The organism is Paenibacillus sp. 1A_MP2 (genome assembly GCF_052244825.1).
GTDB lineage: Bacteria > Bacillota > Bacilli > Paenibacillales > Paenibacillaceae > Paenibacillus > Paenibacillus vandeheii.
Genome location: NZ_JBQQCS010000001.1, coordinates 2,765,876 through 2,823,546 on the forward strand (window position 1 = coordinate 2,765,876; position 57,671 = coordinate 2,823,546).

The following is a 57,671-nucleotide window of genomic DNA, read 5'->3' on the forward strand; positions in this document are numbered from 1 at the left end:
CTTCTGTCATATGAATAAGAAGTGAGTTCATTATTCAGGAGGTGCTGTACGTTTTGGGTTACCAACAATATGGAATCAGTCCGCAGCTGGTGGAGCGGATCAAAACGAAGATGAAAAATCCCGCTGTCAAAGAGCGTATCAAAAAGTTGATAGATGGGGTCTCCAAGTCTGATTTGCAGGATAAGGCCAAGGTGAGAAGATTGGTCAAGTCGTCAGCGGTCATTTTGAATGAGAATTTTTCTACGGCTCAGGAGGAACAATTCGTTGCTTTTGTTCTCGCGCAGAAGATCGATCCGAACAATACGTTTCATTTGATTAAGCTGTGGGGCATGTTTAGGTAGGGATTCGATGTATTGTTGGGTGGTATAAAATGAACCATAGGATGTTACACGTGGCCACTCCGAGTGCAGTACCATCTTCCGATCGCTGTTACCCCCGGATTTTTAGATTAGAATTTTAAAAGGGTAAAATCCGGGGATAAAGGCGAGCGCTTCGCTTCTCCAGATTGGTTCTGCACTCTCCGTTACTTTGTAACTGGAAGTTCACTTTATAAAACCAAATTACATCGAATGTGTATGAAGTAATTTAGTGGAAGGGGGTTCCATAAGTCAGGAAGATGACTTATGGAACCCCCTTTTATTTTTAAAGCCTGTGACATCCTTATGAATGAAGAAGAACAATGTGTAACTCAATCGAGCAGGATTTATGGATTTATGCAGAAAATGGTGTGCAGGAAAACGTCTATCAATGGTAAATGAATATTGAGTAATAAGGCTGTGTAGAGAAGAGAATCAATTGGAATAAAATGAATTCTGTTTCATCTATTCAACAGGTTAGAGACTGTCTACTACATTCCTGTACATCTCATTTTCACAGGATTGACTTTGCTTTCCTCCTGGGGGAGCGGTAAACTGTTGCATACGAGCATATATGGACTCAAGATGAGAAAACGCTGCTGCGATCATGGGCGTTTATTTTTGACGGATGTGGAGGAAGTCAGATTGACGGAGATGTTTACGATGCTGTTGGGGTTGTTTGAACGGGCGGCACTGCTGATTATATTTTTATTCTTTCTGTCGAGGATACCGCGGTTTAGGCAGATTTTGCAAAAGGGAAAATTGAGATGGCAGGAGTACATTGCGGTTACGTTGTTATTCTGTGCGTTTGCCATCTTTGGAACCTATACCGGTATTAATGTGGAAGGCTCGCTGGTGAATGTGCGCATTATTGCGATCATGTCTGGCGGCATTTTGTTTGGAGCGCCTGTGGGCATCATTACCGGGATTGTCTCCGGGGTGCATCGGTACTTGATCGATATGGATGGGATTACGGCGATCCCCTGTCTGATTACGAGTATCCTGGCAGGTCTGGTGTCCGGTTATATACATAAGTATACGCCCAAGTCGAAGCGCTGGATGGTTGGTATTGCGGCCGGAATGATCTGTGAGGCACTCACGATGATGCTGATTCTGTTGTATTCTTACCCTGATCCCTTGGGGGCGGATATTGTCTCGAAGATTGCATTGCCGATGATATTGGGTGAGATGAATATTGGGCTGATCGTGCTGCTGGTGCAGAGTGTGGAAGGGGAAAAGGAAATGATTGCGGCTCGTCAGGCCAAGCTGGCGCTGGAGATTGCGAACAAGACCTTGCCCTACTTCCGTTCCATTGACGAAGATTCCTTGCGGAAGATATGCCGGATTATTCAGGAGGATATTCAGGCGGATGCGGTTGCGATTACGGATACCCGAAATGTACTGGCTTATGTGGGATTTGGTGAGGAACGATATCATATCGGGAATGAAATTATTAGTGAGATGACGAAGAAAACGATCTCCAGCGGAGAGATTACGATTAGTAATGATGTAATTGATGAAAAAACGCCGGATATTCACTCCCTCCTCATCATTCCGCTCAAAGAGCGGGAGAAGTGACGGGGGCTCTGAAAATTTATTACCGCAAAGCGTACAAGATCACGTATCCGTTGCAAACAATGGCTGTGGGCCTGTCTCAGATTATTTCCACCCAGATGGAAGTATCTCGTGTAGAGGAGATTAAGGCTGCGGCCAATAAGGCGGAGCTGCGTGCATTACAGACCACGATTCATCCTCATTTTCTATTCAATGCGCTGAACGCCATTGCTTCATCGATTCGCACCAAGCCGGATCGGGCACGTGAGTTGATCGTTAATCTGTCGGGATATATGCGCTATAACCTGGAGCTGTCAGATGAGCTTATTGATATTCATAAGGAACTGGAGCAGGTCCGCAATTATGTAGAAATTGAGAAGGCTCGCTTCGGCAGCAGGCTTAACGTCATCTATGACATTGATGAGGTGGCTGTGCATATTCCAAGTCTGGTCATCCAGCCGCTTGTGGAAAATGCTATTATCCACGGCATTCTCAAGGTAAAAGGACCCGGGACTGTACGGATTCGAGTACAGGATTATCCTGACTTTGTGCGAATTGGGGTCAGTGATACAGGAGCAGGTATTGGAGCCGACATTATTGAGCGTGTGTACCATGACCGGATGCCTGCCAACCAAATCGGTTTGTACAACGTACATCGGCGGGTGAAGCTCATTTATGGGCAGGGGTTAACGATTACGAGGCTGGAGCAAGGAACCGATATTTTATTTGATGTACCCAAAGGAGATGTAGTGACAAGGTGATGAACGGTTAATGAGAGCTCTTATTGTTGAAGATGAAATTCCGGCAAGTGAGGAACTGAATTACTTGATACAGGAACATAGCCAAATTGAAGTGGTAGATTGTCTGGAAGATGGACTGGATGTGCTGAAGTTTCTGCAGGAGCAGGAAGTCGACGTTATTTTTCTAGACATAAACATTCCTTCGCTGGACGGCATGATGCTGGCACATCATATTGGGAAGTTTGCGAGCAAGCCATATATCGTATTTACAACAGCTTATAAGGAACATGCGGCAGAAGCATTTGAGCTGGAGGCGTTTGACTATATTCTGAAGCCTTATGATGAGAAACGGATTGCTGCGATGCTGAATAAACTTGAAACGGCGTTCAGACGGGATCATGAGCAGGTGAAACGTGAACGTGGCAGCGACGATGGACAGGCTCACCATGCGGCTCAAGTGAACGATGAATGGTCTGCATCCACGATGCAGGCGCGGGAATCCAATGCACAGACGGGACGACGTATCAATCTGCTGCGCAATGACAATATTATTGTGACAGACACCGCCGATATTTATTATGCGGAAGCACAAGAGAAAGTCACGAAGGTGTATACCAAAAACGGTGAGTTTACGATGCCGGTCAGTATTTCGGATTTTCACGGCCGTTTGCCGCAAGAGACCTTTTTCCGCTGTCATCGCTCTTACGTGGTGAATTTGTCTCAAATCCGTGAAATTGTGCCCTGGTTTAACAATACGTATCTGCTTCGCCTGCGCGATCTGGAGGCTGAAGTGCCTGTTAGCCGGGGCAAGGTCAAGGAATTTAGGCAGCTCATGCGCATCTAGAGGCAGTTCATTCCGCCTTTGATGCAACTCATGCTCAAATCGGTGTTATGAATCCCCTTTCATGTATGATTAGCTTGTGAACGCATTCATATATATGACATCGGCAAAGGGGAGATCACGATGAAAGCAGCTATTTCATCCACACCTAATTCAGCATCTACATCTATGAAAATGAACCGCTGGCTTATTGTACTGGGCACCATTATTGTACAAATGGGTCTCGGAACCATCTACACCTGGAGTTTATTTAATCAACCGCTGTCTGATCGTTTCGGATGGGACGTCAGCTCGGTAGCGATAACTTTTTCGATTACCAGCTTTGCTTTGGCATTTGCCACACTGTTTGCAGGACGACTGCAAGAACGATGGGGGCTTCGTCGCCTGATTCGGGTAGCCGGTGTGGTGCTTGGTCTGGGACTCGTGCTTAGTTCTCAAGTGAGTTCATTGACATTGCTCTACATCCTGGCCGGATTTGTGGTTGGATTCGCGGATGGTACGGCATATATTACTTCCCTGTCCAACCTGATCAAATGGTTTCCTGAGCGAAAAGGTCTGATCTCGGGTATTTCGGTTGGGGCCTTTGGTACGGGCAGTCTGTTGTTCAAATACGTGAACTCTGCCTTAATCGGTGCTGTTGGTCCTGCTCAAGCCTTTATGTACTGGGGCATTATTGTACTGGTATTGATTGTGGGCGGCTCGTTCCTGATCCGTGAAGCGGTAGTTCGTGAACAAGCTCCAGCAAGCAGCACCGAAGGTGCGAAGCAACAAGAAGTACGTCATGATTATACGGTCAAAGAAATGCTGCGTACGAAAGAAGCTTACATGCTGTTCGTTATTTTCTTCACGGCATGTATGAGTGGACTGTATCTGATCGGTATTGTGAAAGACATCGGTGTGCAGCTGGCAGGACTTAACGTGGCTACAGCTGGCAATGCGGTGGCGATGGTTGCCATCTTTAACACCGCTGGACGTATCATTCTGGGTGCGCTGTCGGATAAAGTGGGACGGATGAAAGTCATTGCCGGAGCACTGCTGGTTACGGCTGTTGCCGTAATGACGCTTAGTCTGGTACCGCTGAGCTTTGGCATCTTCTTCGCCTGTGTGGCTGCTATCGCGTTCTGCTTTGGTGGCAATATTACGGTCTTCCCTGCGATTGTGGCTGATTATTTCGGACTGAAAAATCAGAGCAAAAACTACGGCGTCATCTATCAGGGATTTGGATTTGGTGCCTTGGCTGGATCGTTTATCAGCGCCCTGCTGGGCGGATTCCATCTTACCTTTATTGTGATCGCTGTACTCTGCGCTGTCTCGCTGCTGCTGGCGTTGATTATTACACCTCCGGGTCAAGGACGTCGTACACGTCAACGTGAACAGCAGATGAATCTTAACCCATCATCCCGGGCAAGCTGAGTGTAGCCAGGGGCGAAGTTTTATTTTATAAAAGCAAGTTGGGCGGTCTCTGCGGAGACCGCTTTTTTGGTACCAGCTCGACCGGAAGGGAATGGGATTCCTTGTACATGAAGCGGTTGTGTGCAATGCATACTTTGCTTCTGGTATACTCTAGGTGAAATAAAAAGAGCAAGTCCTTGTTAGCCATTTAGAGGAGGTATGTCCGTCATGAATTTCTTGAAATATGCATCATCTGATTTTGCTGATTATTATGCTCTTGTGTCCAATATTGAAGTTATGCAACAAATTACCGAACGTGCTCTGCCTGAGCATGAAGCTACAGCGGAATTTGAATCCATGCTGAATTATAATCAGGGGAATGACTGCGGATATTATCGGATATCCGGTGAAGACGGGGTAGGGATGGCTTACGCTAAACTGATCCCGGATGAATCCGATCCATCGCGGGCGGAAATGGGTTATATGATTCTGCCTGAATACTGGGGAAAGGACACGGGACTTCCATTGCAGCTCGGCTGATTATTCAGGCACAGGCGGCAGGGATTGCTGTACTCTATGCGGTTATCGATCCGTCCAATGCGGCATCCCGTCAAATATTGCTCAGACAGAATTTTGTATCCACATGGGTGGGGATTATGAGGGATTACCTGGCGAGATTCTGGAGCTGAATCTTCAGGTGAAGCGCTAAGGGATCAGGCTTGCGGGTAATACATACTATCCCGGGCATTTTGCATCACTTCGATGGGAACTCATCATTCGAAAGCATGCGAAATGCTCATACAGAGATTTGGAGGAGATGGAGATGAGCAATGCTGCAATGGAACAATTGAATTTATTGCTGCCGGAATGGCTGGAGACCAGCCGTTTGCATACTGGACAGGGAAAGTTGCTTCTTATATTCCCGAGTTGTTCAAGGCTTCGCAGGACGAATTGGGTATACATATCATGAACGCCGAAGGCAATCATGTGTCGGCCGGAGATTGTGGTATCCCGTTTACGATGCAAAGTATCTCCAAGGTATTTACACTCATTCTGGCCCTGATGGATCATGGGGAGGAAGCGGTCTTCTTTAATGTAGGAAAAGAACCTACCGGGGATGATTATGATTCCATGATCAAGCTCGAACTAGTGGAACCGGGCATTCCGTTTAATCCATTGATCAATGCGGGCGCGATTACGGTATCGTCCCTGATTGGCGGGGATTGCAAAGAGGAGAAGTCCCGGCGCATTTTGGAATTTTTCCGCACGCTGGCGAATAATGATCGACTGGACTACAACGAAGCGGTATATCGGTCCGAATGGGAAACAGGCCATCTGAACCGTTCGCTTGGTTATTTTCTGAAGCATAATGGCGTACTCAAGGATGATGTCGAAGATGTGCTTGCCGTCTATTTCCGCCATTGCTCCATCGAGGTGACTTGTGCGGATCTGGCCCGTATGGCACTGGTGCTTGCTTATGACGGGACAGATCCCATCACCGGAAATGAGCTTATTCCTCGTCGTTATGTACAGATTGCCAAAACGTTCATGACCACCTGCGGTATGTATAATGCATCCGGCGAATTTGCGATTCAGGTCGGACTGCCTGCCAAGAGTGGAGTGTCGGGTGGAATACTGACCCTGGTTCCAGGACAGTTTGGCATCGGTCTTGTAGGTCCGGCTCTGAATCGGAAAGGAAACAGCATTGCAGGCGTGCATCTGCTTGAGCGTCTTTCCAAGGAATTTGACTGGAGTTTATTCTAATGAAGTCACCTTGAAGTCATCTCCTTATCCTCCTGAGTAGCCGATGAATCACCAATCCGTTCTTTTGCTTCTTTGGAACGAAATGCCCCATGTGGATATGGCTTGTCGGCTGCTTCAGTCCTGCAACAGAATGTGTAGGAAAACGGTCCTGCATGGCAACGGCCATGCTGCATCTATACCGGTGTACCCGCAATGCCAGCCCGCATCATTCATTCGCGAGTACCACATCTGTAATGAGATTCATCTGAATGTCCCGGGTCCCGCTCTCCATCAGCAGCTTAAGGGTACGGGCAGGGGAGTCCAATCGGAGCACCTGTCCGGTAAAGCGGATATCATCATGTTCATGGAACAGGGTGATGGTGACAGCATCCCCGAGCACCATCGAGTTACTAAGCAAACGGGACATTTCTTCCGCTGCCTGGGCATCCAGGGATGGACGGGTACGGGAGCGAGCTGCTCCTGATGAATGATATAGGCCTCCCGGTGTTCGGGAAGCATCATGCGCGAGGACTCAAAAATTCCGTTTTGCTGCAATTTTTTACTCATTTATAGTGACCTCCAATTTTATGAGAACGTTCCTGTGCCTGTGCGGACGAGCAGAGCGAGGAGGCCCGCATAATCGCGGTATCTCCGAACTTGCGCTTGATGTCATCCGTGGCGCGTTCCAGTTCTCTTTTACGTTCACGGTCATCGAACCAGGATAGCTGTACTTCGGAATCGGGCACGAGTCCGGTCAATGACACGCTGATGCGGCGAATGGGTAATCCGTCCCAATGGCGCAGAAACAGAGCAGCTGCCGCATCGTATACTTCATCGGTGATGTTGGTAGGTTCATTCACCTTCATCTGGCGGGAGAAGCCGGTTGGACGATCATAATCCTGCCCCCGACATCCAACAGAGACGACATTACCCATGAGTGATTTGTCCCGGGAACGCCTGCTGACCAGCTCTGCCAATTCGAGCAGCACCACCTTGATGTCCGCCCACGATTCATAGTCCCGAGGCAATGTCATCTGATGTCCAATGCCCTGCTGCTGGTGAGCATATGTCCCGGGTTTTACCGGAGAATCATCGATCCCGCGGGCAATACGCCACAATACCTCACCGTTTACCCCCCAACGCTCTTTCAGCCGGGACAACGGAGTCTGTGCCAGATCACCGATCGTATGAATCCCCATCTTGTAGAGATGCTGCGCCATTCGGGAACCGACCATAAACATGTCTCGAACAGGTTTATTCCACAGTGTTTTCTGCATGTCCTTGCGGGGCAGTGTATAGATGCCTACCGGGACTTTTTTGGCATACAGGTCACAGGCCATCTTGCTAACAACCTTGGTGTCGCTGATGCCAACGCGGATATAGACGCCAGTCTCTTCCATGACCCTGTCCTGAATGCTGCGGGCAATGGTTTCAGGGCTGCCGAACAGGTCCAAACTTCCGGTGACATCGAGAAACTGCTCATCAATACTATACGGTTCAACCAGATCGGTATAGGACTGAAGGATACGGGTAATGTGTAGGGAAACACGAATATATTCAGCCATCCGGGGACGAATGACGACAACATCGGGGCATTTGGCGAGAGCCTCACCCAGCCGTTCTGCTGTAGTAATTCCATAGGACTTGGCGAGTGGGCAGGCTGCCAGAATAATACCCGAACGGCGTGCAGGATCTCCCGCAACAACAAGCGGACGGTCTCTGTATTCGGGATGTGCAGACTTCTCTACACTGGCATAAAACGACTGGCAATCGGCCAGCATAATGACACGTCCGTCTTTGCGGGGCATAGTACTTCTCTCCTTTTATTCATAAATCGGCTACTTCTGTACAACGATGGAACTCATTCAGCCAACGTTATTTTACAGTTTACTTACAGTATGGAACAAGTGTTCCTGTTTTATAAGCATATCTGACAATGTCAGATGCGGCAACCGGAATTATTTTGCAAATTGGACACAATTATTGAACGGACCTAATAGAGTCAAAATTTAGGAAATAAGATGTATGTTTTTACATTTCGTGTAAGAGATCCGTGACTTCCGGGTGATGACCGGGTGTTCATTCAGCTTTATGTAAAAGTAATATAAATGGGCACAGTCCTATAAGGGGGACTGATGTCCTTTTTTCATTTTCTGCACTTTTCAGAAAACCTTGATAGGGCGCGGGTTTTCAAGGATACGTTATCGGACTATAGTATCAATTTTGTAATCTTTATGGTTAATACTGTAAAAATGTCCGCAACTTTAAAATATCATTAGCGTTTAATGGGGTAAGCGTTCAAGCGGAAACAGATCTCACAATCCGCGTTGCATATAACAATAACGGGTAGAGATGTGCAAGGCTGGAAGAACCTCAAACGGACGGTTAAAGTAGCCTATATTCGTGTTGATGGAGGATAAGGGCCAGAAGGTCACCTGGATGCTAGTTGATGGCGCTTTTTACGAATTATGGGCAGAATGTTGCAGTTTACGTTTGCTTCCATCAGCCTAGTTACAAATGCAGAGACTTAGAGCTATAGTGAGAACACACCGCTGACATCTCTACCCAAAGCGGACATCCGAAGCGGGATTCCCCGCATACCTTCATGTCATTCAAGATCTGAACTGAAGCAGGATGCATACTAGAGAGGTGAGCAATTAAGAACCATGAGCAGACGAAGACGTAAGCGCTGGTTGTTGACGATGTTGACCGGAGCGGCCGTAGTGACGGGAGGAATATTTGCCGGCTGGCACTACATGCAACCTCAACTGGTTACGTACACAGCGGAGAACGGTACAGAGATGAAATTCAGAACCGATGGAGACCGGTTCATGGAATATGGACCCGATGGCACATGGCGGGAGATGTTCGTCAAAGGGGTAAACCTGGGCGCAACATCACCGGGACATTACCCGGGCGAATTTCCGTTGACCAAAGAGGATTACTTGAGGTGGTTCCAGCAGATTGAGGATCTTGGAGCCAATGTGATCCGGGTGTATACGGTGCATGAGCCGATTTTTTACACAGCATTGGTTGATTATAATCGCGGCAGGGAGCAACCGTTATATTTTATACAGGGCATATGGTCGCCGGAAGAAGAATTGATTGAGAAGCAGGATGCCTATGCTGACCCTATTGAGCAGACGTTCAAGCAGGAGATTGAAAAGGCGGTATCCGCTGTATATGGCGATGCGGACATTCCCGATAAACCGGGCGAGTCAAGCGGTAAATACAAGACGAATGCCGGGAAATACCTGATGGCTTGGCATGTGGGTACCGAGTGGGACCCTTCGATGGTGAACAACACGAATGAGAGCCATCCCGATGTGCCGCAGTATAAGGGCGTTCATTTTTCGGGGACGCAGGATGCATCTCCGTTTGAAAATTGGCTGGCCGAGCTGCTGGACTATACCGCTGTATTGGAGAAGAAATACGGATGGGAGCATCCGATGACCTTCACCAACTGGGTAACTACTGACGTGTTGGATCATCCGGGCGAGCCGCTATTCGAGGAGGATCTGGTCAGTGTGGATGCACGCCATATTCAACCGGAAGAGTGGCAGGGTGGATATTTTGCAGCATACCATGTGTACCCTTATTACCCGGATTTGTTCCATACGGACCAGACACTTCAGACCATCAAGGACGAGAACGGCGAGTACAACACGTACAAAAGTTATCTACGCAAGCTCAAAGCCGAGTTTTCCGATATGCCTGTAATGGTTACAGAGTACGGTGTACCGTCTTCGCTGGGAATTTCCCATCTGGGTATGGGAGGCCGGGATCAGGGCGGACATAACGAGGTGGAGCAAGGAGAAATCGACGCATCGCTGACTCAGGATATTTATGACGAAGGGTATGCGGGAGCGATTTTGTTCATGTGGCAGGATGAGTGGTTCAAGAAAACCTGGAACACAATGCCGCTGGAAATTCCAGCTGATCGGCGTGCCTACTGGTTGAACGTGCTGACGAATGAGAAAATGTTTGGTCTGCTCGCCATGGACCCTGGTAAACAGGAACAGCTAACCATAGACGGTAAACTGGATGACTGGAATGCGCTGAAGAAGGAAGAGGTCACCGTCTGGCAAGGCAAGGTCGATGGCATCAAGGAAATGAAGATGACCCATGATGAAGCCTACCTGTACATCGGCATGACGCTGGATCAGCCTTTTGACCCGGATCAGACCTTGCTGCGCATTGGAACGAATACACTGGATGGTGGCAATCAGCCAGGTACGAGGCTTCCGGATCGAACACTCAGTGATGGTCTCGAAACGGTGATCACACTGGGACAGGATGCTGAATCGCAAGTGGAGATCGCCAAAGACTATGACTTTAACCAGCGGCTTTATGGCAAGGACGGTTACGGGATGCTGCCGGAAGAGCAAAAGAATGCAGCAGATCCATTCCATCCATGGAATCTGGCGGTCAGCCTGCGGATGACCCCACCGGATACCCGATCTGCCCAACCGTTCATGAATGAGAAGGTGGGTACATTGAAGCGGGGAACGACAGCTCCAGATCAGTCCGATACCGATTCGTTAACCGCCTGGCAATATAACGGTAATCAGGTTGAGATGCGTATTCCCTGGATGCTGCTTGGATTCGGTGACCCAAGTTCACTGCAAGCGATCAAGTATGGTGCGCTGAAGGGTGGACGGGAATTCGAAACGGTCGCGGTCAAGGGCGTCACTCTGGTTCCCTGGCTAATGGATCGTTCAACTGGAGATATCTCTTGGCCCGGTGGTGAACAGAAGACACTGGATGTGAAGACATTGCCTATATACAGCTGGCAGCCATGGGAGCAAGTACAGTACAGTGAGCGACTGAAACTGAGCTACGAGGAAATGCAGAAACGGTATGAACAAATTCCAAGTTTTCAGACCGAATAAATGAGTATAAAGGAGGACCTTTTCACATGTTTCCGAATTTGGCTTTGGCTTATCTATTTCTATACATCTGTACAGCGCTCGTCGTTGTGGGGGTGATCCTGCTGTTTGCCATGAAAATGTCCCACAACGGCAAACGGCGCAAGATTGAATTTTATAAATTAAAACAGCGTGATTACTTTACGTATCTCCAGACGGCGCTGACAGAGGACAGTCCCCTGCGATTGCCACCTGGGAAGCTGGCTCGGCTCGAGCGCCGGGTCATCCAGAGCAAGCTTATTGAATGGATTGATCAGTTCAAGGGAGAGTATCGCAACAAATTGATTGTACTCTGCCGTGAAGCCGGATTTGTAGAGCAAGATCTGAAGGAACTGAGCCGTATTCGTTACGGACGCCAAATTGATGCGGCTTATCGATTGGGCGGCATGCGTTGTCCAGAGGCTGTTCCAGGTTTGATGGAATTGCTTAAGGATGAGAAGCCGGGCCCGATGGCGATTATGATTGGTCGTTCGATCGCAAGATGTACCACCCGCCAGGGTGAACTGAAAGACATGCTCGCGCTGCTGTTAACCAAAGGAAAATCGATTCATCATCTGGCAGCAGATATTTTGCTCGAAACCAGTCTGGATACAAGCCGAATTCTCATTGAATTGCTGGAAGACCGCAATCCTGACTTTGTCAAAGTGGGACTCGTAGCGATGTGGGGACAGGCTGTACCGGAAGTGATGCCAGCACTCGACAGACTCGTAGGTGCAGAACATCAGGATGTACGGGCAGAAGCGGTGAAGCTGTATCTCAGCGCAAGTCCGGCACTTCAGGACGAGACCATTCTGAAGCTTATGCAGGATTCGGACCCGGAGGTGCGTGCCGAAGTGGTTCTGGCGCTCGGTTCGAAACATGCGGCGGGCAGCATTCCATTGCTGCGCAAAGCACTGCGTGACGAAGACTGGGGCGTACGTTATAACAGTGCGGAGAGCCTGAGCAAGTTGGGTGAACCGGGATTTGAAGCCTTGTGTCAGGCCGCGGTGCAGGGTACAGGTGCTGAAAGGGAAATTGCAATGCAACAGATTGAGAGCACGATGCAGCACTCAGGAACAGACCACAAAGCCGTTGACCAGATGATTGCACATAACAAAAAAGGCTGCTGTATGATCGGTACTTTGGTCCCGTACGCGGGAACCGGACAACAAGCAAGAAACGTACAGGTGTGGCTGCGGTAGGAGGGGATTACACTGCTTAGAGATCTACTATTAATCTATGGCATGGTCGCAATCTACTATGTCGTTGCTGTAAATACGCTCTATTTTTCCATTCTGGCCTTATCATTCCGTAACATTTGGACGATCTTCAGGCGGTCGCACTATTCCAAATACAATACGTTATCGGGCTCGGAGCTCGTACCATCGGTTTCCTTGCTGGTGCCTGCATACAACGAGGAACTGACGATTATTGAAAATGTGAACTGCCTGATGACGCTGAATTATCCAACCTATGAAGTCATCGTGGTGAATGATGGCTCCAGCGATACCACCTTAAAGGTGCTGTTGGAAGAATACCGTCTGAAGCCAGTACCTAACACGAAGATCCGGGGCAAGATTTCCTGTCAGAAAATTCGCGGGATCTACCACAATCCGGAATTCCCGGACCTGTATGTCATTGATAAGGAAAACGGCGGGAAGGCCGATTCCCTCAATGCTGGAATTAACCTGTCCCATTACCCGCTGATCTCTTCGATTGATGCCGACTCTTTGCTGGAAAAGGATGCCCTGATTCGCATGGCTCGCATGTATATGGAGAATCCGGAAGAGACGGTTGCTATTGGCGGGGATGTACGGATAGCCAACGGCTGCAAAATCGAAAACGGGGCAGTGCAGGACGTTTCACTGCCTCGCAAGATTTGGCCGATGTTCCAGTCCATCGAGTATCTCAAAGCTTTTCTCGGCGGACGGATCGGCTGGAGTCACATGAATGGTCTGATTATCGTCTCGGGTGCCTTCGGTATGTTCCGTAAGGATGCAGTTATCGCCGTTGGGGATATCGGGACGGTTATCCGGGTGAAGACATGAACATTATCATCAAGCTTCACCGTTATATGCTGGAGAACAAATTGAAATACCGCGTAGCCTTCTGCCCTGAGGCCGTGTGCTGGACACAGGCGCCGGATTCCTACCGGATCTTGTCCAGTCAGCGCAAGCGCTGGGGACGCGGAAATCTGAAGAACATGCTTGAGAACCGCGGCATGTTGTTCAACCCGAAATATAAAGTCATGGGCATGCTGACCATGCCGTACAACATCCTTTTTGAAGCGCTGAATCCGTATTTCCGTATTACCGGACTTCTCGCTCTCACGGGATATGTACTAATGGATATGACCCAGTGGCCGATACTTGTGCTCTTTGGATCGCTCAACATTGTGAGTGGTTATCTGCTCAGTGTGGGAGCTCTTGTGCTCGAGGAAATTGCATTCAAGCGGTATAACAAGCTGTCCGATCTGGTCAAAATGCTGTTCTACTCCGCTCTGAAATTCGTCGGCTATCATCAGCTTGGCGTGCTGTGGAGATTGCAGGGGCATATTCAGTTCATGCAAAAAAACAATTCATGGGTACCATGACACGCCAGAGCTGGTCCGAGGAAGAGAAAACAAGCGAGGCGGCCTAAGCACAGCGTAATCAAAGTAATACAGCAGAAACAATATAGATAACCGAGGGAGAAGGGTGGAAAAGAACATGCCAAATACGGCGACATTGCAGCGTGAGGCTGCCGTTAATGTGTACCGCAGTGTAGAACAGGGATTGAAAGAAACGGGTGCCGAAACATGCGGCTTAATGTTCATCCATTGTGCAGGGCAGTCTCAGCCGGAGCAGCAGGTCAGGACACATCTGGAGCAGACCGGTGAGTCTGCGTTCCAGGTGTGGGTGGATGGAGCCACACAGGCGATTGCTGTCCTGCTGCCAGGGTTGACACTGGATGAGGTTCATTATGAGGGGCTTCGCATCAAGCATGAACTGCAGGAGACGGTACCTGGTGCCGATCCGCAAATCACGCTGGCAAGTTTCCCGGCAGGTGAGCGTCCTTCCAAGGCAACCATTCAACATATGGCTGAGTCTGCGAAGCTGGTAGACCCGTCGGAGATTCATATCTACACGCTGGACAAGACGGCAGACGAGCCGGAACGAATTTTGATTGTGGACAACGATCCGACGGTACGCGAGTTTCTGCAATTGCGGCTGAAGATGCAAGGGTACGAAACCTATGAAGCGGTGGATGGGCTGGCTGCATTGGAGCTGATTGAGAAAATCACGCCCGATCTGGTGCTGACCGAATTGAATCTGTATGGCATTGATGGCCTGCCGTTCATTCAACATATCCAGAACCTTGATGTGGAGCAGCCGCCCAAAATCGTCGTTTTGACGGAGCAGCGTGTAGAACAGACGATCAGCCAGTGCTTCCGCAGCGGGGTCGATGATTATATGACCAAACCGTTCTCACCTGTGGAACTGGATGCCCGAATCAGGCGTTGCCTGCATTAGACGCAATCACCAGCACAACCAGGAGAGACAGCAGCCTATTAATCTCGATCAAAACAAATAAGAACATTTACAGACAAACATCTATCAAATGGATTCGTCAATCAACCAAACAAATACACTTTGGAGGGAATATCATGGAGAATCAACAATTCCACACATTACTGAATGCGATTGAAAATAAAGAAGCGGTGCTCGGCGTGGTCGGGCTCGGTTACGTAGGGTTACCACTTGCGGTGGAAATGGTCAATCAGGGTTTCACGGTAATCGGAATTGATCTGGATGCATCCAAAGTGGAGAGCATCTATCAAGGAGATTCCTATATTCACGACATTTCGTCCGAGGAATTGAAAAAAGTAATGCAAAGCGGCCGCTTCCAGCCAACAACGGACTACAGCATGCTGCGCGTGATCGACGCACTGAGCATCTGCGTACCTACACCGCTTAGTGAAAACCAGGACCCGGATACGTCTTATATCGAGACGGTTGTGGATCAGATCAAACTGCACATGAAACCAGGTATGCTGATTACGCTGGAGAGCACCACTTATCCAGGTACAACCGAAGAACTGATTCAGGATGAGCTGGACAAGATCGGACAAGAAGCAGGAAAAGATTACTTCCTGTGCTTCTCGCCTGAACGTGTGGACCCGTCCAACGGACGATTCACTACCTTTAATACACCGAAAGTAATCGGTGGAACAACGGAAGCTTGCCTCAAGCTGGGAACAGCATTGTACAGCAAGTACGTTGAAACGGTTGTACCTGTATCTTCGCCAAAAGTGGCTGAAATGTCCAAACTGCTGGAAAATACGTTCCGCAGCGTAAACATTGCCTTTGTTAATGAAATGGCGATGATGTGCGATCGTATGGGCATTGATATCTGGGAAGTTATCGACGCAGCTGCGACGAAGCCGTTTGGCTTCATGCCATTCTATCCGGGCCCTGGCATCGGCGGTCACTGCATTCCGCTTGATCCGATGTACTTGTCCTGGAAGGCCAAAGGATTCCGTTTCTACAGCAAATTCATCGAGCTGGCACAATCCACTAATGACAACATGCCATATTATGTACTGAACAAAACATCTACGATCCTGAATGAGTACGCGAAATCCGTACGTAAATCTAACATTCTGTTGCTCGGTATGTCGTACAAGCCGAATATTGCCGATTTGCGTGAATCTCCAGGACTGGAAGTCTATGAACTGTTCAAGGAAGGTGGCGCCAATGTCAGCTATTATGATCCACATGCTGAATCGTTCCTGGACAAGCATGGAGAGACGGTATATAGCGAAGTGTTCAACCTTGAGCAGTTCAAGAAGTACGATTGCATCGTGCTGATCACCAACCACAGCGATTTGCCTTACTTTGATATTGCCGAGATGGGTGTGCCGATTCTGGATACACGTAATGCGTTCAAAACGTACACACATCCGCACATTTACAAGATTGGTCATTCGGTACAGCACCCTGTGCTTGAGCCAAGTGAAGCGTTGCTCGTCTGAGGAATATAATGAACAAGTGGGGCAAACTGTCGGTGAAGGCAAAATGGGCCATTCTGGCCCTGCTGTTCTGCCTGCTGCTTCTGCCCTGGCTACTCAAATGGTTCTCACATGAGGAACACAAAGCGACCTGGCTGTGGGACGCTTCCATTATTGCAGAGCAGACGCCCGAGATTATCTCCTTCTCCAAAGCACAGGGCGTAGATACCATTTTCCTGCAAATCCAGGATGAGGTTTCGGATGAGACGTACCGCAAATTCATTGCGGCTGCCCGGCAGGCTGAGATCGAAGTGCATGCTCTGAACGGTCATGCAGACTGGGCTTATACGGAGAAGCGGGAAGAGGGACTTGCATTTATTGAAAAAGTACGAGCCTATAATGCGGCTTCGGCCAAAAATGAACGCTTTGAGGGCATTCAGCTGGATGTGGAGCCTTATCAGCTAAAACGCTGGGAGAACGAGCAGAACAGCGTGATTGCGGAGTGGAGCGACAACATGAAGGCCTGGACCAAAGCCGGATCTGATGCCGGACTGTACATGAGCGCCGCGATCCCTTTCTGGCTGGATGCTCGTGAGTCGGTAGAAGGCGGAGATACATTCAGCCGCTGGGTGATCGACCATTTTGATGCAGTAGCTATTATGGCTTACCGGGATAGTGGTCAGCAGATGTATGATCTGTCCAAGGAAGAGCTGGACGAAGCGGATGAGCTTGGCAAGAAAGTATGGGTTGGAGCCGAGCTGGCAGACACGCATGAAGGCGATCATCTAACCTTTTTCAGCAAATCCATCACCAATATGGACGAAGAAATGAAGAAGGTGTTTGATCTTGGCGCTTCTCATTCCTCTTTTGCTGGTGTCGCTGTGCATCATTATGAAGCATGGTATGCAAAGGAAAACGGCATTCCGCTGGCTCGAAAGAGCGAGGAGAAGAAGTAGCAGGAGCATATGCATAGGCATGTGGTTAACAGAAAGATGGTTGTGAATTGTAAATGGGAAAAGGCAGGTCTCCGTCAAGGAGGCTTGCCTTTTGCTTTGGGTAGTTTTAGGTAGCTTTCAGCAGCGGGCGATTGGCGACAAATCAGCTTTTGTTGTTCTCGGCGGTTCGATATCGGTTGGGAGGCAGACCGACCTGCTTTTTGAATGCTTTGGAGAAGGAAAACAGGTCGGGGTAACCTACCGAGTGCGCTACTTCAGTTAACGTTAACGGGGTCTGCACAAGCAGCCGTTTGGCCTGATTCATTTTGAGACGTTGAATATACTGGACAGGAGACAGACCATAAGCTTTGCGGAATTGTTTGGCAAAATGGGTCCGATCCACGCCAGCGTGTGCAGATACACCTTCCACAGTAATGCCGCCAGCAAAGTGAATATCCATGTACTCTTTGCCCTTTTGCAGCCATGGTGTGGCAGAGTCTGGTTGAAGTACTCGGGTAGCGGGCGATTTGGCAATTCGATCAAACAATCCGAGAAAACGGGTCAGTCGTCCCAGGTCGCTTGCGCCTCCCTGAGGTTTGCGAACCTCTTCCATAAAAGCACGCATGCCATTTGCCGTCTCCGGGGTGAGTACACCTGAACGATGCGGCGCGTCCGGAGTGAGCCCGATTCGTGCCAGAAGTTCGGCTGCATGTTTTCCGTCAAAGGCAATGAAAATTTTGTGCAAAGACTCCTTCGGGTCAGACCAGTACTCATGGGTAACCTGGGGATACAGGCAGAATGCATCACGGGCACGCAGGGAATAACGATGTCCGTTCTGTATGAATGTTCCCTCGCCCTCCAGAACAAAGATCAAATAATGAAAAGGCGTCGTTCGCGGGCCAATATGATAGTTGCTCTTGGCTATATTACGGCCGATTCGAATCGGCCAAGCTCCACCGGCTTTCTCGAATTCGGACGGAGTAAAAAAAATAATATCCAAAAACTCGTGGTGGTCCTCCTTCATGCTCTCGATCATCAGGAACACCTCTTTAATATAAGTATAGTTTGTAATCTCTGAAAGTTTCTCTTATAACCTATTATACAGGTGGGTTTTGTAAATATTCAAGATGAGAAAGACCTATTCCTGTGAATTCACCACAAAATGACAAAATAAAATTGCCGCGAAATGACATTGATCACAGACAAATCAATTGTTATGATGTCCATACCTATTAAACCAAGTTAATTAATCGGCATTTGGAATTATTCGCACTTATAAAATGATTAGAAATTAGGCGCACTTTAAAAATAAGGTTTAACGAGTGCGAACGTAGTGGAGGGTACGAAATCGATTCTGAAGAAACGCAATGTTTGCCTTTATAACAGTGATCGAAAGAACGATTCGTAACCGGAACGGCCAATGTGCACAACACTGGTCTTATTTTTAACATGAGACTTTATTTATTCATAGAAGGGAATGACTTGTGTGAGCGAACAGGAAGAGATGAAATTTGGCTGGTTTTTGCCTACAGCAGGAGACGGAAAATATGTGGGGGTTGCCCCGGAACGGGAACCGAGCCTGGATTATTTAGTTCAAGTGGCGCAGACGGCGGAGACGGCAGGTTTTGAATTTGTATTGATTCCGACAGGAGGAGCTTGTCTTGATGCGTGGGTTGTGGGTTTCGGCTGTCATGAGTCACACGAAAACATTGCGTCCGCTTGTGGCTATTCGCCCAGGTCTGGTCACCCCTGTATTGGCTGCACGAATGGGAGCGGCACTGGATCAACTGTCTGGTGGTCGTGCCATGATCAATGTAGTGACAGGCAGCTCGGTTCGGGATCTGGAGGAACTGGGTGATCCACTGGCTCATGCCCATGATGAACGTTATGAACGCGCGAGCGAGTACATGGAAGTGATGAAGCGTTCATGGACGCAATCGACCGGGCTGAATCTAACCGAGTTTGCTGGAAGTGGTGCTCAGTCGAATCAGGAAGCATCCGATGATAATCAGGAGTTTAACGGTAAATATTACAATTTCAAAGCTCCGGTAGGTATGCCTGAAACCGTGCAAAAGCCGTATCCGCCATTCTACCTCGGAGGAAGTTCACCGATTGCGAAACGGGTAGCTGTTGAACATGCAGATACATTCCTCATGTGGGGCGAGCCGCATGACTGGATTCAGGAGCAGATCGAAGAAATTGAAGGCATTCGCGAACAGATCAAAGAGGAAACGGGTCAAGATCGCCAGTTGCGTTACGGCATGCGGGCACAGGTACTCATTCGGGATACCGAAGAAGAGGCATGGGCGGCGGCTTGGGAGATTATTAGCAAAGTTCCACCTGAAGCGATCGAGAAAGCCAAAGCTGCCTTCGCGGAGACGGATGCAACCAATCAACGCAGGCAAAATGAGCTGCGGGAACTGTCCGAGAAGCAGCAGTTTGTCGTAGGTCCGAACCTGTGGACAGGTTTGTCTGTTGTTCGTTCCGGCGGAGCAATTCTTATTGTCGGTACAGCCGAACAGGTCGCTGAGCGCTTGATGGAATACGGGGATATGGGCGTAACGACATTTATCCTTTCGGGATATCCTCATTTGGAAGAAGCCGAAATTTTTGGACGGACAGTTATGCCGATCATTCGTGAGAAGTGGAAAACAAGACAAAAACAGCATTCAGTTACTACCAATTAAGTGAGTTAACCCTTTTTTTACACTTTAACGGAGAGAGTAGAACCGATCTGAAGAAGCGAAGCGTTCGCCTGAAAGCTTTCTGAAAGAAAGCTACATCGGAAGCATACGCTATCCCCGGATTTCTCCTTTAATAGAATTGAAAAAATCCGGGGGTAACAGCGATTGGAAGATTGTTATGAATACGTAGTGTTCAGTGTAAATTTAGTCGTTTAACTTACATCAAATATCTTCAGGAGGTCTTCTTTCATGAGAAAAAAACAAAAATATATCCTGCCCCTCGTCAGTATGCTGATGATGTCCATCCTGTTGTCTGCTTGCGGCGGCGGGGATACTGCTTCATCAGGAGAGAGCGGCTCCTCCGGTTCAGGCAAAGTAACAATCAGCTTCATGCACTGGCGTGGTGAGGATGTGGAGGCGCTGAACAAGACGATTGATGCGTTTGAAAAGGAAAACCCGAACATCCATGTAGAAATGCAAACTCTTCCTTCGGACCAATATCAATCCACTGTACAATCCAAAATCAGTGACGGTTCGGTTGGGGATGTATTTGCTTCCTTCCCTGGTGCACAGTTCGAAGCCTTCACCAAAGCCGGATTGTTTACGGATTTGACTGGATCGTCGTTTCTGTCAGCCTACAATCCAAAGCTGATTGAAGCAGGCCAGCACGATGGCAAACAATATGCAATTCCTTATCAACTCGTATACAACGATCCAATCTACAATGTGAAGCTGTTTGAAAAATACGGACTGACCCCGCCGACGGATTGGGAAGGTTTTCTAGCGCTTTGTCAGACACTGAAAGACAACGGCATTATTCCGATTGCATTTGCTGGAGCGGATATTGGTCCGGGCCAATTCATGAATACGATGGTGATGAACAATGCGCCGAGTGACGACATTTTTACCAAAGTGGAAGCTGGCGAAGCAAAACTGACGGATGAATTTTGGGTGAAAACATTGACTCAAATTAAAGAACTGAACGACAAAGGTTACTTCCAGCAGGATGCACTGGGAACGAAAGACCCGGCAGCGGGAGCACTCTTCATCCAAGAGAAAGCGGCGATACTGGCAAGCGGATCGTATCAGTTGGCACAGAACAAGCTGCAAAATCCGAATTTGGAGCAAAAATTGCTCGCACCGATTACCGTAAGTGCCGATCAGGCGAAATATGAAGGGGTGCACACCACTACATTCATGCTCGCGGTGAATAGCAAGTCCAAACACCCGGAAGAAGCGAAGAAGTTCCTCGAATTCCTGAGCAGTCCGGAAGTGGCTGGCCAATATGCCAACCAGACAGGACAGAACGTGACAGTGAACGATGTAAAGTACGATACACCCGAGCTTCAGGTTGCCGGAGATTGGGCGAGCAAAAAGACCGTGTTCCAGCCACGGTTCACCATCCTGAATGGAGATAATCAGAAAGCGGTGACGAACTCCATTCAGGCTGTACTGAGCGGCACTTCTCCTGAAGAAGCAGCACAGCAGGCACAGGCGATCATTGATCAGCATATCGGGAAATAAACGATGAAGAACCGTATTCAGCTATCCCTGTTTCTGTTACCCGGGTTGCTGCTGTACGTTGCACTGTTCGTATTTCCTACATTGACGGGGCTGTTCTACTCCTTTACGGATTGGGACGGGGTATCCCCGTCGTATGCATTTGTAGGGCTGGATAATTACAAGGACAGTCTCAGCAGCATCGTATTTCGCAAAGCCTTTGGCAATAACGTTGAATTCATGGTAACGGTTGTTATAGCGCAAACCTTTATTTCACTTGTCCTGGCGCTGCTTCTAGTACGTAACACAAAGACACGCATCGCGCTCCGGGCCCTGTATTTTCTGCCTGCGATTCTGTCCTCCGTATCGGTGGGGCTGATCTGGGCATTTATGTATGATCCTTCGATCGGGTTGATTAACTATGGACTGAATGAAGCAGGTATGGGGAGCATGGCCCACAACTGGATTGGTGATCCGAAGATCGCCATCTACTCGATTGCCGCGGTACAGGTCTGGGCACATGCCGGGCAGATGATGATTGTGTTTATCGCAGGTCTGCAAGGCATTCCGTCAGAGCTGTATGAAGCAGCACGTATGGATGGCGGTAGCAAATGGCAGGTATTTCGTACCGTGACCTGGCCGCTGCTGGCACCTTCGGCAACAATTGTTGTGGCCTATACGACCATTCAGTCGTTCAAGGCATTTGACCTCATTTTCACGATGACGGACGGAGGCCCGAACTACGCGACTGAAATTTTGACGACATATATCTATCATACCGCCTTTGGCAGCTACTCCTTTGGCCTCGCTTCAGCAGGTTCGATGATTTTCCTGGTTCTGCTGGCGCTGCTGACACTATTACAATTCAAAGCGCTTCGAGCCGACCGGGTAAGCTATTAACGATTGGACGAATTGAAATGCTCATGAGTACGTGAATTATTAAGTTTTACTCTGCCCAGCAGCATCCAAGCAACCAAAGGAAGAAGGGAGGGAATTTATATGTTTTTAAAATGGTTCAATCGACTGATCTTATTGGTATACGCGCTGCTGATTATCGTGCCGCTGTACTTTGTATTTGTGTCATCGTTCAAAACCAGCAGCAACTTCTTTAGCAGTCCATTTAGCTGGCCGGACCGTTTACATGGGATAATCTCACGGGAATGTTCCGCAACCAGCCGATGTGGCAGTATTTCGAAAACAGTCTGGTCGTAACGCTGGGCACGGTTGCGATTGAGTTGTTACTCAGCAGTATGATTGCATATGCCATTGTTCGCTGGGGTGGCAGCGTGGGCAAAATTGTGTTTGCCCTGTTCGTTGCGGGACTGATTGTTCCTTCCCAGGTAAGCATGCTGCCGATCTATTCCCTGACGCGTACGCTTGGGTGGTCGGACAGTCTAACGGGACTCATTGTAGTATCAGCTGCGATGCTGATGCCGGTCTCCGTATTTATGCTGACGGGCTTCATGCGTATGCTGAATGCGGAAATACTGGAAGCGGGCAGCATGGATGGAGCAAGCGAGTGGAGGCTCTATACACGGATTGCGTTACCACTGGCTGCACCTTCTTTGGCAGCTACAGCTACGTTCCTGCTTGTGATGGTCTGGAATGATCTGCTCATTCCGATGCTGATGCTCAGCAGTAAGTCCAAGCTCACATTGCCTCTCGCGCTCATGCAGTTCCGCGGGGAATACGTGACCAACTATCCGATGATGCTCACGGGTGTGCTGGTAACAGCCATTCCGATGATCGTGCTGTTCATTCTGCTTCAACGCTATTTTGTTGCAGGTCTGACAGCGGGTTCACTCAAGGGGTAAGGTATGGGAAGAAGATCAACGGATATGCGTATTTTGCATTGATTTCTGGATCATTCTGCATAATAATGGTTTAGTGTCAGAATGATTATATAGAGATCAAGGGAGCTATAAGTGATGAGCAAACTGGAAGTATTGCGGAATCCCAAGCAGCGCAAGCTGCTGTTCAGTGCCGGCATGAGCTGGCTGTTTGATGCAATGGAAGTCGGCATGATTTCCTTCATCGTGGCTGCACTTGCCAAGGAATGGAGTCTCAGTCCCGGACAAGTCGGGGTGCTTACAAGTATCAACTCGATTGGTATGGCGCTAGGTGCATTGCTTGCGGGGGCACTTGCGGACCGTTTCGGGCGTAAGGCCATTTTGATGTGGACATTACTAATTTTCACGATTGCTAGCGGTCTTTCAGCCCTGGCGACCGGATTCGCCGTATTGTGTGTACTGCGTCTGATTGCCGGTATTGGCCTTGGCGGTGAGCTGCCCGTAGCATCTACATTGGTATCGGAGTCCATGCCTACGGCAGAACGCGGACGTGCAGTTGTACTGCTGGAGAGTTTCTGGGCAGGCGGTTGGATAGTATCGGCACTCATTGCCAACTTTGTGATCCCGGAATATGGCTGGAGAATTGCTTTTGCTATTGGTGCTGTTCCGGCGTTCTATGCGCTGTACCTGCGCCGTGCTATTCAGGACCCGCCACGTTACAAGAACAATACCAAGCTTCATAAAATCACGTTCCGTGAGAAGGTAGCTACGGTCTGGTCAGCACCGCATCGTCGTACAACGTTGATGCTCTGGATCTTGTGGTTTACCGTCATTTTCTCTTATTATGGCATGTTCTTGTGGTTGCCGTCGGTTGTCATGGCGAAAGGCTTTACGCTGGTCAAAAGCTTCCAGTACGTGCTGATTATGACGATCGCGCAGCTGCCAGGTTACTTCACAGCGGCGTACTTCATTGAGCGGTTTGGTCGCAAATTTGTACTTGTCGTTTATCTTACATTGACAGCAGTAAGTGCGATTGCTTTTGGACTGGCAACAACGGAAGCGACGATTCTGACCGCAGGTATCTGCCTTTCCTTCTTCAATCTGGGAGCTTGGGGCGGACTGTACGCGTATAGTCCGGAATTGTATCCCACTTCCGTTCGTTCCACAGGTGTGGGTCTTGCCACATCGGTAGGCCGGATTGGGGGCGTGCTTGCGCCATTAATGGTTGGTATGCTGGTTCAGCGTGAGGTTGCAATCAGCCTGATATTCACGATTTTCTTCGTGACCATCCTCATTGGCGCAGCCGCTGTGCTGTTCTTGGGCCGGGAAACGAAGGGTTTGGAACTGGCCGAATAAATGTCAATAAATACAACGCAACTTTTGTACGGGTCAACCTGCCTACGGAAATGATGGGCTGGACAAGCGGAAGGAAGTTGATACAAGAAGAGGCATGACCATGGCGTGACCATGGGCTCATGCCTCTTTTTGCTATGTTTGGAGTGGATTTTTGCCTGCGCCCTCGGTCCGATAGACGTCACTTTTTCTATATCCTATAATGACACTCGGGATGTCCAACCGTGAGAATTCAGGGGAAGAAGTGGGATCTGGATTCAGAAAAGTGGAGGTTAATGGAATGATGAAAAACAATATTGAAATGGATCAGACGCGTAAAATGAATGAAGTGAATGCAGAGAATATGATGAATGAAAAGCATATGATGAGTGGACAGAATAGCGTGTGTGAACGGATACGTGTGATTGAGAATGTGGGGATGAAGGTGATATACAGCTATAATGGCAACGATAGGATGAGTGAGATGAACAGGAGATATGATGTGATCGACCTTACTCCTGTTCAAGAGATGAGAGAAATGAAACAGATGAAGTATATCTACAGCCTTGATGAAGAAGTTAGTTTAAATCGCGGGGATGAGAGGCTTGAATTGTATAATCTGTATGATCTGCACACAAGTACTGACCACATGGGGCCTATTACCGTCAGCCGGAAAGTCACCCATCGCAGGGGAAAAAGGCTGGCAAAAGGGCAGGACGAGTCAGTGTGCTTCTCGGTGCCTTCGCGATGGCTCTCGGACTTACGATGGCAACTCCTTCTGCCGGAGCACAGAAGCTGGAGCAGGGCGTTCGCGGTGAACATGTGCTGCAATTGCAGGAGCAATTAAGCGAACTGGGGTATTTTAAGGCCGGAATGACTGGATATTACGGTTCTATTACCAAAGGCGCTGTCCGTAAGTTCCAGCAGGCTCAGGGGTTGAGTGCGGATGGGATTGCAGGTCCGGCAACACTGAACAGACTAAACAAGAAGGCTGCAGCCCAAGGCAACACGCTGCGCCAGTTGGCAAAGCTGATTCATGGGGAAGCACGCGGAGAATCCTTTGAAGGACAGGTTGCTGTAGGCGCGGTCGTCTTGAATCGTGTGCATTCGAATGCATTCCCGTCATCAATTCCGAAAGTGATTTTCCAGAAAGGGCAGTTCACGGCCATAGACGATGGACAGTTTAATACAAAACCAACCCAGACTTCCTACCAGGCAGCACGTAAAGCCTTGAATGGCACTGATCCGACACACGGAGCCCTCTATTATTACAATCCGAAGATTGCAACGTCGTTGTGGAGCAAGAGAAGACCAACGTTGCTGACGATTGGGCAGCATGATTTTACAAGGTGAGTTAGGTTAAGAGATATAAGTAATAATTAAAATAATGGTGAACCCCAGTTGTGCGCTGCTGAATGCAGATGCGCTGCCGGGGTTCTGTTCGTTCTGGAGGGGAGTGTAGGGATTTCTTCTTACCCTTAAGTCGCTCTCTAATTGACAATGATTATCGTTATCGAATATAGTCAAAGTGAATTATAAAGGGATTTCTTACTGAATATTAGGTTCAGTATGTGGTCAAACGGGGAGAAAAATAGTGAACTGGGAAGAGTATATTCAAATGTGGGACAATTCATCGATTCAGCTGGTGGATATTCGCCAAATTGTAATAAGTAGCGGGGGAAGCAGCAATATCATCTCCCAGTCAGTGGTTTTATATATATCGTGCAAGGACAAGGCTCCCTTTGGTTGGATGATGATATACATATATTTAAAAGGTTTTATCTACTGCATGCAGGAAAGGGAAGCAGGATCAGATTTGAGGCTGGACAAGATGAGGTGACGTACTATTACATTTTATATAGAGGTAGTATGTCCCCCAAAGCTAGCAAAGAAATCCAGAAGAACTATCTCATGAACAACCCTTTTCAGCTACCCTATGCCTACCAGCCTCTTGCTCCGGTTAATCTGTATCGTCATGTCGATTCGATGTATGAGGAATGGAACCGAAGACAGATTTTTGAACGTTTTCATGTGAAAATCTTTTTTTACCAGTTCGTATATACACTTGTCCAGCAACTGAAGCTTCAAGGAGTTACTTCAAAGGAAAAGGATATGGTAGAAGAGATCATCCAGTACATTCACGAACATTTTAATGAATCTATTTCTCTGGAGTCCTTGGCTGAACAATGGAATTACAGCATTCAATACTTATCGAAACAGTTCAAACTTCGTACGGGCAGAAGTCCTATCGAATATGTGATTCAGGCGCGGATGGCTAAAGCAAAAGAATTAATGATTCGGACAGATGCCACTGCACAGGAGATAGCTTCAAGCGTAGGTTATAGTGACGTTTTTTATTTCACACGTTTGTTCAAGAAGCAGGTCGGGATGACGCCAGGGCAATATAAAAAGAAAATGAAGGAGGACGTAGGCGATTCAGATAGTCCATGGGAAGGGTTCGTATCCTCTATGGGCAAACATTCTTCTACTTGTTATGTTATTGATGATAATCATTATCAATACAAAACAGAAGGGGATAGACAGATGTATAGAGGAACAAGATCGAAGATGGTATTAACACTCATGTTATGTTTTACGTTAATGCTTGCAGCGTGCACGAATGGGAACTCCAGTCAAAATAATACCCAGGGATCAGCAGGTGGAAATTCAAAGCAGAGTGCAAAGTCTACTCAAAATATGCCTTCCAATGAGGCCAAAGAAGATACGAGCATGCGTAAAGTATCAACGGTCATGGGAGAAGTTAGTGTTCCGACACATCCCAAACGTGTTGTTGTTGACTGGGACTTAGGGCCAGTCTTAGCTGTAGGGGTAACGCCAGTTGGAGCATCCAGTACACAAATGAACTTTGCAAAGTTTCTAAAACCTTATTTACCTGACACGGTTCAAGATATTGGTTTGGAGGGAAGTATCTCTTTAGAGAAGGTATTGGATTTGTCTCCAGATATCATTATTACTTGGAATACAGCAGCCTATGAAAGTTACTCTAAGATTGCACCGACCGTCGTGTTTGAGACAAGCAAGTACTCCACGATTCAGGAAGAAATTACGGCGATGGGCGATATTCTGGGTCGACAAGAAGAAGCTAAGAAGTGGAATGAAGATTTTGAAAAACGTACGGAAGCTGCCCGCAATAAAATTAGAAATGTAATTCCTAAAGATGCAACGATCTCCATTGTGGATTATATTACTGTAGACAAATTTTTGATGGTGATTGGTAATGCAGGCGAGCGTGGGGCAGAGCTACATACGATATTTTGGGTCTGAACCCAACGCCTAAAGTGAAATCATTGACAAAAAGAGGATCGTATTGAAGTGTCATGGGAGACTGTAAACGATTATGTAGGCGACTACGTCATTGTGCTTAAAGTTGAAGGTAAAGAGCCACCCAAGCTCCCAGTGACGTGGACATCCTTAGATGCCGTCAAAAATCATCATGTGATTGAGATCGAAATGGAAAAATATTTCGCGGCGGATTCATTCTCGTCTCTGTTACAGGCCGAAGATATTGCGGATAAGATTACGAAAATGGCTGCGGCTGCTAAATGATTAAATGCTCCAATTGGATCTAGGCTTTCAATGCCGAACTGAAAACAACGCACATTGATTGAATATTAATGCCTATCGTAGATTAACTATTTTAGTTAGAGGGTACCATCAAAGTCGCCTACATGGCGGCTTTTTTTGTGACAGTAGGACAGTCACCTACAGAGAAGAGCAAGGGGGACAAACTCACTCCTGATCCATAATTCCCAGATGAATTGATGATCACTTTCTTGTTAGGAATAACCGGGTACTGAACGTCCCTCACTCACCATTTTCTTCGCTACTTTACTTAATAGTAGTTCAAGCGCTGGATATCATTGAAACCGAATACGGATTTACAAAGTATATATAAAGGAGGATATAATTAGTTGGTTATAAATTTGTACTCGGTTACATCCATAGAAGGGAGGACGAATATGCCAATTATTGGGGGATCATTTTAATCTTTATCCTAGCATTTATTCTATGGTCATTAATGTTCCCGCTATTCAATAAAATAGGTAGTAGAGTTTTGAAGAAATACAATAAATTCAAACAAGAGGAGAATGTAGATGGAAAATTCAAAGACGTTTAAAGTAGGGGCTATTGCGGTTGCGATAGTTATTATTGTGGGAGTGTTACTGGTGACTTTCTTTGTAACACGAATTCCTAATGGATATGTTGGAGTCGTTTATTCACCCAATGGAGGCGTAAAAGATAGTACACTGAGTCAAGGGTGGAAACTAGTTGGAGCGTTTGATAAAGTAACGAAATATCCGATCCGAATTCAAACGGTTGAATACAGAGATATTCAGATTGCTACTTCTGACGGGAAAAACATCACAATCGATTTTGCTTACAACTACCAAGTAGAACCAAGTAAAGTATCTTCTATTTTCAATACATTTGGGCCAATTAGCATTCAAGAAATTGAGGATACATATCTCAAAACACGTTTCCGTGACGCAGCTCGTAAAGGTATTTCCAAGTTTACAGTAATTGATGTTTATGGTGAAAAGTCATCCGAAGCAGGAGTGGATGTCCAACAACGTTTTTCTGATGACGTTAAAGAGTTAGGCTTTATTGTATCCAACGTTACCGTAGGTGTTCCTCAACCTGACGCTAAGACGCAGGAAGCAATCGATAAGCGTGTTGAAGCTTCTCAAGAACTGGAACGTAAAACGACTGAACTTGAGATCGCCAAGAAAGAAGCAGATCGTAAGCGCGTGGAAGCACAAGGTAATGCAGACAAACTATTGATCGAAGCAGAGGGTCAAGCTAAAGCAAATAAAGAGCTTCAACAATCATTATCGAGTCAACTCGTTGAATATGAAACCATCAAGAAATGGGATGGAGCCCTTCCATATGTAAGTGGGTCAAATACGCCAATGATTCAATTGCCGACTTCGACTACAAAAATAGAGCAAAATAGCGGCTCGGGGAGCGTATCTCCCTAATAACGGTTTGAAATGCACGCCTTGCTTTCTCACCAATTTTATGTGTTGGATTCTAATGAACAAGCCGGTCCAATCGTGGGCTGACTTGTTCATTTTTGAGTCTTTTCAAAGGTACCATGAGGGATTAAGTTAAGCCTTGGCATTGGATTCAACTGTCCAATCCTGTACAATGGATAACGACAAAAACAACGGTAGATTAAGGATGGATCAGCACGATGAGAATGATCATATCACCAGCGAAAAAGATGAAGATCGATACCGATCTTATGGCTATCGCGCAGATGCCGCATTTTATAAACGAGTCAGAACAGCTATTGAGTCTGCTTCAAGAGTTATCCTATGACGAACTCAAAGCGATGTGGAAGTGTAACGATGCAATTGCCGAAAAGAACGTGGAGCGGATTCAGAATATGAATGTAAAGGACAATCTTACGCCAGCAATATATTCCTATGAGGGCATTCAGTATCAGTATATGGCTCCAGGTGTTTTTCAAGATGAGGAACTGGCGTATCTTCAGCAGCATTTACGTATATTATCCGGTTTTTATGGCATGTTACGGCCATTGGATGGTGTTACCCCTTATCGGTTGGAGATGCAGGGCAAGCTGGAAGGTCCGGGATTCCGCTCGCTCTATCAATTCTGGGCAGTAAGTTGGCAGATCAGCTTCAATCAGAAAGCAACTGCATTCTGAATCTGGCTTCCAAAGAGTATAGCAAAAATATTTTGCCTTTTCTGAGTGAGGAAACCCGGTTCATTACTTGTGTATTCGGACAAATGGTCAATGGGAAGCTTGTTGAAAAGGCAACCTGGGCTAAAATGGCCAGAGGTGAAATGGTACGTTATATGGCAGAGCACAAGATTACAGATGTGAAAGACGTAAGAAACTTTGATCGTTTAAACTTCGCTTTTTCAGAAGAGCGATCCGACGAGAGCACGTTTGTTTTCATACAAGCAGTGGGACACTAGCCAGATGTGTCCGCTGATCATGTAACAGAATGATAACTATTTGATTCACTTAAAAGTCGCCAACTGGCGGCTTTTTTATTTTTCAGATATTAAATCTAAGTCCTAATCAAAATAGGAAAGACGATTAACTTAATTGAAATAGCATTTGAACTGCATCTAATCTATTATTCTATTTCGTATCAGGATAATTACAGGTTATTTTTAAATTGTTATCTGAGATGTAAAGGAAAAAAGTCCCTGGAATTAGGGACTAATTCACTATGTCCTAAAATAAGGAAAATGACGATAATGATTTATTAGGCTCCATTTATACATCTGTTGAGGGAGGAAATGGAGAAAAGACATAAAGGAGGAATATAAATTCCATGTGTTTAAGAAAAGGTTTTATTGTTTTTCTGATGGCTTTGTTGTTGATTGGAACCATGTATCCGACTAGCGGTTATGCGCTTTCGGATCAATCGGATGCCATAATAACAACTGAAAGTAGCGCAGAGAATGTTGATGTTCCTATGGAGGAATCAGCTTTAACAGACGACGAATATCTGGAAGATATTGATCCGGATTTCTATGAAGAGCCGGAAGGTGTAGACGAAGTTATCGAAGAACCAGAAGATGAACCGACGGTAACTGATGATACATACGGGAAAACTCTTTCTCTCCTCAAGCTATGGCCATGGAAGACGAAACTTTGACCATGAGTCCTGGAGATTCCTATACGTTCACGAATAACGGAAGTGCGACAAGGTCGTTAAGTACTAATGCGGCCACCTCAAGAAGCAGTGCATACGATTACGTTATTTATAGACCAGATGGCAGCATCATGGGCGAAAACATGGACTCTACTAGTAGTTTATCAGTAGGTTCAGGTTATACAGCTGTGATCACCTCGACGGGTCAGAATCCTTTTACAGTGACAATTCGTTCAGAATTTTCCTACAGTGTATCAGCTAACCCTGCCATGCTTAGGGTTACGTTATCCAAAGGAGAGAGCTATCGATATTTTAATGAAGGGACACAGTCAAGAGTTTTAAGTGCCGATACTTCCACGGCTCAGGACAGGAAGATAGACTACGCTTCATACAAAGAAGATGGTAGTCTTGTGAGTTCAAATTTTGAAACGACTGGGAAACCTTCACTTGCAGGAGGGAACGAAATTATTATTACTGGAGCGGGCTCACAGCCTGTTAGTGTTGGATTTCCCTATGAAGTCTATACCGGTGAATGGAGTGATGAGCCAGCCTATACGCGTACAACTCTAAATCAGGGCGATAGCTACCAATTCACCAACATCAGTTCCAAATCAGATGCACTCCAAAGTGATGGAACGACCAAAGATAAGCATGATTACGTTGTTTATCTTCCGGATGGAACGGAAAGTTCTACAGGGACAAATACGACGACTAAGCCTACGGTAGCAGCAGGAAGAACCGCCGTTGTAACCTTGGTTACATCAACGCCTGTAACATATGGTGTGCCATATCGGACATTTGATGTTCAAAAAGCCGGTGGTGATGCCATTACTCGAATTACCGTATATCCTGGTGAATCCATGATTTTTCGGAACAATGGTTCTTTAGCCAATCCTATTAAAAACAACGCGAGCAGTACCAACAGAGCTCTTTTTGACTATGTCCTGTATACATCAGAAGACGTTGTACATTCGGATGGTTTCAACAAAAATACAAATCCGATCATTCGCTCACAAGGTTATGCGGTCGTAACCGTAGTCGGACAAGTCCCGATTGAGTTTAGTTACACGGATGATTTCTCAGTTGAAGACAGCATGGAACCCGCATACCATCGGGTAACACTGAACCAGGGAGAAAGCGTGACATTTTGGAATAACAGCACCGATCGGGAATATCTCGACAGTGATGCGTCCACTAGTCAGGGGCGGATATTTGATTACGTGACATATTATCCGGATGGCACAGAACGGAGTACAAGAAAAGCAACAGCGGTTGAACCTGTTGTTTTTTATGGAAATAAAGCAGTGGTCACGGGTGTATCCGCTCAACCTGTAACCATAGGTGCGATTTACACCATTTTTGATGTAGAGGATCGACCTAATGATGCACTAAGCAAGATTACGGTTTCACCGGGCCAATCGGTCAAATTCCACAATGGGGGTTCACTCAGTAACCCGATTCGGAGTAACGCCAAAAAATTAGGTGCACAGTTTGATATTGTTGTGTATAAGGCAGACGGCAGAGCACATAGTGACAAATTCAATAGCAATGTAAGTCTCGCTACCATTCCTTCTGGTGGTGAAGCCATCGTTACCGTAGGGGAAGTACACCTGTCTTATTTGAATACACGGATGATTTCTCTGTAGTGGATAGCCAAGAACCGGCTTATCTGCGCGTGACGTTGAACAAAGGAGAGAGCTATGCCTTTACCAACATAAGCTCAGATTCGAAAAGACTCCGAAATGATGCTTCCAGCAGCGCGGGGCGGGTGTATGATTACACGATTTACAACGTAGATGGAACAGTGTCGAGCAGTAGAACAGCAACAGCGATCGAGGCGTATGTCTTGGATGGTAAAAAAGTTGTCGTTACCAACATCTCAGATCAACCCATAACGTATGGTGGGATTTACCGAGTATTCCGTGGACAAGATGACCAAGTCCCTTCACCAGAAACAGAAATCACTGTCAATCAAGGGCAGAGTGCTGTATTTACGAATCCGGGTTCCAAACCTGCTCAAATTGAACGAATCGCAGGAGTAACATCCGTTGTGGATTATACGGTCTACGACAAATCCAATAAAGCATTGTATTTCGTGGAAGGTAAAAGTCATGCAACTTGGGATATTCCAGCAGGTGCAACGCTTGTTGTCACCGTAGTATCTTCGGAGCCGGTCACGATTCAATATTCTGCTCCTGTGACAGCCAGTTCCAGTCAGGAGCCTGCACTTATCAAGCGGGATTTGGCGCCAAATAACACGCTGTTGTTTTCGAATACATTACCTTATGAAGCAATACTCGTTGGATCTTCCTCAGTAGGAGGAGCCTATGATTACGTTATTCGGAATCAGAACCAAGTGGTTGTTAAGGAAGGAAAGAATGCGACAGGAGGACAATTCGTACCTGAAAAGTCTGATATTCAGGTGCATAATGTGTCAGCCCAACCGCTGAAATTTGTAGGTGCTTATCGCCACTTTACGATCAAGGAAGTGGATGTGGAGTTTCTGACTTTGTATGAGAACACAGAAACGGCGCTTCCCACAGTTCAGCAAGGGAATGTGTACTATCGTTTTAGCCCCTATAGCTCTGACAAGTATCGGATTGCGATAAAGGAATCAGGTGATTTTTCCACTGAGCCTCGGATCGAATTGTATTCAGATAAGGAACTTAGCATTCCGGTAGCTGCTTCAATAGAGCAAGAACAGCTATATGGTGAGCAATATACAGTTCTTGAATGGGAGCTTCAAGGTGGACAATATTATTATCTCAAGATAAGTGAAAAGGATGGAAAACCGATTCAGGGAGTCATAAAAGCAGCGTGGATGAACATTCGCAATGACAACAGCTATGAATATGGCTATGGCAATCAATTGCTTAAAGTCGTTCTATTTACGGGAGATCAAATTGTATTTGAATATGACCGGAACGGAAATTTGACGAAACGAACGAAAAAGATTTTCCCATTTAATTAATGATTGTCTAAATCTAGGTTGAGGTGATGGAGTGTTTAAGAAAATAACGATTATTTGGTTATGCGTCATATTGGTTCTTAGTGGGTTTGGTTCTTTTGGATATGGAGGACAAGCAGCAGCGGCGGCAGAAGGTAGGGATTCCCTCCCTTCCGCTACCTACATTACAACCCATAGTTTAAAAGAGCAGTTTGGTATCAAAGAAGATTGGATTGAGGAGAAACTAGATCAAGGTTACTCGCTGTTCCAGTTATATAAAGCTTTACAGACAGATCGTACAGGCGGTGAGGCTGCTGAGAAATGGCTAGAAGCACAAGAAATTAGCGAACCGATTCAAATGGAGGGACTACGCCCTTCCGGATCATCACAGCAAAACAACTTCTCGATTAATGCTCTTGGAGAGGATGCTCCAGGTACAGGAACAACCGTGGATGAAACTGGGCTAAATCACGTTGATATCCGGGATGATGCATCGCTGTACATGACGTCTTATGGAGCGGAATCGATCTCTACTGCTACGGGAGAGATGATGGTCAGTAGTACGGACATCTCCTTACCTGGACTCATTTCGTTTGATCTGACACGTGTCTATGACAGTGCTAGAGCAAGTGGACAGCTCGGCGTTCAATACGACGAAACGACACAAAAGTATTCCAATATGGTTACGCCACGCAAGGAAGAACTCTCAGCTGGATTGGGACAAGGCTGGCGTTGGGACATTCCTTTCATGGAAAAGCGTGGCGATAGTCAGTATGTCCAGATTCCAGGCGTAGGTTATTATCGCTTAAACGCTAATCTTGAACTTGAAGGCTACGTATGGAATGATTTAATCGTGAAGCAAGATACGACCGTGACTGTGGATGGCAAATCCAGTAGTTACCGTTTGTCGATCCGGAATGGCTACGATTATTTGTTTAACGGAACCGGAGAGTTACTGCAAATTACAGATGGTTACCGGAATACGGTGAATTTTCAATATACAACATTGGATGGAAACCAAGTCATCTCCCGAATTCAAAACAGTGAAGGTCAGGCGCTGACATTTGCTTATGACAACCTGAAGGTTACTGTACAGCTTGCCGGAACAGATCGGAAAGCAACGTACACGCAACGCGAGGACGAAGGCATTCGTATTTTGCGAGAATTCACGGATGCTCTGGATCGGACAACGACATATACGTACTATTATCCCGAATCCAAATTTAATTTCTTGCCTGAATTGCAAAGCAACCAAAATGCTCAAGGTGTGATGCATACCGCACTATTGACGCGTATTACTGATCCGTCATCGGCGATTACAGACATCGCTTATGTTCCGTCACTGAAGAAGATTGGCGCGGCTTCTTCACATTTCGTCTTTAAAGTAAGAGAACGCAAGAGCCAGTTTAGTTCAACGGATGGCGAAGGTGTTCTAGACAAGGTTAACTTTGAGTACTCTGGAGAAGATCTGGATGCATACGGTCAATCCGCATCATGGACAACGAAAGTGAAAGCAGAGAACACTGTAGATACTTGGACGTTCTCCAAAACGTTCAGCACTGCCGCGCACCCCGATTTGGTTCGCGTAGATAAGCATGCGCTAACCGGAGATGCGGTAACGTATACAACCGAGTTCAAGTATGATAGTCAGAATAAACGAAATCTGCCAACAGAGCTATCGGAGTGGGTTAGTGAGGGTGGACGTGCAGGCGAGAAGCTAACCACGACCATGACCTACGATGCCAATGGAATGGTGACTTCAGAAAAGCGCAGTACCGGACAAGAATCCACTTATGCGTATGAAACGGGTAAGGCTCCATATCACTGGATCAAACCTATTCGTTCGACCAGCAAGATTAATAGTACCTTGGAGAGATACACCGAAACAACCTATAACAGCCAAGGTTCCGTTCTGCGGAGCACGACTAAAAATGGATACGGCGGGCAGTTGCTCACTGAATCGGAAGTGAAGCTGGATGATAAAGGAAGAGTCATCAACACCACGGATAAAGGCGGCTATTTAGCTAAAGACAGCGTAGCGACGTTGAGTTATCAGGCTAATGCAGGGCATTTGGTGAAATCCAAGTCCATAACTGTGAATGATGCTGCTGGTAAAGCAGAAGCCCTCGTGGAATCGTATCAATATACGAATGCTGGTGAACTGGAAAAGACAACCGATGCATCCGGGGAACAGGAATCGTATCAGTATGATAAGAGAGGGCGACTTCTACAAATCGAACATGCAGATGGTACGAAATCAACTACGGCGTATGATGATGTTAAGAACATCATTACAAATACATCGCCAGATGGCATTGTCACGACCGAGCGGTATAATCCGTTAGGTCTTTTGGTAGAAGAGCAGACGGCTGAGGCTACTTACAAATACGCCTATGACCGCGAAGGTAATGTAACGGCTGTTGAGGATGCCGAAGGCAATGTGACGAGATTTGTAGTCGACGCGTTTGGACAAGCGATAGAGACAAAGTATCCAGACGGGACCACCGGAACAACCAATATTGATGCTGTGGGTCAAACGGTGACCTATAAGGACGCTGCTGACAATCGCACACGGGAGAAGAAGGATTTACTTGGTCGTGTGACGGCGGTGGAAGAATATCTGAATGGTGCATATGTTCCGTTACAACAAACCGAATATGATATCGATGGTAACGTAATTGCATCTATCGATGGTAACGGTCAACGAACGACCTATACGTATGATGCGCTTGGACAAATCACGACGGTAACCACACCGAAGCAAGAGACAAGCCGCTACTTCTATGGCTATCAGGGCCAAGTGACACAGATCGTATCACCGAATACGCAAACAGTCACAAAACAGTATGATGAATTGGGAAGACTCATTAAACAGACGCATCCGAGTCCAGCCGGGTATGCGACAACGTTATATTACGATAAGAAAAGTAATCTGATCAAAAAACAAGATCGACTTGGTAAAGTAACAGAGTATACGTATAACAGTGATAACATGCTCACAAGCATGAAGGCACCGGATAGCAACGTTTCTTACACTTACGACGAAATCGGCCGTAGAACATCGATGACCGATGATCATGGAAAGACCACGTACAGTTATCGTGCCGAAGATGGGATGTTGAACGGACTGACGTTCCCGGATGGGACACGACTTGATTACGAAAACAATACCCAGCAACGTCTAGGCTATACCCTGACGGATGCCAAAGGACAATCCTTGCGCATTCACGGCGAAGTAGATGCTATGAACCGGGTAACTTCCATGGACATTACCTCGGGTTCGGGAGGAGCTTCTGCACTTGCTGCATCAGGAACGACGCCTGTAGACCGGATGACTTTCAGTTACGCGTCCAATAGCTTGCTGGAGAAAGTGTCGTTTGGCAAGGGCCTCAGCACAAGCTATCAGTTCAATGGCTATGACCTCTCGGGAGTCAAGATCTCTCAAGGGACTTCGGCGGTGCAGCAGTTTACCTATGAATACGACGGTAACAAAAACATCACGTCCCGTACACAGAACGGGGAAACCGATCAATACACATACGATGAATTGAGCCGGATTCAGACCGAAACGGGCACGCAAAAAGAAACGTATACTTATGACCCGAATGGTAACCGGTACAGTACCGGAAGTGGTAAGGTATACGGTCTAAAGGATGCACAGTATACGTATGACAGCCAGAATCGTCTGATTAAAGCAACGGGTGAAGGCAAAACGGTAACCTATAGTTATAATGGGGATGGATTGTTGTATGAACGTACCGAAGGCGAGCAAACGATTCGTTATTATTACGATGAAGAAGCCAAACTCATGGCCGAGGCCGTTGTAACGTCTGGAAAAGCTGAGCTGACGTACGCCTATATCTATGATCTTTACGGGCAATTATGGGCCCGCCAGGACAAGAAAACAGGTAAACTGGAATACTACCAGTTGAATGGACACGGTGATGTGGTTGGCCTCGTGGATGAGTCAGGCAAAGTACTTAACAGCTACACTTATGATATCTGGGCGGACCCTTAACAACAGAGGAAAACGTACCAAATGTACTTCGTTATGCCGGGGAATATTGGGATGGTACTGTAGGGCTGCAATATTTGCGAGCACGCTGGTATGATCCAAGTATGGCACGTTTCATCGGTGAGGATACGTACGAGGGAGAACTAAATGATCCGCTAACTATGAACTTGTATTCTTATGTGTTAAATAATCCATTGAAGTATGTCGACCCGAGTGGACATTCCTCTAAAAGACCCGCGAGTAATACACTTGAAGGGATGGGGCTTGGGAGCGGGAGTGCTAGTGGCGGGCGAATGACCCCGGGTGGAAGTATGGGTGGTGGTGGAGGACGTGGTGGAAGTTCAACCAAACCTAGTGCTTCAAAACCGAAGAGCTCTAAATCTATTACGGGAAAAAGTTCTATAAATGGATTAACAAGAGATGCAGCTAGGAAATTTGCCCAAAACTTATTGAAAAATGGTGAAATCAGGATAACACATTTAAAGTCAATGATTCCAAAGGGAATAAAAAATACATTTGTAAAAACAGATACAATTAAAGTGGGTGCAAAATATGAATTTGTACTTGCAGATGGACAGAAGGTCATAATTAGATGGCATTCACCTGATCCTGTTGCGAAAATGAGATATCCCGGGTCCGCATCTGGAACCCGTTGGACCGCGCAAATAAAAATAGGAAATAAACAATTAAAGACAGATGGAACATGGACAAAAAACCAATCTTTGGATCAGGTTCATATTCCAATAAAAGGGAAGTGAAAAAATGAATATTGGAGATTTTGAGAAATTACCTGATAGGTTACCTACAGAAGTTTTATTATCCTTGTTTAGAAATGTGTTAAAAGATTTTGAAACTATGAGCTTGGATAAAAAAGAATTTTTGTTGATCCTAGCCGAATTAACAGATCGACAAGTCATGACTTATGAGCTTCTAGAGGATAAAACAAGAAACGATGTAGATGTTGTATTGAGGAGGTTATGGAATACTAATTCCTACGATGATGTAGATGTGATACTCTCTATTGTTGTTAACCTTGGTTTAGAGAAGTGTTTTGATAAAATTAAAGAGTCTATGAAAGAACACAATATAGACATAGTAATTTTAAATGAAATCAAAGAGACCATTATGGAGGTTGGAAATAATATTTCAAATCCATATTATGATTTAGAACGGTTTAAATCACCTAAAAGTGAGTTGTAACCCATAAATAAAGACACATTGAAGCTACGACCGTTTCCCGGTATTCTACGGGGAAAGGTCGTTTAGTTTCTTCTGGAAATCCTATTAATTGAAGCCTATTAGTACTATTTTAATCATCATTAATATGTCTGATAGTTGTGGATGGAATGAAAATATGGATGGCTCGGTGGGGAACCCTGCATGAACGGATCCCACCACGCTCGCCTAATATGAACGCTCATATCGAGTCATTCCATCTGATACTTCAAGATGATTGTCTATCTCGATATGACTTTGCCACATATGGTGAAGCTTATGAAGCAGTCACTGAATTCATGATCTTCTACAACGAAAGAAGAATGCATTCCAGCATTAAAGACCTAGGTCCTATTGATTTTTACAAGCAGAACCTGATTTATCCCATTCCAATTGAGGCCGTCCGATTGTAATTTGAAAAGCTATGAAAGAATGAGATGAAGAGAGCATGTGTCCAAACTTAAGGGGTTAATCTGCTCAAAGTCGGTGACTTGCTTGTTAAGAGTGATGGGAATACACTCAAGATAGACAGCATTGAACTGTTGTATAAGCAGGTAACGGTTTAGAACATAACGGTTGATGAATTTCATACGTATTTTGTAAGTGACCTTGGTATTTGGGTGCATAATACGAATTGTAGTTATAAAGACATTACAGTCGGAAAGAGTGTAAGAAATATTTCAACCAATGTAACAAAGGCGGATTTTGAGAAGAGTCTTTTGAAGGAAGGGTGGAAAAAGGCAGTGAGTAAGGACGGTAAAGTCACTATCTATTCTAAAGATGGTGCGAGATACACAGTTCGTGACATTTCAAAGCAATCCCAACTAACTGTTGAATTTTGGGCTAAGGTAGCTACTGGGGTCACAACTAAGATTCGATTGGGGGATTGACAAATTGAGCAATACTATTAAAAGCTCAGAAGAATTTGAGAAAGCATCACGTTTGGTTTTAAAAGTCATTTGTGTTGACGAGAGGTTACCAAATCCAGTATTTAAAGTTTCCTTTCCAAATAAAGTTGTTTTTGATTTTGATTATGTAATGAGTTATAAATTTTGGGGTGAATTGGATGGTGACTCCTCTGTAATTATGGCTGTTTTAGATCCAGACCCTGAAAATTATTACTACAGTGAGTTTTCCCAATATAACTGGTGTGTTTTACAAAAAGGTACCACCGCTGATGAGTATTGGAATATCCTTAATCAGGGACCAGAAGAAAGCCCTGCTGATGCTATTCTATCTAACTCTGAAGTAGTTATATGGTTATCGTCGTCGCTGAATTGGGCAATATGGGGAGAAAGAAGTTACGGCATTTGTATTTTAGGTTTTAACGATGAAATGAGCAAGTACAGTAGTGACTCATGTTTTTCAATAGACAGGGCTATTACTGATTTGGTGGCTTTAAACTTTACCAAAGGTATACCCGAAGATGTGACTAATAAGTTAATGAAACATTATAGCATTAAGAACTAGGAACTGATAAGACCTTGAGGACTGCAATCCTCAAGGTCTTTATTTAATATCCCCTCCTTCGTATGGCTCATATAAAAAGGATATGAAGGATCTTGAAGATGGTTTAAGAACGTATTGAACCGTTAAAAAGGGATAGATGAAAAAAATATTGTTAGCATTAAAGCTCGTCGTAGTAAATTCCTCAGTATCCTATTGTGGTTGAATTTAAGGACAATTCACAAGAATATGTGGCACACCGAGAAGAGCAATGAGTGCAACTAAAGCTTGATACTTATTCCAAAATCAATTGAATTTCTATGAATTGTAATGAACAAAGCAATCCATTTGTGGGCTAGTTTGTTCTTTTTTAGTTCTGAAAAATGAAAATCGACACGGATTATATAGCTTGTCAGCAGATGCCCCGCTTTATGAACGAGTCAGAACAACTACTGGGTTTGCTTCAAAAGTTAACCTATGATGAACTCAAAGCGTTATGGAAGTGTAACGATGCAATCGCCGAACTGAATGTGGAGCGGATTCAGAATATGAATTTGAAGGACAATCTGACGCCAGCCATCTATGCCTATGAAGGTATTCAGTATCAGTATATGGCTCCGGTGTTTTTCAAAATGAGGAACTGGCGTATCTTCAGCAGCATTTGCGCATATTATCCGGTTTTTATGGCATGTTACGGCCATTGGATGGTGTTACACCTTATCGGTTGGAGATGCAGGGCAAGTTTCAAGGTCCGGGCTTCAAGTCCCTATATCAATTTTGGGGTAGCAAACTCGCAGATCAGCTTCAATCGGAAAGCAATTGCATTCTAAATCTGGCTTCCAAAGAGTATAGCAAAAACATCACTCCTTTTCTGAGCGAGGAAACAAGGTTTATCACTTGTGTATTCGGACAAATGGTCGAAGGGAAGGTCATTGAAAAGGCAACCTGGGCCAAGATGGCCAGAGGCGAAATGGTACGTTATATGGCAGAGCACAAGATTACAGATATAAAGGACGTCAGGAGCTTTGATCGGCTAAACTTTAGTTTTTCAGAAGAACTATCCGACGAGAATACGTTTGTCTTCGTACAAGAAGAGGGAAAATAGCCAGCTCTATACCGGTGAGTTTCCTGTACATATTGTGAAAAGGATGTTGGCACGTCCGGAAGGAACATGTTGAATCAGGAGAACGATCTTCAGTGGAGTGTTTACTTAAACTTCTAACCGAAACTAAGAACCCTCTCATAAGAAAAGAGTTTGCAATTGTACTAAAAGACATTGGCGATAATTGGGGGAGAATCTGCTATTTAAGGCGTTGCAGGTCCGGTAAACTGAACAGACTGAACCAAGAAAGCTAAGACGAAGGTAATATGCTACACCAGTTGGCGAAACTGATTCATGGGGAAGCACGCCGAGAATCTTTTGAAGTTCGATGGCTGAAATAGCTGTCGTCTTGAGCCGATTGCAGTTATTGAACGAGCCTGAAAGATTTTTGGGCTCGTTTTGCTTTAATAAAGTATCACGTGTGATAACTAAAAATTATATTTTGAACCCTAGCATACTGGCTTCATCATGAGATCAAGTTGAACTCCGTTTGACCATTTTTCAGTGACATTAGGAGGATAGAAAAGTCGGGAATGAAACACACAGCTGCAATAGCGTCATATGACTGGGGCGTTCCTCTTCTCGCTTTAAATATGGTTACTAAATGCTAATTGTGAACATATAATGGATATATGAATATATAATTGTAAATTTTATGTAAAACTTATATGAAAATCATTGTTTTATTAGGATAATTATGGAACAATTGTAATTGATCTCTTAGATCGAAAAAATTGCTGAGGTGGTTTTATTGTCTAGGGAAAGGAAGTTTTTGTTAGTAGCATTGAGTTTAGTTCTCTTCCTAACGATTGTTGGTTTCCAGCAAGCTAGGGCCTCAGAAGCTACAATTGATGAACAAGAAACAAAGGTGGTGGTTCCCGATGAACTTCTTATTAAAACATCAGAAGGAGTCAAAGGAATTGAAATTAAAACGCCTGACGGAAAAATAGAAGTCAAAAGGGCTATCGTTACAGAGTATGTTCCTGTTAACTCGACTGCTTATTTGCTAGCTACTGGCCAAGATCCAATTGAAAACAAACTAATCAAAGTGGTGGATGTTACTTACCTTGATGAAGAAAAGAATGACGACTGGAAACATGAAGTAGCACCTGCAGCAATCGGTGACTTATATGCTAAAAATCCGAGCGCTGAATATGCAACAGTTAACCCTAACTATGTAGTTGCTTCCGTAGAAGAGACCGGAAGTTCTGGCGGTATATTAACACTTTCTCAATCTGTGACGGTTGGTAACTCCTTTAATGCTAGCGTAGGTATCAGCGCATCAGTTGTGTCTGCAACTGTTGGTTATAACGTATCTCAAAGTTGGACATCAACCGCATCCTTCAGTGAGAGCATCGCGAAGGACGATCACAAGACGGTGATTAATGCATACAATCGTTACATGACAAGACACTACGAAGTTTGGAAGAAGGGACTTTTCTCTGACAGTTTGGAAACTCATGGTACTTCAGATCGTCACGTTGGCTTCAGGTTTGATCTACTCCGAATTCCTGATTATCCTAGTATGTAATGAAATAGTGATTAAAGTAAAGGAAACGACGGGTTTGTTCCGTATCATCGGGACTCACCTGTATTTTGTTCCTTGACACCCGCCGTACAACGTTGCCGTTGAAAGTGACTCTTCCCACCTGGCCGCTGACGGGCGGGAGACAATAATGAACGACGAAATGCCCGCAGAGTTTGCGGGCTTTTTGCATTCCGTATTTGAGAGGTATGCCGAACATATGGTGCCAACGGCGGGGATATACGTCTTTCATCCATCTTCTTACCAGTGCCAGTTCGAGGTCGCATGAACGCGGCAGGCATTGTAATCCGGAGTCAATGCGTATGGGTGAAGAACGCGGCTTCATTCGGTTGGTCGCAGTACCGTTGGCAGCATGAGCCGGTATTCTACGCTCATTTAAAAGGAAAGGCCCCAGCTTGGTTGCGACCGCCGAGACCACGGTATGGCGCACTGGCCTCCCTTTGGAGGAACCTGAACCATCCACGGTCTGGGAAGTGTCCCGTCGTGACATCGGCAAGTACGTTCATCCGACACAAAAGCCGCTAGAGTTGCTGGCAATACCGATTAAGAACAGCAGTCGTCCAGGCAACTCAGTGGCGGATTTCTTCGGCGGAAGCGGATCTACTTTGATGATTTGTGACCAACTGGATCGGCCGTACCATGGAGATCGATCCGAAGTTCTGCGACGTTATTAAACGGCGGTACCGGGAAGCAATCGGCATCAAGCCTGTGCTAGTTTGTCGTGTTGGTTCTGAACAATAAACCAGATGATAAAAAGCTGTTTGGATCAATAAGCAAGATTTCAAATTCAAATAACTAACATATTTACCTTAATACATCTGAGGTAATGGAGTTCCTGGAGGTCTCCACCAAGATTCAACGGTTCTCCAAGCAGTATCAAAATCGTAGCCTTTTCCCATTAAATATCCAATGGCAACTGCTTCTGTTAATGCATGTTGATACCCAAGGTACTGGGCTTCTCGTAATCCATGTCTAACAACCGGGCTTATGGTTACAAGAGTTTGATGTTGAAGATGTTGTTGGTTAGTCATATTCATTTTTTACTCCTCACTTTTAATAAATGATTTTTAATAATATATGAGGGTATAGGCAGAGGCGGAACATGTCTTTTAAATATTTCAACTGAGATTGTGCGACTGCTCGTTCAACTAATGGAACACAATAACTCAATAAATCAGATTAGCAATTACAAATTCAAATTTGGCTACCGAGGACTTAATGAATAGTAAGAGATATTCGAACTGACTCGGAAACCTTTATTGTTTAGATGTAAACGTCTTTACCAGGGCTATTTGGTTTTGCTTTCAGCATGAAAGGACTTAGCAACGGGTTTTTAAAACTCAAGCCGAATCACTTTGATGGATATGGCCTTCTTACATCTGTCCGATTTAAAAGATAATCTGTACTTGTCTGATGATAGTCAGCCAACTTAATCAGTAAAGCCGTTGGAATGTCCAACTCGCCTCGTTCATAGTTGCTATATATGCGTTGACTACAGCATGATAAGCTTCTTTTGGTGTTTGAGGCATGGTTTAACTTTAACTTTGACTCAATAAAAAAACACTAGCGGATTTCCCGCTAAATTCGCATCTGGCCTCATTCCTTAATGTACAATCTTCCTGAGGTGACTTTACCATGAAGGATAATATGTCAAACCTGATCGAGGATTTGTTTCACGGAAACCTCCGGTTGGACGAGTCGATTCATCCTGAGCAGGCCGAGTATCAGGAAATTAATCGTCAGATATCGGACCTGATGCAGGACTACAAAACACGGCTTGCGGGGAACGAGTACGATGCTTTAGAGCAACTGATAGACTTGATCGGACAATCTACATCTATGTACGTGGAAGCAGCGTTTGAGCAAGGTTTTCGCACAGGCGGTAAACTCATCATTGAGGTTTTATGCAAAACGTGAGTATCTATTAGGGTATGAACAGCAACTCAAAAATCCCTTTCACCAACACCAGCAATTCGGCTGGCATAGGGAAGGGGATTTCATGTTTAATCCGTTTCTTTTACTCCACATGTGCACTCAACACACATATCTTACTCTAACTCCAAACTACGCTACAACCTACCGCGCTCCAATATTCGTACCCGACGGCGTACCCGAGCCAATCAGATCACTGCCTGTGGCAAGCTTCAGGAAGTTGCCCAGGACAGGCGTTCCATCCGTGCTGCGCGTCACCGAAGGCACAAGGGAGACAAAGTCGGCTCCGCTGGCGAGCAAGCCTTTGGCGTTTTCGCTTTTTTTGTTTTTCCACCAGACGTTGGTGCTGCTGACGTCGGTTCCGCTGGTTTTGTCGCTGGCGCCGCCTTCGAAGGACAAGTTGTTGGTGAAGATATGTGTGCCTACATCAAAGGCAAAGTTGCTTTGACCATTTTGCCAGGATGTATTGTTTTTCATCTGAATGGAACCGGGATTGCTGTTATAGGTGAAGCCGTGCTTTTTATTTTGAAAAGCAATGCTGTTCTCCACAATGTGATTTACCGCGATTTTCTCGCCGCCCAGCTTGAAGCCGTTACCGTCACTATTGGAGGTGGATGTCCCATCCGAAGTTTGCCCGTTGTGATGGGCGATGCTGTTGCGGATCGTGACGACGCCAATGGCGCCTGTGTCCGTTTTACTGTACAGATCCCAGCCATCGTCCACATTATAGGCAGCGATACAACCGTCGAACAGGTTACCTGGGCCTACTGTCAATTTGGCAGCAAAGCCGTCTGCATCTTCTCCGTCATCCGGATCATAGTTATCATGGGAATACGAGCGAATAATTTCATTGTAGGCAGGCCATTCGCTGTTTGCCGCAGTAGAGGCATAACGGCCGAGCTGAATACCGGTATCCCGGTTATGGTGAGCTTCGATCTGTTCCAGGCGGTTATAGCTGCCCCCGATAAAGATACCGTTATCACCCGCACCCTTCACTTCAAGCCCTTTGACGAGCCAGTAGTCTCCGAACATTTGCAGCCCGCGATTGGTGGAGGCGAACGCTTGAGCCGAGAAATCAAAGACAGGCTTTTCCGACCCGTACGCCACCAGATTTTTGCGCTGTCCCGATGCACCACTGTTGCCTCGCTCAATCGTAACGGTTTCCGAGAAACTGTACGTGCCACCGCGCAAATATATCGTTTTGCCCGGTGCGATCTGGGTTAACGCGTTAGCCAGTGACGTAGGACTCGCAAGGGTTCCGGGGTTACTTGCTGAGCCACCAGGAGCGACGTATAGATCACCTGCAGCAGCGAGTGCAGTGCTGGACACAGCAACGGATTCAGAGGGATTTTGCAGCCCGCTCTCGATCAGCTCCGCAGCACCGGCCGTTCCACCACTGAGCAATAATAGAGGGATAGCGGCACTCAGACAGATGTGAGTCATTTTTGATTTCAGCGAACGTTGAGATGTTGCATGTGCATAAGTAGAAGCAGGGGTAAATAATTTCATTACGCAAACCTCCTTAGTAATTGGGAAATGAAGTCCTAGAGGACACAGGTTCATGGTAAATGTTGTAAACGGTATCATCAATAATCATTTGATCAGATGGACTCAACCTGCTGACAAGCCTTATATAACTGGTCGGAAATGGAAATTCATAGGAGTAGCGCATAATCCTGCGCTCAGTTCATGTTCCTCATTTAACAGGGGATCATCTGAAATGAACATAGGAAGAGCCCCTTTTCCCAGCAAACAGCATTATCCATACCTCCAATCAGCCGAAATCAACTTCACAATATTTAAAATGGAAGTGTCCGCGTGATCAGCTCACAGGCTGCTTTGGATGGAACGCCAAATACCCCCGATAGCAGGCTGCATCAAGCAGTCTTAGCTACCAGGGGTTATGAAACGTACCTATACGTTGCTACAAAGCATGTCCGCTGCCTTTAAAATAAACATCAGCTAAACCAGCCAGTCCTTAATACGGATCTGCTTCATGGCTGTCTTTGGCAGCCTGTTCAATAGTAGGCTCATGTTTGGGTTGAACTGTGGCGCTGTCATCGGTTGAAACGGAGGATAATCCTTCCGCTACCCGACGTCCATAATCGGCATCCGCTTGTGTAAAATAGAAGATCATCCGCTCACGAATATCCGGTTTGCATGTAGCTAAAGCATCTACCAGATTGCTAATCAACTCGTTTCGCTCCCAATCCTTAAATGAACGGTAGGTATCACCGGCTTGTCCGAAGTCATTGGTCCGCTCAATTTTTTCACGAACAAGATGACCTTCAATAAGAGGTTCATGTTCCTTGCCGCGCGGAGCTGCTTCCTTTAAGCCACCCAATGAGGAAGGCTCATAGTTGACGTGTGGATTTTGACCCGGCGCACGATCGACCTGATATTGCATCTGCCCGCCGCTCTGATTGGTGGCTACCCGCTTTTTGGGTGCATTGACTGGCAGTTGCAAATAGTTGGCTCCGACCCGGTGACGCTGGGTATCGGAGTAGGAGAAGGTGCGTCCTTGCAGCAGCTTGTCATCCGAGAAATCCAGTCCATCCACAAGCACACCTGTGCCAAAAGCCGCTTGTTCCACTTCATTAAAATAGTCCTCGGGATTACGGTTTAAGGTCATTTTTCCAACAGGCAAAAACGGAAACTGCTCTGGCGGCCACAGCTTGGTTGGGTCCAGCGGATCGAAGTCCAGTTCAGGATGCTCGCCGTCCTCCATAACCTGAACACACAACTCCCATTCGGGATAGTCTCCGCGTTCGATTGCTTGATACAGGTCCAGGGTGGCATGGTTGAAGTTCTGTCCCTGAATATCGCTGGCGTCCTTCTGAAGAAGGTTCCGTATCCCCTGATTGAGCGGTTCCCAGTGATATTTAATGAGCACGCCTGTGCCTTCCTGATTCACCCATTTATATGTATTGACGCCTGATCCCTGCATTTGCCGATAGTTGGCCGGAATTCCCCAAGGGGAGAAGAGAAACGTAATCATATGGGTCGCTTCAGGGCTGAGGGAGACAAAATCGAAAAATCGTTCCATATCCTGTGCATTGGTCAGAGGGTCCGGCTTGAACGCATGCACCATGTCCGGGAACTTGAGCGGGTCACGAATGAAAAAGATTTTCAGATTGTTGCCCACCAGATCCCAGTTGCCGTCCTCGGTATAGAATTTCACAGCAAATCCGCGCGGGTCCCGCAGCGTCTCCGGGGAATGTCCGCCGTGAATAACCGTGGAGAACCGAACGAAGACGGGCGTTTCTTTACCTTTTTCCTGAAACAGACGTGCGCGTGTATACTTCGATACTGGTTCATCCCCGGCCGTCCCATAAGCCTGAAATACGCCGTGAGCGCCAGCGCCGCGGGCATGCACTACCCGTTCCGGAATACGTTCGCGGTCAAAATGGGTGATCTTTTCGAGAAAGTGATAGTTCTCCAGCGTAGTCGGTCCCCGGCTGCCGACGGTTCGAACATTCTGATTGTCCGTAATGGGGTGACCCTGACGATCCGTTAATGTCTCAGACGCTGATTCGGGGAATGCTTTGATTGAGAGTCATCGTGTTTCAAGATGGAACACCGCCTTTCCTTATGATGGATTCAAATATATATTTTCCCTGCGAGCCCGTTCTATACATCAATTCCATTAAAAAAAGCTTGTCACCCACCCCATCGCGTGGGATAATTAACTTTTGCCCAGTGGCCTTTTTTGAACGGAAAAATAAAATTGGACCGCTTGTATAAGAATGGAGGCTGACCTAGGATTGTCTACACAACGTTATCCTTTTGCATATGATCCGGCTGAACCTTTTGTATCCCGTCTGGGAGAGTGGGTAGCCGATGTTTTTTACGATATTTTGCCAGAGTTCGGTTTCGAGGTACGGGATGAACAGATTTTTATGGCGTACCAGCTCGAACGGGCCTATGGAGATAAAAAGACCATTATGGCGGAGGCCGGTGTCGGAACAGGCAAGACGTTAGTCTATCTGCTCTACGCGGTCTGTTATGCACGTTATACGGGCAAACCGGCGGTGATCGCCTGTGCCGATGAGTCCTTGATTGAACAGCTTGTGAAGCCCGGCGGAGATATTGCAAAGCTGGCTGCACATCTGGACTTGGAAGTGGACGCACGTCTGGGTAAGTCACCGGATCAATACGTCTGTCTGAACAAATTAAGTGCGATGCGATTTGCGGATGAGGATGCGCCTGTTATTGAAGAAGTGCATGAGAGTCTGCCGGATTTTGTGAATACGCCGGGTACACTTCAGGCCTTCCATCCGTATGGTGATCGCAAACAGTATCCACATCTGAATGATCGTCAGTGGAACAAAATCAACTGGGACCCGTTCCAGGATTGTTTTGTTTGTCCCAAAAGACAACGCTGCGGTCTGACGCTGTCGCGTGACCATTACCGTCGTTCCAAGGACATCATTATTTGTTCCCATGATTACTACATGGAGCATGTGTGGACCTATGAAGCGCGCAAACGCGAGGGTCAATTACCATTGCTGCCTGATCACAGCTCCGTTGTATTTGATGAAGGACATTTGCTGGAAGAAGCGGCCCTGAACGCACTGAGCTACAAATTGAAACACCGCATCTTCGAGGAACTCGTGACTCGTCTGCTTGAAGGGGAGATCCGTGAATCCCTTGCGGAGCGTGTGGATGAAGCGATTGAGAGCAGTGAACGATTGTTTGCGCTGCTGGATACGTATACGGTGGCAATTCCCGGATCGGAACGAAAAGAAGTCCGGGTAGAACCGCCGCTCCTGCGTGAGATTGAACGGCTGACCAGCGTATTGGATGCGATCGGCGAAGAATTGGTATTTGAGAGCGGCTTGTTCTCGCTGGATGGCTATCAGATGCGTGTCGTGGAAGAGCATCTGGACATGATTCAGTCCGCACTTGCGTTGTTCCGTAAGGAAGATGGGTACATCTGCTGGGCCGAAGAGAGCGAGGACGAAACGACCTTATCGATCATGCCGCGTACCGTGAAGGAAATTCTGAACGAGCGCGTGTTTAATACGGGTATTCCGATTGTCTTCTCTTCTGCAACGTTATCTGTGGATAGTTCATTCCGTTATGTGGCAGACAGCCTGGGGATTGATGATTTTGTATCGTTCTCCGTCGCTTCCCCATATGACTACGCGGACAAAATGCAGATGAAGATTACAGATGAAACCGTACCTGGTCACCCGGAAAACGAAAATCGGTTGCGTGACGCCGTATCGCTGCTTCAGGAGAGTGGGGGCCGTGCGCTGATCCTGTTCCGTACGATGGAGGAATTGCGTGCGTTTAAGCAAGACATTGCTCAGGTCCCTGAGGCACAAGGATTACGCTTTATGTATGAGGGTGACCGGGAGATCAGTGACCTGATAGCGGCTTTCCAGCAGGATGAGGAGAGTGTGCTATGCTCCGTCAATCTGTGGGAAGGGCTGGACGTTCCAGGACCGTCATTATCCAATGTCATGATCTGGTCGCTTCCATATCCACCGCAAGATCCTGTCTTTAATGCCAAACGCAGTGCATCGGCAGCGCCTTACGAGGAGGTCGATCTTCCGTACATGCTGCTGCGTGTGAAGCAAGGTCTGGGGCGTTTGATTCGGACGAGCAGTGATTCAGGGACAGCTGCGATTCTCGACGAATCGTTGTACAGCAAAAAGGAAGCCAAAGACCGCATTGCGGCCCTGCTTCCCGAAGGTGTAGAATGGACAACCCTGACACACTAGTTCACATTCATATTTAGATTCTTTAACTGGCTCCTTTCCAGAGTAAGTACTTGTACGCTGCGGATTCAACGTCCGGCTGTGATCAAGCGCTCATTTTGGAGGGGAGCCTTTGACTTGTGTAAGAATTCTTCTTTGTTAAAAAATACCCATGCTCAAATACCGTTCCCCGGTATCAGGCGCAATGCAGAGCACACGGTGACCCGGCCCCAGTTCCCGCGCGATGCGCAGGGAGGCCCACACCGAAGCGCCAGAGGAAGGGCCGAGCAGCAGCCCTTCCCGGGCAGCAAGCTGCCGCATCGTATCCAGTGCATCCTCATCGGACACCTGGATAATGGCATCCCACACGTCGGTATTCAGAATGTCCGGAATGAACCCCGGACTTGTACCGACGAGCTTGTGAGGTCCGGGCTCGCCACCGGACAGCACCGGAGAACCTTTCGGCTCCACCGCATAGATGCGAATGTCCGGCAGCTGCTTGCGCAGTTCTTCGCCGGTTCCGGTAATGGTGCCGCCAGTTCCCGCCGTGGCGATGAAGGCATCCAGCTTGCCTTCCATCTGCTGCATAATTTCGGGAGCCGTGGTAATCCGGTGAATATCCGGGTTCGCCTGATTCTCGAATTGCTGGGGAATGAAGCTTCCCGGAATGTCGGCCTGAAGCTCTTTGGCCTTGCGAATCGCACCGGGCATCCGCTCTGCCGCAGGGGTGAGCACCACATCTGCGCCGTAGGCTTTCAGAATATTGATGCGTTCCTTGGACATGTTGTCCGGCATGATTAGAATGGCTTTATATCCTTTGGCAGCCGCGTTCATCGCAAGACCGATCCCGGTATTGCCGCTGGTCGGCTCGATAATGGTTGCGCCGGGAAGAAGAAGCCCAGCCCGTTCAGCCTGAACGATCAGGTTATAGGCGGCACGGTCTTTAACGCTGCCGCTGGGATTGAAATATTCCAGCTTGACGTATACGTCAGCGGAATCGCTGCCTGTAAGTCTGTTCAGTCTGACGGCAGGTGTCTCGCCGATCAGTTCGGTAACATCTGCGGCAATGCCTGTATGTGCAGGTGTTTGATTTTTAATTAAATGCGAATTCAAGTCCATGAAGTACAACTCCTTGATTGATAAGACGTTGAGAGCTAATCCGGTTGAAATCAAGTCTACTGAACAAGTCTGTCCCGCCGCTATTGGCTGGCAGGCTTGTTTTTGTAATAGGAATTGAATTCAGACCCTGCCTTATTGGAATGGTTGGATATATCTCTTTTCTATCTTAATGAACAGAGTCTCCCGGGTCAACTTGTTTCATGTAAGGAGAAGAGATCCGAATTTGAGCGGGCATATGACGAGAAGGTCCAGCGGATCATTCAGCCAGAATCATGTCTGGGTACAGTATGGGCCGAGTTGCATCAAGTCTGCGTCAAGTCCATATCGAGATGTCGACTAAGCTCTTTTTTGACTTCATTCCGCGCAAACGTCCACAGCATATAGAACCGCTGCAAATATCCTCTGCACAGATACTGGGTTTCGATCCCATCGACTTGCCGTTTTTCCTCCAGAACCTTGACGCCACGGGTTCTCATCTGTTTGCGAAGCGTCAGCATTTCCTTGAGTACTTGATTCTGAATACGGGTCAGGGACAGGATGTAGACTTCCGGCATTTTGAGCTGCAACGTATCCAGAGTACGAATATCCCGTTCAAGTACATCCAGCAGCAGAGTGCGTACAACCATGCTTTTAATCAAACGGTGGTCTTCATCCGCAGGGGATGGGGCGGAAGAGGAGGATGACATACTTTCACTTCCTTAACCATGATTATAAAATCGATTCAATTAAGAACAAATGTTCCTGTTCTGTATTATAGTCAGCATAAGCTTGGCTCATACAGGTTTCAACCTGAAATTTTTTACAATCCCTTTATTAAGCATAGGACTGATGCGTTGAATCCCTTATCTAATTATGGGTCCAAGGCCATATTCGGACACTGTTATGCAATAGAGAAAATCCAATTTTAGCTTAATGTTCAGAATTGGTTCAGAATCAATCGTTATACTGTCTGTACATTACGTAATTACATATGAAGGGGGAGTAAAAGTTAGAGATACATACTGGATGAGTATAAGCAGCCAATGCATCTATCAGCAAAGTAACCGGCTTTTTAGTAGATTTCGTAGGATATGCATGTAGATAGAGTAAGGGTTATAGAGTAACAATCGGATGTTATAAAGCAAAGGGAGAGGATGAAGATGATGAGTAGAAAGGTGCTAGAGGTTAAAAAGACAGTTGCGATGCTGTTGGTGTGTCTGTTAATTTTCGGTGGTGTTCCCGGATTCCAAACGTTGGGCATGGATCGCGCCTATGCTGCGAGTGGAGTTTGGACAGATGTAGGTGGCGCTGGATTCACGGCAGGGCAGGTAGAAAATATTTCGTTAGTTTTTGATCGGGAGGGTACACCTTACACCGTTTTTAGGGATTTAGAGAACGACAATAAAGCAACGGTTCTAAAATACGTTTCTGGGGCGTGGCAATCTGTTGGATCGGTTGGATTTTCTGCTGGTGAAGTGTGGAGTTCCTCGCTCGCATTTGATTCTCAGAATACTCCACATGTAGCTTATCAGGATATGGACAATGAAAGTAAAGCTACTGTTATGAAGTTCAACGAAAATCAATGGGAAGTTGTGGGCAGTGCTGGTTTTACGGCTGGAGCAGCAGTGTACGTTACACTTGCATTCAGTCCTGATGACACCCTCTATATTGGTTACCGAGATCATGCTGCAAATACTAAAGTGACGGTTAAAAAATTGAATGGAAATCAGTGGGAGACGGTTGGCTCTGCCGGTTTTACGACCGGAGTTGCACTGGAGATGTCCAAACTGATTGTAGATGCGAACGGAATTCCTTACTTTGCTTTTAAAGATTCAACGAATAATAAATTGACTGTAATGCAATTTGCAGGTGGTTCATGGAAAAATGTAGGGACCGCGGCATTTACAGCAGGCGCAGCATCATATCCTTCCTTAGTGTTTGGGCCGAATGGTGTACTTTATGTTGCATTTCAGGACGGTTCCAACAGCTATAAAGCAACTGTAATGAAACTGAATGGCAGCCAGTGGGAAGTGGTTGGGAACGCAGGATTCTCATCCGGAAGTGTATATAACTTGTCTTTGGAATTTGATCCTCTAGGGGTGCCTTATACTTCTTTTAGAAATTCAGTTAATCATAGCATGGAGCCTCAGGGTGTAATGATGAAACTTGATGGGAATCAGTGGACCATGGTCGGAGGGAAGCCGTTCTCTGCAGGTCAAATAAGTGAAACTTCGCTTGCTTTTGGTCCGAACGGGATGCCTTATGTTGCTTATGTAGACAACTCAAAAAGTAATAAAATGACGGTCATGACGCTTTCTACTTTACATTCAGTGGGTTACAATGCCAATGGTGCGACCACAGGAAGTGTTCCAGTAGACAATCTGAAATATGAAAAAGATACAACAGTGACAGTGTTGGATAACGCAGGAGCACTGGAGAAGGAAGATTATCAGTTTACAGGTTGGAACACAGCCGCAGACGGGAGTGGCACCAGCTACATCGTAGGAGATACTTTCTCGATGAATGATAGTGATGTTACGCTGTATGCACAGTGGCAACCCCTTTATGTAAATATTAGTTTTGAATCGAACGGCGGAACCGAGATTGAAAATCAAAAGGTGAACTACAATAGCTTGGCAGTAAATCCTGATGCTCCGGAAAAAGCGGGATACACGTTCTCCGGCTGGTATAGCGATATCCAGTTGCTTCAAGCTTTTGATTTTAATACAAATCTGACGCAAAATATTACGCTTTATGCGAAGTGGAAGTCATCTACAGCAACACTCTCAAGTCTGACGGTAAGTGCAGGGCAGATGACACCGGACTTCTCTGCGGAGGAGCTTGATTACCTCGTGGATGTCGAATCTGATGTGACGAGTGTGAGCTTCTCCTTGAGCAAAGGAAATGAAGGACAAGGCGTAATCGTAACAGGCGCAACAGGTGAGACGGTGACAGATGGTATATACACATATACCGTTACAGATCTGGTATACGGTCCAAATCCTGTAATTATCGATGTTCAAGCAGAGGATGGCAGTAGTAACAACTACACACTTAACTTTAATCGTATTGACATCACTAACGCCAAACTAAATGCAATGAATCTAACTAATGTCACATTGTCTCCGGTGTTTAACACGGATGTAGAGTTGTATGAAGCGACGGTCAGCAGTTCGGTCAGCACGACTGAGATTAGCGTTGAACCAGATCAAACAGGTGTTACTGTGAAAATTAATGGTGTTAGCGGCAATAGTACACTGGTGCAATTGGTCAGTGGTATCAATACAATTACGATTGAAGTGACTGCGTTGGATGGAGTAAGTAAGAAAACGTATACGTTGAACATTAAGCGCAATAGTGATAATTCGGGAGGATCGGGTGGAAATGGAAACTCTGGTGGTTCCAGTTCTGGGGAAGCAGTGCAGCGACACCAGCGACTAACCCTGTCGTAACTCCGCCAACCACAGGTGCTCAGGTGCTCGTGAACGGTAAAGCCGAGAACGCAGGCATCCTAACCACTAGCGAAGTGAACGGACAAAAAGTTGTAATTCTTTCAGTGGACGCACGTCTCATTGCACAAAAACTCCAAACTGAGGGGAACAACGCTATCGTCACGATTCCCGTGACAGGCAGTGGCCCAGAAGATCGGATTGTTGGTGAACTGACAGGTCAGACCGTCAAACTCATGGCTGACAAACAAGCAGTGCTGGTGCTTCAAACAGATATTGCCTCCTACACGTTACCTGCACAGCAGGTGAATATTGAGCAACTAGCTCAGCAACTTGGTGTGAATTCTGACAATTCTTTGGAGAACATCAAATTGCGCATCGAAATTTCACAGCCATCAGAAGCTACCATACAGACAGCACAGTCAGCAGCTGAGCAAAATGGATATGCTCTTCTGGGGTCACCGGTTGATTTCAAAGTAACAGCCGCCTTTGATAACAAATCCGTGAGCGTGGATAAGTTCAATAGCTATGTATCACGTACGATTGCATTACCAGGTAACGTTGATCCAAATCAGATCACCACAGGTGTTGTAATAGATGAAGATGGTACTGTACGTCATATACCAACGAAAATTACACAGGTCAATGGGATATACCATGCACAGATTAACAGCTTGACCAACAGTGTATATGCCGTCATCTGGCATCCGCATACATTCACCGATGTTGCCAGGCACTGGGCCGAGATCGACGTGAATGATATGGGTTCACGTATGGTGATCCAAGGCATCACGGACACAACCTTTGAACCGAATCGTGGGGTTACACGTGCAGAATTCGCAGCTATCCTGGTACGTGGTTTGGGGTTGAAGTCTGGAGAACAGGTTAACTCCTTTAAAGACGTGAACGGAAGCGAATGGTACGCGGATGCTGTGAACACGGCGTCCAGCTACGGTTTAATTGATGGATATGAAGATGGAACATTCCGTCCAGAAACACAGATTACACGTCAGGAAGCTATGGCTCTCATTAAACGTGCTACGAAACTGACTGGAATGAATACGAATGTGCCTGCCGATGACGTTAAGGAATGGTCTGATTACGCAGACGCCGAGCAGGTAGCAAGTTGGGCGAAGGAAGCAGTATCAACCAGCATCTACACTGGACTTGTGTCTGGACGTGGAAAAGATACGATTGCCCCGAAACAATCGATTACCCGCGCTGAAACAGCAGTAATTATACGTAGGTTGCTTCAACAATCCGGTCTGATCTAGAGTTTTTCTGAATTATTGAATTGTTAGTGAAGCAGGCAGCGCGAGATATGCGTTGCCTGTTTGTTTTGCCTATAGTATTGGACTGTATAAAGACTAAATAAAGGATGAAAAACGTCTCTTCTACGCACTTGTTGATAAAACTATAATTCAGTATTTACAGAACATATGTTCTTGTATTATAATTGAAAATACGAACGGAGAGAGAAGTGTTATTAACAGCCTACATTCTCTGCTTATTCCTTTAAACTTTGAAGAGCATCATTCAGGACAAGCCTTCTCCAAAATAAGGTATAATTTTTGGGTTTTGCAGGAAACCTAAGGGCATAAAGAAAACAACTTGATGTAACAGAGGAATGGGATGAAGAGCTCTTAGTCCGTTGGTACTAGCGAAGGTTATGAAGGGATTGCCGAAGCATTGCGACAAAAGAGCCCCTGCCTTGGGCGGCGGGGCCAGATGATCTGCCGATCCAGACGGCAGAGTTGTATATGAGCATAAAGCGGTTAAGCCAGATACTGAGGCTT

Annotated in this window: 41 protein-coding genes and 8 pseudogenes (1 of these 49 cut by a window edge); 40 read left to right on the top strand and 9 right to left on the bottom strand. The window is 46.3% G+C overall.

What is annotated here, in order from left to right; translation table 11 throughout:
• The first annotated feature begins 53 nt into the window (after nucleotides 1–53).
• The 6 genes and pseudogenes from ACTWJ7_RS13560 (at nucleotide 54) to glsA (ending at nucleotide 6,647) form a co-directional block, all read left to right on the top strand.
• Entirely contained in the window at nucleotides 54–341 is a 288-nt protein-coding gene (locus ACTWJ7_RS13560; protein ID WP_024631103.1) for a stage VI sporulation protein F, read from the top strand.
• 678 nt (nucleotides 342–1,019) lie between these two features.
• Nucleotides 1,020–2,671, top strand: a pseudogene (locus ACTWJ7_RS13565) (LytS/YhcK type 5TM receptor domain-containing protein).
• Between the two features lie 10 nt (nucleotides 2,672–2,681).
• Nucleotides 2,682–3,494 (top strand): LytR/AlgR family response regulator transcription factor, encoded by an 813-nt coding sequence (locus ACTWJ7_RS13570; RefSeq protein ID WP_301877743.1) that lies wholly within the window; start codon nucleotides 2,682–2,684, stop codon nucleotides 3,492–3,494.
• Nucleotides 3,495–3,614: 120 nt separating this feature from the next.
• Nucleotides 3,615–4,904 carry an L-lactate MFS transporter gene (locus ACTWJ7_RS13575; protein WP_301877742.1) on the top strand — a complete coding sequence of 430 codons (1,290 nt, stop codon included), beginning with the start codon at nucleotides 3,615–3,617 and terminating at the stop codon, nucleotides 4,902–4,904.
• Nucleotides 4,905–5,111: 207 nt separating this feature from the next.
• Complete coding sequence (locus tag ACTWJ7_RS13580) at nucleotides 5,112–5,423, top strand: GNAT family N-acetyltransferase (protein ID WP_443145524.1); 312 nt, start codon at nucleotides 5,112–5,114, stop codon at nucleotides 5,421–5,423.
• Between the two features lie 283 nt (nucleotides 5,424–5,706).
• A pseudogene (gene glsA / locus ACTWJ7_RS13585) lies at nucleotides 5,707–6,647 on the top strand (glutaminase A).
• 205 nt (nucleotides 6,648–6,852) lie between these two features.
• On the opposite strand, the gene ACTWJ7_RS13590 reads toward glsA, so the two are convergent.
• Nucleotides 6,853–7,053: a hypothetical protein gene (locus ACTWJ7_RS13590; RefSeq protein WP_443145525.1), complete on the bottom strand. Its 201-nt coding sequence runs from the start codon at nucleotides 7,051–7,053 to the stop codon at nucleotides 6,853–6,855.
• Nucleotides 7,054–7,189: 136 nt separating this feature from the next.
• Nucleotides 7,190–8,434 (bottom strand): DNA polymerase IV, encoded by a 1,245-nt coding sequence (locus tag ACTWJ7_RS13595; protein WP_301877740.1) that lies wholly within the window; start codon nucleotides 8,432–8,434, stop codon nucleotides 7,190–7,192.
• Nucleotides 8,435–9,292: 858 nt separating this feature from the next.
• Between ACTWJ7_RS13595 and ACTWJ7_RS13600 the strand changes: the two genes are divergently transcribed.
• The 6 genes and pseudogenes from ACTWJ7_RS13600 to ACTWJ7_RS13625 all read left to right on the top strand — a co-directional run bounded on the left by ACTWJ7_RS13600 (nucleotide 9,293) and on the right by ACTWJ7_RS13625 (nucleotide 17,479).
• On the top strand, nucleotides 9,293–11,518 hold the full coding sequence (locus ACTWJ7_RS13600) for a hypothetical protein (RefSeq protein WP_301877739.1): 2,226 nt from the start codon (nucleotides 9,293–9,295) through the stop codon (nucleotides 11,516–11,518).
• Between the two features lie 26 nt (nucleotides 11,519–11,544).
• Nucleotides 11,545–12,735, top strand: coding sequence for a HEAT repeat domain-containing protein (locus ACTWJ7_RS13605; RefSeq protein WP_443145526.1), 1,191 nt, complete (start codon nucleotides 11,545–11,547; stop codon nucleotides 12,733–12,735).
• 42 nt (nucleotides 12,736–12,777) lie between these two features.
• A pseudogene (locus ACTWJ7_RS13610) lies at nucleotides 12,778–14,173 on the top strand (glycosyltransferase family 2 protein).
• A 68-nt stretch (nucleotides 14,174–14,241) separates the two neighbouring features.
• Nucleotides 14,242–15,045, top strand: a complete 804-nt coding sequence (locus ACTWJ7_RS13615) for a response regulator transcription factor (protein WP_079349530.1) — start codon at nucleotides 14,242–14,244, stop codon at nucleotides 15,043–15,045.
• A 134-nt stretch (nucleotides 15,046–15,179) separates the two neighbouring features.
• On the top strand, nucleotides 15,180–16,547 hold the full coding sequence (locus ACTWJ7_RS13620) for a nucleotide sugar dehydrogenase (protein ID WP_024631090.1): 1,368 nt from the start codon (nucleotides 15,180–15,182) through the stop codon (nucleotides 16,545–16,547).
• 8 nt (nucleotides 16,548–16,555) lie between these two features.
• Nucleotides 16,556–17,479 (top strand): hypothetical protein, encoded by a 924-nt coding sequence (locus ACTWJ7_RS13625; RefSeq protein WP_301877737.1) that lies wholly within the window; start codon nucleotides 16,556–16,558, stop codon nucleotides 17,477–17,479.
• A 142-nt stretch (nucleotides 17,480–17,621) separates the two neighbouring features.
• Here ACTWJ7_RS13625 and ACTWJ7_RS13630 read toward each other — a convergent pair whose 3' ends face one another.
• Entirely contained in the window at nucleotides 17,622–18,494 is an 873-nt protein-coding gene (locus ACTWJ7_RS13630; RefSeq protein WP_301877736.1) for a helix-turn-helix transcriptional regulator, read from the bottom strand.
• 441 nt (nucleotides 18,495–18,935) lie between these two features.
• Here ACTWJ7_RS13630 and ACTWJ7_RS13635 point away from each other — a divergent pair.
• The 24 genes and pseudogenes from ACTWJ7_RS13635 (at nucleotide 18,936) to ACTWJ7_RS13750 (ending at nucleotide 44,365) form a co-directional block, all read left to right on the top strand.
• Nucleotides 18,936–20,145, top strand: a pseudogene (locus ACTWJ7_RS13635) (LLM class flavin-dependent oxidoreductase).
• 246 nt (nucleotides 20,146–20,391) lie between these two features.
• Nucleotides 20,392–21,666, top strand: a complete 1,275-nt coding sequence (locus ACTWJ7_RS13640) for an ABC transporter substrate-binding protein (protein WP_301877735.1) — start codon at nucleotides 20,392–20,394, stop codon at nucleotides 21,664–21,666.
• Nucleotides 21,667–21,669: 3 nt separating this feature from the next.
• Nucleotides 21,670–22,542: a carbohydrate ABC transporter permease gene (locus tag ACTWJ7_RS13645; RefSeq protein WP_301877734.1), complete on the top strand. Its 873-nt coding sequence runs from the start codon at nucleotides 21,670–21,672 to the stop codon at nucleotides 22,540–22,542.
• A 99-nt stretch (nucleotides 22,543–22,641) separates the two neighbouring features.
• Nucleotides 22,642–22,854, top strand: coding sequence for a hypothetical protein (locus ACTWJ7_RS13650; RefSeq protein ID WP_443145527.1), 213 nt, complete (start codon nucleotides 22,642–22,644; stop codon nucleotides 22,852–22,854).
• Nucleotides 22,803–23,456 (top strand): carbohydrate ABC transporter permease, encoded by a 654-nt coding sequence (locus ACTWJ7_RS13655; protein WP_443145528.1) that lies wholly within the window; start codon nucleotides 22,803–22,805, stop codon nucleotides 23,454–23,456. The genes ACTWJ7_RS13650 and ACTWJ7_RS13655 overlap by 52 nt, the downstream gene beginning before the upstream one ends.
• 114 nt (nucleotides 23,457–23,570) lie before the next feature.
• Nucleotides 23,571–24,788, top strand: coding sequence for an MFS transporter (locus tag ACTWJ7_RS13660; RefSeq protein ID WP_301877732.1), 1,218 nt, complete (start codon nucleotides 23,571–23,573; stop codon nucleotides 24,786–24,788).
• Between the two features lie 277 nt (nucleotides 24,789–25,065).
• Nucleotides 25,066–25,611, top strand: coding sequence for a hypothetical protein (locus tag ACTWJ7_RS13665; protein ID WP_443145529.1), 546 nt, complete (start codon nucleotides 25,066–25,068; stop codon nucleotides 25,609–25,611).
• Nucleotides 25,530–26,117 (top strand): cell wall hydrolase, encoded by a 588-nt coding sequence (locus tag ACTWJ7_RS13670; protein ID WP_443146373.1) that lies wholly within the window; start codon nucleotides 25,530–25,532, stop codon nucleotides 26,115–26,117. Before ACTWJ7_RS13665 ends, ACTWJ7_RS13670 begins: the two co-directional genes overlap by 82 nt.
• 558 nt (nucleotides 26,118–26,675) lie before the next feature.
• Nucleotides 26,676–28,049 (top strand): helix-turn-helix domain-containing protein, encoded by a 1,374-nt coding sequence (locus ACTWJ7_RS13675; protein ID WP_443145530.1) that lies wholly within the window; start codon nucleotides 26,676–26,678, stop codon nucleotides 28,047–28,049.
• Between the two features lie 48 nt (nucleotides 28,050–28,097).
• Nucleotides 28,098–28,331 (top strand): hypothetical protein, encoded by a 234-nt coding sequence (locus ACTWJ7_RS13680; protein ID WP_443145531.1) that lies wholly within the window; start codon nucleotides 28,098–28,100, stop codon nucleotides 28,329–28,331.
• Between the two features lie 548 nt (nucleotides 28,332–28,879).
• Nucleotides 28,880–29,764, top strand: coding sequence for a prohibitin family protein (locus ACTWJ7_RS13685; protein ID WP_301877729.1), 885 nt, complete (start codon nucleotides 28,880–28,882; stop codon nucleotides 29,762–29,764).
• Between the two features lie 266 nt (nucleotides 29,765–30,030).
• Nucleotides 30,031–30,731, top strand: a pseudogene (gene yaaA, locus ACTWJ7_RS13690) (peroxide stress protein YaaA).
• Nucleotides 30,732–31,096: 365 nt separating this feature from the next.
• The gene (locus ACTWJ7_RS13695; RefSeq protein WP_443145532.1) at nucleotides 31,097–31,423 is read left to right on the top strand and encodes a hypothetical protein; all 327 of its coding nucleotides are present in this window, start codon (nucleotides 31,097–31,099) and stop codon (nucleotides 31,421–31,423) included.
• Nucleotides 31,420–33,066, top strand: a complete 1,647-nt coding sequence (locus ACTWJ7_RS13700) for a hypothetical protein (RefSeq protein ID WP_443145533.1) — start codon at nucleotides 31,420–31,422, stop codon at nucleotides 33,064–33,066. The genes ACTWJ7_RS13695 and ACTWJ7_RS13700 overlap by 4 nt, the downstream gene beginning before the upstream one ends.
• Nucleotides 33,066–34,391 carry a hypothetical protein gene (locus tag ACTWJ7_RS13705; RefSeq protein WP_443145534.1) on the top strand — a complete coding sequence of 442 codons (1,326 nt, stop codon included), beginning with the start codon at nucleotides 33,066–33,068 and terminating at the stop codon, nucleotides 34,389–34,391. Before ACTWJ7_RS13700 ends, ACTWJ7_RS13705 begins: the two co-directional genes overlap by 1 nt.
• Before the next feature lie 31 nt (nucleotides 34,392–34,422).
• Nucleotides 34,423–38,385: a DUF6531 domain-containing protein gene (locus ACTWJ7_RS13710; protein ID WP_443145535.1), complete on the top strand. Its 3,963-nt coding sequence runs from the start codon at nucleotides 34,423–34,425 to the stop codon at nucleotides 38,383–38,385.
• Nucleotides 38,370–38,543 (top strand): annotated as a pseudogene (locus ACTWJ7_RS13715) (RHS repeat-associated core domain-containing protein); the annotation flags it as partial. The gene ACTWJ7_RS13710 and the pseudogene ACTWJ7_RS13715, both read left to right, overlap by 16 nt.
• Before the next feature lie 150 nt (nucleotides 38,544–38,693).
• Nucleotides 38,694–39,140: a hypothetical protein gene (locus tag ACTWJ7_RS13720; RefSeq protein WP_443145536.1), complete on the top strand. Its 447-nt coding sequence runs from the start codon at nucleotides 38,694–38,696 to the stop codon at nucleotides 39,138–39,140.
• A gap of 4 nt (nucleotides 39,141–39,144) precedes the next feature.
• A complete protein-coding gene (locus tag ACTWJ7_RS13725; protein ID WP_301877725.1) occupies nucleotides 39,145–39,582 on the top strand; it encodes a hypothetical protein in 438 nt (145 codons plus the stop codon).
• Between the two features lie 158 nt (nucleotides 39,583–39,740).
• The gene (locus ACTWJ7_RS13730) at nucleotides 39,741–40,010 is read left to right on the top strand and encodes an integrase core domain-containing protein (RefSeq protein ID WP_443145537.1); all 270 of its coding nucleotides are present in this window, start codon (nucleotides 39,741–39,743) and stop codon (nucleotides 40,008–40,010) included.
• 481 nt (nucleotides 40,011–40,491) lie between these two features.
• Entirely contained in the window at nucleotides 40,492–41,067 is a 576-nt protein-coding gene (locus tag ACTWJ7_RS13735) for a hypothetical protein (protein WP_301877723.1), read from the top strand.
• A 407-nt stretch (nucleotides 41,068–41,474) separates the two neighbouring features.
• A pseudogene (yaaA, locus tag ACTWJ7_RS13740) lies at nucleotides 41,475–42,148 on the top strand (peroxide stress protein YaaA).
• Between the two features lie 769 nt (nucleotides 42,149–42,917).
• Nucleotides 42,918–43,676: a hypothetical protein gene (locus ACTWJ7_RS13745; protein WP_301877721.1), complete on the top strand. Its 759-nt coding sequence runs from the start codon at nucleotides 42,918–42,920 to the stop codon at nucleotides 43,674–43,676.
• 410 nt (nucleotides 43,677–44,086) lie between these two features.
• The gene (locus ACTWJ7_RS13750; RefSeq protein WP_367620503.1) at nucleotides 44,087–44,365 is read left to right on the top strand and encodes a DNA methyltransferase; all 279 of its coding nucleotides are present in this window, start codon (nucleotides 44,087–44,089) and stop codon (nucleotides 44,363–44,365) included.
• A 135-nt stretch (nucleotides 44,366–44,500) separates the two neighbouring features.
• Here ACTWJ7_RS13750 and ACTWJ7_RS13755 read toward each other — a convergent pair whose 3' ends face one another.
• Entirely contained in the window at nucleotides 44,501–44,722 is a 222-nt protein-coding gene (locus ACTWJ7_RS13755) for a hypothetical protein (protein WP_301877720.1), read from the bottom strand.
• A gap of 604 nt (nucleotides 44,723–45,326) precedes the next feature.
• Between ACTWJ7_RS13755 and ACTWJ7_RS13760 the strand changes: the two genes are divergently transcribed.
• Entirely contained in the window at nucleotides 45,327–45,608 is a 282-nt protein-coding gene (locus tag ACTWJ7_RS13760) for a DUF6809 family protein (protein WP_301877718.1), read from the top strand.
• Between the two features lie 159 nt (nucleotides 45,609–45,767).
• Here the strand turns inward: ACTWJ7_RS13760 and ACTWJ7_RS13765 are convergent, their stop codons facing one another.
• A complete protein-coding gene (locus tag ACTWJ7_RS13765) occupies nucleotides 45,768–47,132 on the bottom strand; it encodes a right-handed parallel beta-helix repeat-containing protein (RefSeq protein WP_301877717.1) in 1,365 nt (454 codons plus the stop codon).
• Between the two features lie 562 nt (nucleotides 47,133–47,694).
• A pseudogene (locus ACTWJ7_RS13770) lies at nucleotides 47,695–49,173 on the bottom strand (catalase); the annotation flags it as partial.
• Nucleotides 49,174–49,369: 196 nt separating this feature from the next.
• On the opposite strand from ACTWJ7_RS13770, the gene ACTWJ7_RS13775 reads away from it, so the two are divergent.
• Nucleotides 49,370–51,352: an ATP-dependent DNA helicase gene (locus tag ACTWJ7_RS13775; protein WP_443145538.1), complete on the top strand. Its 1,983-nt coding sequence runs from the start codon at nucleotides 49,370–49,372 to the stop codon at nucleotides 51,350–51,352.
• A 135-nt stretch (nucleotides 51,353–51,487) separates the two neighbouring features.
• Here the strand turns inward: ACTWJ7_RS13775 and cysK are convergent, their stop codons facing one another.
• Both cysK and ACTWJ7_RS13785 read right to left on the bottom strand, forming a co-directional pair.
• Nucleotides 51,488–52,447, bottom strand: a complete 960-nt coding sequence (gene cysK, locus ACTWJ7_RS13780) for a cysteine synthase A (RefSeq protein ID WP_218671917.1) — start codon at nucleotides 52,445–52,447, stop codon at nucleotides 51,488–51,490.
• 302 nt (nucleotides 52,448–52,749) lie between these two features.
• Nucleotides 52,750–53,133, bottom strand: coding sequence for a hypothetical protein (locus tag ACTWJ7_RS13785; protein WP_301877715.1), 384 nt, complete (start codon nucleotides 53,131–53,133; stop codon nucleotides 52,750–52,752).
• 453 nt (nucleotides 53,134–53,586) lie between these two features.
• Between ACTWJ7_RS13785 and ACTWJ7_RS13790 the strand changes: the two genes are divergently transcribed.
• Both ACTWJ7_RS13790 and ACTWJ7_RS13795 read left to right on the top strand, forming a co-directional pair.
• Nucleotides 53,587–55,878, top strand: a complete 2,292-nt coding sequence (locus ACTWJ7_RS13790; protein ID WP_443145539.1) for an InlB B-repeat-containing protein — start codon at nucleotides 53,587–53,589, stop codon at nucleotides 55,876–55,878.
• A gap of 29 nt (nucleotides 55,879–55,907) precedes the next feature.
• Complete coding sequence (locus ACTWJ7_RS13795; RefSeq protein ID WP_443145540.1) at nucleotides 55,908–57,149, top strand: S-layer homology domain-containing protein; 1,242 nt, start codon at nucleotides 55,908–55,910, stop codon at nucleotides 57,147–57,149.
• A 501-nt stretch (nucleotides 57,150–57,650) separates the two neighbouring features.
• Here the strand turns inward: ACTWJ7_RS13795 and ACTWJ7_RS13800 are convergent.
• Nucleotides 57,651–57,671, bottom strand: the end of a protein-coding gene (locus ACTWJ7_RS13800; RefSeq protein WP_053784364.1) for a hypothetical protein. The gene runs 213 nt beyond the window's last position; 21 of the gene's 234 nt are visible here — the last part of the coding sequence; the start codon falls outside the window, past its right edge; its stop codon occupies nucleotides 57,651–57,653.

Excerpts from the sequence above, each read along its gene's own strand:
- ACTWJ7_RS13570 (WP_301877743.1), top strand. The coding sequence starts at position 2,682 with ATGAGAGCTCTTATTGTTGAAGATGAAATTCCGGCAAGTGAGGAACTG.
- ACTWJ7_RS13575 (WP_301877742.1), top strand. The coding sequence starts at position 3,615 with ATGAAAGCAGCTATTTCATCCACACCTAATTCAGCATCTACATCTATG.
- ACTWJ7_RS13580 (WP_443145524.1), top strand. The coding sequence starts at position 5,112 with ATGAATTTCTTGAAATATGCATCATCTGATTTTGCTGATTATTATGCT.
- ACTWJ7_RS13590 (WP_443145525.1), bottom strand. The coding sequence starts at position 7,053 with ATGTCCCGTTTGCTTAGTAACTCGATGGTGCTCGGGGATGCTGTCACC.
- ACTWJ7_RS13595 (WP_301877740.1), bottom strand. The coding sequence starts at position 8,434 with ATGCCCCGCAAAGACGGACGTGTCATTATGCTGGCCGATTGCCAGTCG.
- ACTWJ7_RS13600 (WP_301877739.1), top strand. The coding sequence starts at position 9,293 with ATGAGCAGACGAAGACGTAAGCGCTGGTTGTTGACGATGTTGACCGGA.
- ACTWJ7_RS13605 (WP_443145526.1), top strand. The coding sequence starts at position 11,545 with ATGTTTCCGAATTTGGCTTTGGCTTATCTATTTCTATACATCTGTACA.
- ACTWJ7_RS13615 (WP_079349530.1), top strand. The coding sequence starts at position 14,242 with ATGCCAAATACGGCGACATTGCAGCGTGAGGCTGCCGTTAATGTGTAC.
- ACTWJ7_RS13620 (WP_024631090.1), top strand. The coding sequence starts at position 15,180 with ATGGAGAATCAACAATTCCACACATTACTGAATGCGATTGAAAATAAA.
- ACTWJ7_RS13625 (WP_301877737.1), top strand. The coding sequence starts at position 16,556 with ATGAACAAGTGGGGCAAACTGTCGGTGAAGGCAAAATGGGCCATTCTG.
- ACTWJ7_RS13630 (WP_301877736.1), bottom strand. The coding sequence starts at position 18,494 with ATGATCGAGAGCATGAAGGAGGACCACCACGAGTTTTTGGATATTATT.
- ACTWJ7_RS13640 (WP_301877735.1), top strand. The coding sequence starts at position 20,392 with ATGAGAAAAAAACAAAAATATATCCTGCCCCTCGTCAGTATGCTGATG.
- ACTWJ7_RS13645 (WP_301877734.1), top strand. The coding sequence starts at position 21,670 with ATGAAGAACCGTATTCAGCTATCCCTGTTTCTGTTACCCGGGTTGCTG.
- ACTWJ7_RS13650 (WP_443145527.1), top strand. The coding sequence starts at position 22,642 with ATGTTTTTAAAATGGTTCAATCGACTGATCTTATTGGTATACGCGCTG.
- ACTWJ7_RS13655 (WP_443145528.1), top strand. The coding sequence starts at position 22,803 with ATGTTCCGCAACCAGCCGATGTGGCAGTATTTCGAAAACAGTCTGGTC.
- ACTWJ7_RS13660 (WP_301877732.1), top strand. The coding sequence starts at position 23,571 with ATGAGCAAACTGGAAGTATTGCGGAATCCCAAGCAGCGCAAGCTGCTG.
- ACTWJ7_RS13665 (WP_443145529.1), top strand. The coding sequence starts at position 25,066 with ATGATGAAAAACAATATTGAAATGGATCAGACGCGTAAAATGAATGAA.
- ACTWJ7_RS13670 (WP_443146373.1), top strand. The coding sequence starts at position 25,530 with ATGGCAACTCCTTCTGCCGGAGCACAGAAGCTGGAGCAGGGCGTTCGC.
- ACTWJ7_RS13675 (WP_443145530.1), top strand. The coding sequence starts at position 26,676 with ATGAACAACCCTTTTCAGCTACCCTATGCCTACCAGCCTCTTGCTCCG.
- ACTWJ7_RS13685 (WP_301877729.1), top strand. The coding sequence starts at position 28,880 with ATGGAAAATTCAAAGACGTTTAAAGTAGGGGCTATTGCGGTTGCGATA.
- ACTWJ7_RS13695 (WP_443145532.1), top strand. The coding sequence starts at position 31,097 with ATGTGTTTAAGAAAAGGTTTTATTGTTTTTCTGATGGCTTTGTTGTTG.
- ACTWJ7_RS13720 (WP_443145536.1), top strand. The coding sequence starts at position 38,694 with ATGGGTGGTGGTGGAGGACGTGGTGGAAGTTCAACCAAACCTAGTGCT.
- ACTWJ7_RS13725 (WP_301877725.1), top strand. The coding sequence starts at position 39,145 with ATGAATATTGGAGATTTTGAGAAATTACCTGATAGGTTACCTACAGAA.
- ACTWJ7_RS13730 (WP_443145537.1), top strand. The coding sequence starts at position 39,741 with ATGGCTCGGTGGGGAACCCTGCATGAACGGATCCCACCACGCTCGCCT.
- ACTWJ7_RS13755 (WP_301877720.1), bottom strand. The coding sequence starts at position 44,722 with ATGACTAACCAACAACATCTTCAACATCAAACTCTTGTAACCATAAGC.
- ACTWJ7_RS13760 (WP_301877718.1), top strand. The coding sequence starts at position 45,327 with ATGAAGGATAATATGTCAAACCTGATCGAGGATTTGTTTCACGGAAAC.
- ACTWJ7_RS13765 (WP_301877717.1), bottom strand. The coding sequence starts at position 47,132 with ATGAAATTATTTACCCCTGCTTCTACTTATGCACATGCAACATCTCAA.
- ACTWJ7_RS13775 (WP_443145538.1), top strand. The coding sequence starts at position 49,370 with ATGGAGGCTGACCTAGGATTGTCTACACAACGTTATCCTTTTGCATAT.
- cysK (WP_218671917.1), bottom strand. The coding sequence starts at position 52,447 with ATGGACTTGAATTCGCATTTAATTAAAAATCAAACACCTGCACATACA.
- ACTWJ7_RS13785 (WP_301877715.1), bottom strand. The coding sequence starts at position 53,133 with ATGTCATCCTCCTCTTCCGCCCCATCCCCTGCGGATGAAGACCACCGT.
- ACTWJ7_RS13790 (WP_443145539.1), top strand. The coding sequence starts at position 53,587 with ATGATGAGTAGAAAGGTGCTAGAGGTTAAAAAGACAGTTGCGATGCTG.